This is a genomic window from Streptomyces sp. NPDC028331 (assembly GCF_055565775.1).
Genome location: NZ_JBVHTR010000009.1, coordinates 113,972 through 170,442, shown reverse-complemented (window position 1 = coordinate 170,442; position 56,471 = coordinate 113,972). Strand labels below are relative to the sequence as shown.

52 protein-coding genes and 1 riboswitch (2 of these 53 running past the window's edge) are annotated in these 56,471 nt (G+C 71.4%); of the genes, 38 read left to right on the top strand and 14 right to left on the bottom strand.

Features of this window, described 5'->3' with window-relative positions:
* Window positions 1-838, bottom strand: partial view of a citrate synthase gene (locus ACZ4SW_RS16060; protein WP_468242994.1) — the 5' portion only. It extends 419 nt beyond the left edge of the window; 838 of the gene's 1,257 nt are visible here — the first part of the coding sequence; it begins with the start codon at window positions 836-838; the stop codon falls past the left edge of the window.
* A gap of 96 nt (window positions 839-934) precedes the next feature.
* Between ACZ4SW_RS16060 and ACZ4SW_RS16055 the strand changes: the two genes are divergently transcribed.
* On the top strand, window positions 935-2,101 hold the full coding sequence (locus tag ACZ4SW_RS16055; RefSeq protein ID WP_468242992.1) for a citrate synthase/methylcitrate synthase: 1,167 nt from the start codon (window positions 935-937) through the stop codon (window positions 2,099-2,101).
* A 165-nt stretch (window positions 2,102-2,266) separates the two neighbouring features.
* On the opposite strand, the gene ACZ4SW_RS16050 is transcribed toward ACZ4SW_RS16055, so the two are convergent.
* A complete protein-coding gene (locus ACZ4SW_RS16050; protein ID WP_468243207.1) occupies window positions 2,267-2,503 on the bottom strand; it encodes a hypothetical protein in 237 nt (78 codons plus the stop codon).
* A 117-nt stretch (window positions 2,504-2,620) separates the two neighbouring features.
* Window positions 2,621-3,181, bottom strand: coding sequence for a DUF6082 family protein (locus ACZ4SW_RS16045; protein ID WP_468242989.1), 561 nt, complete (start codon window positions 3,179-3,181; stop codon window positions 2,621-2,623).
* A 371-nt stretch (window positions 3,182-3,552) separates the two neighbouring features.
* Here ACZ4SW_RS16045 and ACZ4SW_RS16040 point away from each other — a divergent pair, with 371 nt between their 5' ends.
* Window positions 3,553-4,635, top strand: coding sequence for a CobW family GTP-binding protein (locus tag ACZ4SW_RS16040; protein ID WP_468242986.1), 1,083 nt, complete (start codon window positions 3,553-3,555; stop codon window positions 4,633-4,635).
* A gap of 1 nt (window position 4,636) precedes the next feature.
* Here the strand turns inward: ACZ4SW_RS16040 and ACZ4SW_RS16035 are convergent, their stop codons facing one another.
* Window positions 4,637-7,090: a DNA gyrase/topoisomerase IV subunit A gene (locus tag ACZ4SW_RS16035; protein ID WP_468242984.1), complete on the bottom strand. Its 2,454-nt coding sequence runs from the start codon at window positions 7,088-7,090 to the stop codon at window positions 4,637-4,639.
* Between the two features lie 311 nt (window positions 7,091-7,401).
* Between ACZ4SW_RS16035 and ACZ4SW_RS16030 the strand changes: the two genes are divergently transcribed.
* From ACZ4SW_RS16030 to ACZ4SW_RS16015, 4 genes are all read left to right on the top strand, one after another.
* A complete protein-coding gene (locus ACZ4SW_RS16030; protein WP_468242981.1) occupies window positions 7,402-8,766 on the top strand; it encodes a M16 family metallopeptidase in 1,365 nt (454 codons plus the stop codon).
* Entirely contained in the window at window positions 8,763-10,151 is a 1,389-nt protein-coding gene (locus ACZ4SW_RS16025; protein WP_468242978.1) for a M16 family metallopeptidase, read from the top strand. Before ACZ4SW_RS16030 ends, ACZ4SW_RS16025 begins: the two co-directional genes overlap by 4 nt.
* A 224-nt stretch (window positions 10,152-10,375) precedes the next feature.
* A riboswitch (cyclic di-AMP (ydaO/yuaA leader) is annotated at window positions 10,376-10,526 on the top strand.
* 12 nt (window positions 10,527-10,538) lie between these two features.
* Window positions 10,539-11,291, top strand: a complete 753-nt coding sequence (locus ACZ4SW_RS16020) for a M23 family metallopeptidase (RefSeq protein WP_468242976.1) — start codon at window positions 10,539-10,541, stop codon at window positions 11,289-11,291.
* A gap of 203 nt (window positions 11,292-11,494) precedes the next feature.
* A complete protein-coding gene (locus ACZ4SW_RS16015; protein ID WP_468242974.1) occupies window positions 11,495-12,190 on the top strand; it encodes a GntR family transcriptional regulator in 696 nt (231 codons plus the stop codon).
* 326 nt (window positions 12,191-12,516) lie between these two features.
* On the opposite strand, the gene ACZ4SW_RS16010 is transcribed toward ACZ4SW_RS16015, so the two are convergent.
* Entirely contained in the window at window positions 12,517-12,798 is a 282-nt protein-coding gene (locus ACZ4SW_RS16010; RefSeq protein WP_103844608.1) for an HPr family phosphocarrier protein, read from the bottom strand.
* 158 nt (window positions 12,799-12,956) lie between these two features.
* Between ACZ4SW_RS16010 and ACZ4SW_RS16005 the strand changes: the two genes are divergently transcribed.
* The 4 genes from ACZ4SW_RS16005 to ACZ4SW_RS15990 all read left to right on the top strand — a co-directional run bounded on the left by ACZ4SW_RS16005 (window position 12,957) and on the right by ACZ4SW_RS15990 (window position 18,418).
* Entirely contained in the window at window positions 12,957-15,851 is a 2,895-nt protein-coding gene (locus tag ACZ4SW_RS16005; protein ID WP_468242972.1) for a bifunctional acetate--CoA ligase family protein/GNAT family N-acetyltransferase, read from the top strand.
* A 51-nt stretch (window positions 15,852-15,902) separates the two neighbouring features.
* Window positions 15,903-16,490, top strand: coding sequence for a DUF5998 family protein (locus tag ACZ4SW_RS16000; protein WP_468242969.1), 588 nt, complete (start codon window positions 15,903-15,905; stop codon window positions 16,488-16,490).
* Window positions 16,490-17,680: an alkaline phosphatase family protein gene (locus ACZ4SW_RS15995; RefSeq protein ID WP_468242967.1), complete on the top strand. Its 1,191-nt coding sequence runs from the start codon at window positions 16,490-16,492 to the stop codon at window positions 17,678-17,680. Before ACZ4SW_RS16000 ends, ACZ4SW_RS15995 begins: the two co-directional genes overlap by 1 nt.
* An 87-nt stretch (window positions 17,681-17,767) precedes the next feature.
* Window positions 17,768-18,418 carry a thymidine kinase gene (locus ACZ4SW_RS15990; RefSeq protein WP_468242964.1) on the top strand — a complete coding sequence of 217 codons (651 nt, stop codon included), beginning with the start codon at window positions 17,768-17,770 and terminating at the stop codon, window positions 18,416-18,418.
* A gap of 31 nt (window positions 18,419-18,449) precedes the next feature.
* Here ACZ4SW_RS15990 and ACZ4SW_RS15985 read toward each other — a convergent pair whose 3' ends face one another.
* Window positions 18,450-19,253 (bottom strand): VOC family protein, encoded by an 804-nt coding sequence (locus tag ACZ4SW_RS15985; RefSeq protein WP_468242962.1) that lies wholly within the window; start codon window positions 19,251-19,253, stop codon window positions 18,450-18,452.
* Window positions 19,254-19,574: 321 nt separating this feature from the next.
* Here ACZ4SW_RS15985 and ACZ4SW_RS15980 point away from each other — a divergent pair, with 321 nt between their 5' ends.
* Entirely contained in the window at window positions 19,575-20,429 is an 855-nt protein-coding gene (locus ACZ4SW_RS15980) for a sulfurtransferase (protein WP_468242959.1), read from the top strand.
* A 65-nt stretch (window positions 20,430-20,494) separates the two neighbouring features.
* On the opposite strand, the gene sepH is transcribed toward ACZ4SW_RS15980, so the two are convergent.
* On the bottom strand, window positions 20,495-21,532 hold the full coding sequence (sepH, locus tag ACZ4SW_RS15975; protein WP_468242957.1) for a septation protein SepH: 1,038 nt from the start codon (window positions 21,530-21,532) through the stop codon (window positions 20,495-20,497).
* A gap of 455 nt (window positions 21,533-21,987) precedes the next feature.
* On the bottom strand, window positions 21,988-23,307 hold the full coding sequence (locus ACZ4SW_RS15970) for a D-arabinono-1,4-lactone oxidase (protein WP_468242954.1): 1,320 nt from the start codon (window positions 23,305-23,307) through the stop codon (window positions 21,988-21,990).
* A gap of 248 nt (window positions 23,308-23,555) precedes the next feature.
* Between ACZ4SW_RS15970 and ACZ4SW_RS15965 the strand changes: the two genes are divergently transcribed.
* A complete protein-coding gene (locus ACZ4SW_RS15965) occupies window positions 23,556-24,683 on the top strand; it encodes a ferrochelatase (protein ID WP_468242952.1) in 1,128 nt (375 codons plus the stop codon).
* Complete coding sequence (locus ACZ4SW_RS15960; RefSeq protein WP_468242949.1) at window positions 24,680-25,510, top strand: inositol monophosphatase family protein; 831 nt, start codon at window positions 24,680-24,682, stop codon at window positions 25,508-25,510. Before ACZ4SW_RS15965 ends, ACZ4SW_RS15960 begins: the two co-directional genes overlap by 4 nt.
* Window positions 25,511-25,939: 429 nt before the next feature.
* Here ACZ4SW_RS15960 and ACZ4SW_RS15955 read toward each other — a convergent pair whose 3' ends face one another.
* Window positions 25,940-26,113, bottom strand: coding sequence for a hypothetical protein (locus tag ACZ4SW_RS15955; RefSeq protein ID WP_181139299.1), 174 nt, complete (start codon window positions 26,111-26,113; stop codon window positions 25,940-25,942).
* A 422-nt stretch (window positions 26,114-26,535) separates the two neighbouring features.
* Here ACZ4SW_RS15955 and ACZ4SW_RS15950 point away from each other — a divergent pair, with 422 nt between their 5' ends.
* The 4 genes from ACZ4SW_RS15950 to ACZ4SW_RS15935 all read left to right on the top strand — a co-directional run bounded on the left by ACZ4SW_RS15950 (window position 26,536) and on the right by ACZ4SW_RS15935 (window position 30,040).
* Window positions 26,536-27,189, top strand: coding sequence for a response regulator transcription factor (locus tag ACZ4SW_RS15950; protein WP_010353034.1), 654 nt, complete (start codon window positions 26,536-26,538; stop codon window positions 27,187-27,189).
* A 5-nt stretch (window positions 27,190-27,194) separates the two neighbouring features.
* A complete protein-coding gene (locus tag ACZ4SW_RS15945; protein ID WP_468243204.1) occupies window positions 27,195-28,430 on the top strand; it encodes a sensor histidine kinase in 1,236 nt (411 codons plus the stop codon).
* A gap of 391 nt (window positions 28,431-28,821) precedes the next feature.
* On the top strand, window positions 28,822-29,118 hold the full coding sequence (locus ACZ4SW_RS15940; RefSeq protein WP_003993510.1) for a DUF4193 domain-containing protein: 297 nt from the start codon (window positions 28,822-28,824) through the stop codon (window positions 29,116-29,118).
* A gap of 13 nt (window positions 29,119-29,131) precedes the next feature.
* On the top strand, window positions 29,132-30,040 hold the full coding sequence (locus tag ACZ4SW_RS15935; protein WP_468242946.1) for a hypothetical protein: 909 nt from the start codon (window positions 29,132-29,134) through the stop codon (window positions 30,038-30,040).
* Window positions 30,041-30,067: 27 nt separating this feature from the next.
* Here the strand turns inward: ACZ4SW_RS15935 and ACZ4SW_RS15930 are convergent, their stop codons facing one another.
* Complete coding sequence (locus ACZ4SW_RS15930; protein WP_468242943.1) at window positions 30,068-30,541, bottom strand: DUF3093 domain-containing protein; 474 nt, start codon at window positions 30,539-30,541, stop codon at window positions 30,068-30,070.
* Between the two features lie 58 nt (window positions 30,542-30,599).
* On the opposite strand from ACZ4SW_RS15930, the gene ACZ4SW_RS15925 reads away from it, so the two are divergent.
* The 7 genes from ACZ4SW_RS15925 to ACZ4SW_RS15895 all read left to right on the top strand — a co-directional run bounded on the left by ACZ4SW_RS15925 (window position 30,600) and on the right by ACZ4SW_RS15895 (window position 37,610).
* Window positions 30,600-31,184 carry a PaaI family thioesterase gene (locus ACZ4SW_RS15925; protein ID WP_468242940.1) on the top strand — a complete coding sequence of 195 codons (585 nt, stop codon included), beginning with the start codon at window positions 30,600-30,602 and terminating at the stop codon, window positions 31,182-31,184.
* Window positions 31,181-31,696: a dUTP diphosphatase gene (gene dut / locus ACZ4SW_RS15920; RefSeq protein WP_468242938.1), complete on the top strand. Its 516-nt coding sequence runs from the start codon at window positions 31,181-31,183 to the stop codon at window positions 31,694-31,696. Before ACZ4SW_RS15925 ends, dut begins: the two co-directional genes overlap by 4 nt.
* 1 nt (window position 31,697) lies before the next feature.
* Window positions 31,698-32,459, top strand: a complete 762-nt coding sequence (locus ACZ4SW_RS15915) for a DUF3710 domain-containing protein (RefSeq protein ID WP_468242935.1) — start codon at window positions 31,698-31,700, stop codon at window positions 32,457-32,459.
* Between the two features lie 706 nt (window positions 32,460-33,165).
* The gene (locus ACZ4SW_RS15910; RefSeq protein ID WP_468242933.1) at window positions 33,166-35,709 is read left to right on the top strand and encodes an ATP-binding protein; all 2,544 of its coding nucleotides are present in this window, start codon (window positions 33,166-33,168) and stop codon (window positions 35,707-35,709) included.
* A complete protein-coding gene (locus ACZ4SW_RS15905) occupies window positions 35,706-36,389 on the top strand; it encodes a response regulator (protein ID WP_468242931.1) in 684 nt (227 codons plus the stop codon). Before ACZ4SW_RS15910 ends, ACZ4SW_RS15905 begins: the two co-directional genes overlap by 4 nt.
* Before the next feature lie 96 nt (window positions 36,390-36,485).
* Window positions 36,486-36,884: an OB-fold nucleic acid binding domain-containing protein gene (locus tag ACZ4SW_RS15900; protein WP_105968602.1), complete on the top strand. Its 399-nt coding sequence runs from the start codon at window positions 36,486-36,488 to the stop codon at window positions 36,882-36,884.
* 3 nt (window positions 36,885-36,887) lie between these two features.
* Window positions 36,888-37,610, top strand: coding sequence for a DUF3159 domain-containing protein (locus ACZ4SW_RS15895; protein ID WP_468242927.1), 723 nt, complete (start codon window positions 36,888-36,890; stop codon window positions 37,608-37,610).
* Between the two features lie 389 nt (window positions 37,611-37,999).
* On the opposite strand, the gene ACZ4SW_RS15890 is transcribed toward ACZ4SW_RS15895, so the two are convergent.
* The gene (locus tag ACZ4SW_RS15890) at window positions 38,000-38,677 is read right to left on the bottom strand and encodes a potassium channel family protein (RefSeq protein WP_388991716.1); all 678 of its coding nucleotides are present in this window, start codon (window positions 38,675-38,677) and stop codon (window positions 38,000-38,002) included.
* Window positions 38,677-39,348, bottom strand: coding sequence for a potassium channel family protein (locus ACZ4SW_RS15885; protein WP_468242924.1), 672 nt, complete (start codon window positions 39,346-39,348; stop codon window positions 38,677-38,679). The genes ACZ4SW_RS15890 and ACZ4SW_RS15885 overlap by 1 nt, the downstream gene beginning before the upstream one ends.
* A gap of 284 nt (window positions 39,349-39,632) precedes the next feature.
* Here ACZ4SW_RS15885 and ACZ4SW_RS15880 point away from each other — a divergent pair, with 284 nt between their 5' ends.
* Both ACZ4SW_RS15880 and ACZ4SW_RS15875 read left to right on the top strand, forming a co-directional pair.
* The gene (locus ACZ4SW_RS15880) at window positions 39,633-41,696 is read left to right on the top strand and encodes an APC family permease (RefSeq protein WP_468242922.1); all 2,064 of its coding nucleotides are present in this window, start codon (window positions 39,633-39,635) and stop codon (window positions 41,694-41,696) included.
* Between the two features lie 139 nt (window positions 41,697-41,835).
* Window positions 41,836-43,164 (top strand): class I SAM-dependent RNA methyltransferase, encoded by a 1,329-nt coding sequence (locus ACZ4SW_RS15875; protein ID WP_468242921.1) that lies wholly within the window; start codon window positions 41,836-41,838, stop codon window positions 43,162-43,164.
* Window positions 43,165-43,400: 236 nt separating this feature from the next.
* On the opposite strand, the gene ACZ4SW_RS15870 is transcribed toward ACZ4SW_RS15875, so the two are convergent.
* Window positions 43,401-43,904, bottom strand: a complete 504-nt coding sequence (locus ACZ4SW_RS15870) for a MarR family winged helix-turn-helix transcriptional regulator (RefSeq protein WP_468242919.1) — start codon at window positions 43,902-43,904, stop codon at window positions 43,401-43,403.
* A gap of 130 nt (window positions 43,905-44,034) precedes the next feature.
* On the opposite strand from ACZ4SW_RS15870, the gene ACZ4SW_RS15865 reads away from it, so the two are divergent.
* Window positions 44,035-44,484 carry a DUF6069 family protein gene (locus tag ACZ4SW_RS15865; protein WP_468242917.1) on the top strand — a complete coding sequence of 150 codons (450 nt, stop codon included), beginning with the start codon at window positions 44,035-44,037 and terminating at the stop codon, window positions 44,482-44,484.
* 336 nt (window positions 44,485-44,820) lie between these two features.
* The gene (locus tag ACZ4SW_RS15860; protein ID WP_468242915.1) at window positions 44,821-46,089 is read left to right on the top strand and encodes an MFS transporter; all 1,269 of its coding nucleotides are present in this window, start codon (window positions 44,821-44,823) and stop codon (window positions 46,087-46,089) included.
* A 56-nt stretch (window positions 46,090-46,145) separates the two neighbouring features.
* Here ACZ4SW_RS15860 and ACZ4SW_RS15855 read toward each other — a convergent pair whose 3' ends face one another.
* Window positions 46,146-47,129 carry a LysR family transcriptional regulator gene (locus ACZ4SW_RS15855; protein ID WP_468242913.1) on the bottom strand — a complete coding sequence of 328 codons (984 nt, stop codon included), beginning with the start codon at window positions 47,127-47,129 and terminating at the stop codon, window positions 46,146-46,148.
* Between the two features lie 120 nt (window positions 47,130-47,249).
* Between ACZ4SW_RS15855 and ACZ4SW_RS15850 the strand changes: the two genes are divergently transcribed.
* The 10 genes from ACZ4SW_RS15850 to ACZ4SW_RS15805 form a co-directional block, all read left to right on the top strand.
* Window positions 47,250-48,233, top strand: coding sequence for a fumarylacetoacetate hydrolase family protein (locus tag ACZ4SW_RS15850; RefSeq protein WP_468242910.1), 984 nt, complete (start codon window positions 47,250-47,252; stop codon window positions 48,231-48,233).
* Window positions 48,230-49,228: a cyclase family protein gene (locus ACZ4SW_RS15845; protein ID WP_468242908.1), complete on the top strand. Its 999-nt coding sequence runs from the start codon at window positions 48,230-48,232 to the stop codon at window positions 49,226-49,228. Before ACZ4SW_RS15850 ends, ACZ4SW_RS15845 begins: the two co-directional genes overlap by 4 nt.
* Before the next feature lie 175 nt (window positions 49,229-49,403).
* Entirely contained in the window at window positions 49,404-50,579 is a 1,176-nt protein-coding gene (locus ACZ4SW_RS15840) for an FAD-dependent oxidoreductase (RefSeq protein WP_468242905.1), read from the top strand.
* On the top strand, window positions 50,576-51,586 hold the full coding sequence (locus ACZ4SW_RS15835; RefSeq protein ID WP_468242903.1) for an amidohydrolase family protein: 1,011 nt from the start codon (window positions 50,576-50,578) through the stop codon (window positions 51,584-51,586). The genes ACZ4SW_RS15840 and ACZ4SW_RS15835 overlap by 4 nt, the downstream gene beginning before the upstream one ends.
* An 11-nt stretch (window positions 51,587-51,597) precedes the next feature.
* Complete coding sequence (locus ACZ4SW_RS15830) at window positions 51,598-52,536, top strand: VOC family protein (protein ID WP_468242901.1); 939 nt, start codon at window positions 51,598-51,600, stop codon at window positions 52,534-52,536.
* 115 nt (window positions 52,537-52,651) lie between these two features.
* A complete protein-coding gene (locus ACZ4SW_RS15825; RefSeq protein WP_468242898.1) occupies window positions 52,652-53,623 on the top strand; it encodes a fumarylacetoacetate hydrolase family protein in 972 nt (323 codons plus the stop codon).
* Window positions 53,620-54,369, top strand: a complete 750-nt coding sequence (locus ACZ4SW_RS15820; protein WP_468242896.1) for an SDR family NAD(P)-dependent oxidoreductase — start codon at window positions 53,620-53,622, stop codon at window positions 54,367-54,369. Before ACZ4SW_RS15825 ends, ACZ4SW_RS15820 begins: the two co-directional genes overlap by 4 nt.
* A gap of 44 nt (window positions 54,370-54,413) precedes the next feature.
* The gene (locus ACZ4SW_RS15815; RefSeq protein WP_468242893.1) at window positions 54,414-55,196 is read left to right on the top strand and encodes a CoA transferase subunit A; all 783 of its coding nucleotides are present in this window, start codon (window positions 54,414-54,416) and stop codon (window positions 55,194-55,196) included.
* Window positions 55,197-55,216: 20 nt separating this feature from the next.
* Window positions 55,217-55,852: a CoA transferase subunit B gene (locus tag ACZ4SW_RS15810; RefSeq protein ID WP_468243202.1), complete on the top strand. Its 636-nt coding sequence runs from the start codon at window positions 55,217-55,219 to the stop codon at window positions 55,850-55,852.
* A 278-nt stretch (window positions 55,853-56,130) separates the two neighbouring features.
* Window positions 56,131-56,471: the 5' portion of a TetR/AcrR family transcriptional regulator gene (locus ACZ4SW_RS15805; RefSeq protein ID WP_468242891.1), read on the top strand. The gene runs 229 nt beyond the window's last position; 341 of the gene's 570 nt are visible here — the first part of the coding sequence; it begins with the start codon at window positions 56,131-56,133; the stop codon falls past the right edge of the window.

The window sequence follows — 56,471 nt, the reverse complement described above, 5'->3', positions numbered from 1 at the left end:
TCCGGTGCGCGAGGCTGCTGGCCGCGCCGTGCAGAGGTCCCTCCAGCGCGCCGAGCCCGGCCGAGACGGCGGCGTACGCGTGCGCGCGGGCGGAGGCGGCCACGCGCACCGCGAGGGTCGAGGCGGCCAGGTCATGGTCGACGAGCAGCCCGAGCGCCGTGTCCAGCACGCGCAGTGACGCCTCGTCGGGAGCACGGCCGGTGAGCCGCCCCCACAGGCGCCGGGCCAGCGGCTCGTCGTCGCGGTGGTCGTGACGCAGGGGCGGCAGGGCGGCGACGAGGGTGGGGATGAGGGTGCGCGCGGTGCCGAGGACCGCGTCCGGCGACAGGTCGAAGCGGAGCGGGTCGGCGGTGGCGGCCGCGATCGCCGCCACCCGCAGCCGGTCGAGGGGGCCGCTGTGCTCGGGCAGGGCGTTCACCGCGCGCCGGGCGACGGCGACGGTGGCGTCGGGGGCGGTGAAGGTGATCCCCGGCCGCAGTCGTCCGGTCCACAGCCACTCGGCGATCTCCTCGTAGGAGTGGCGCGCGGCCAGCTCGGTGGCGTCGACGCCGCGGTAGTAATAGCGGTCCTCGTCGATCAGGGTGATGCCCGTGCGGACCGAGAGGTCGGCCACGGTGGGTGACGTCCCGGCCGGTTCGCGTCTGTTGCGCCGGGCGAGCGCCGCCACCTCCTTGGCGTCGAAGGTGCTGCCGCGGCCGCCGGGCCGGCGCCGGCTGCTGAGCTGGCCGCGGCTGACGTACGCGTAGACGGTCTCGGGCTTCACGCCGAGCAGCTCGGCGGCCTCCTTGGTGGTGAGCCGACCCGCGTCGCCACCGGAAGCCGCTTGTTGATCCCTCATGGCCGACACCGTACCCATGGATTGCATATTGATTCAATCAATATTGACAGCAAGATAGTCAACCATAGACAGTCGAGTCAATTGCAAGGAGGGAACATGCCGATCAACAGGTCCGCACCCGCATCTGTCGACGTTCCGCGGGGACTCGCGGGTGTCGTCGTCACCGACACCGCATTGGGTGACGTCAGGGGAGTGGAGGGCTTCTACCACTACCGTCAGTACTCGGCCGTCGAACTCGCGCAGACCCGTGGGTTCGAGGACGTCTGGCACCTGATGGTCCACGGGGAACTGCCCGACGCGGTGCAGCGCTCGGCCTTCGCCGCACGCACCGCGGAACTGCGCCGGCTTCCCGACGACGTGCGTGCCGCACTTCCCGCGATCGCTGCGGCGAGCCGGCGGTCCGGTCCGCTGTCGGGGCTGCGTACGGCGCTCTCACTGCTGGGGGCGTCAAAGGGGTTCCGGCCGGTGTACGACATCGACGCGGACCAGCGGCGTCAGGACACGCTCGCCGCGAGCGCGGCCGTCCCCACGCTGCTCACGGCGTTGTACCGGCTGGGCAGGGGGCTCGACCCGATCGAGCCGCGGGAGGATCTGCCGCACGCCGCAAACTACCTGTACATGTTGACCGGTTCGGAGCCGGACGCGGCACGGGCGCGGGCCGTCGAGCAGTACTTGATATCAACCATTGACCACGGGTTCAATGCATCAACCTTCACGGCTCGGGTGATCGCCTCCACGGGGGCGGACGTGGCGGCTGCCCTGGTGGGCGCCGTGGGTGCGCTGTCCGGCCCGCTGCACGGCGGGGCACCGAGTCGCGCCCTGGACACGCTGGATGCGATCGGCACACCCGACCGCATCGACGCGTGGATTCGCGAACGCGTCCTCGCGGGAGACCGCATCATGGGCTTCGGCCACCCTGTCTACCGCACGGAGGACCCGCGCTCCCGGATGCTGCGCGGCATCGCGGAACGGTTCGGCGGCCCGCTGGTCGAGTTCGCGATCGAGGTGGAGCGTCATGTAGAGGCCATCCTCGCCGAACTGAAGCCCGGCCGGGAGCTCCACACGAACGTGGAGTTCTACGCGGGTGTGGTCATGGAACTCTGCGGCCTTCCGCGTGAGATGTTCACCCCCACCTTCGCGACGGCCCGGGTGGTCGGCTGGAGCGCCAACATCCTGGAACAGGCGGAAGACGCGAAGATCATCCGTCCGGCGGCCCGCTATGTGGGCCCGGAGCCACCGGTGGCGGTGCCGGCCGTGGCCTGAGGCGTGCAGAAGGTCCGGCACCGGTCTGGTGCCGGACCTCGTGAGTTCGGTGCGAGCGATGACCGGGGGTGGTGGGGCTCCGCTCGCCGTCCGGGACGGTCCTCAACGGGATGGCCATGAGGGTGGACTTCAACGGGCAGTCGAAGGTGGCGGATGCTGCCCCCGCTAGTGGTCCGGAATGTCGGCCTTTGCTCTGACGAGGGTCTCTCGACTGACGATGACGATGCGTTCGTAGTCCGCGCGTGCGGCGTCAGTAGGGAGTTCGCCTTCGAGCGTCGCCGTGGCCTCAGTTCCGATGACGGCAAAATTGCCGTCGCTGAGTTCGAAGATGTCTGGGCAGGTTTCACCGGTCATGCTCCCACGCTCGCGTGGGGAGGCGCCGATGCGACGCACGATCTTCAAGGGGTCCCCGATCTTGCTGTTGCAGGTGTTGAAGGCGGGGACAGGGTAGCTCACTGTGAAGTGGCACACGTTTCAGGCTTGAGCCAACTGGCGGTCACCCACGGCGGGTTGGGCGCGTCAGTACGGGGTTTCCTCGGTCGGAGGTTCACCCACGACCCACCACTGCTCTGTGTCCGCGTCATCCAGATCGCGGATGAGCGCATCCACCATCGTGCCCACCCGGGCCTCCACGGATTCGGCCTTGAGACTGGCGCGATGGTGCCGGGTCGCGTCCCAGTAGTCGCGGAAGACGGTGTTCCTGACGAGTACGCGAAGGTGCCCGTGCAGCTCTTCCAGGCTTGCGACGCCCATCCGGTACCCGAACAAGGCATGGGAATACAGCTCATTGGCGTACAGATACTGACGCCGCCGTGCGGGTGAATCCGTCTCGACGGTGCTCAGCACGGCGGCGAGCTCGGGATCCTCCAGTGCCTTGTCCACGAGGCGAAGCTGGATGCGGTGATACTCGGTCAGTCTCGCCCGGAGGTCGTCGGCATTCCTCGCCTCGACCGCCTGTCGACAGACTTCCGTACGCCGTCGCTGCTGCACGGCCTGCGCTGCCAGGGCCCCCGCCGCTAACACGAGCCCCACCGTCGCAGCGGAGCCCAGCCCCCTTGTCCCATGCCTCTGTGTGACCATGTCAACCCCCGAATCAGGCGACCGTCCGCCGGTCGTCGGGTGCGGGTCGACTGGTGGGGACCGGCGAGCGATGGGCGGCGCGCTTGCCGTCTCCCAGAGTGCCGAGCGGCTCTGATCGGCCGGGAGGCGGAGAGGAGGCGCACGGAGGGAAGCGAGGGTCGCACGCTCCAGCGCCATGCCCAACGTCTGCCCCGCAAGTGCCGCTAACAATCGTTCACTTCGCGGGGTTTCCCCCTACTCGTATCCTGGGTCGGCATTCGATCCTCGTACGAGAGCCGACCCCGCCTCGGCGTGAGCCGGTCCGCGAGCCGCCCTCGTACGTCCGCCGGTCCGCGAGCCGGTGCACGCAACGGTGTGAGAAGGGGCGCACAGTGACCCAGTCGTCGGGTCGGGAGCAGATTCCGGTCGTCGTACTCGCCGGTTTTTTGGGCTCGGGCAAGACCACGCTGCTCAACCACCTCCTGCACCACAGCGGAGGGAGCCGTATCGGGGCCGTCGTCAACGACTTCGGGGCCATCGAGATCGACGCGATGGCCGTCGCCGGGGCGCTCGGAGACTCCACCGTCTCCCTCGGCAACGGATGCCTGTGCTGCGCCGTCGACACGAGCGAACTCGACCTGTACCTCGACCGTCTCGCCGATCCCCGCGCCGGCATCGACGTCATCGTCATCGAGGCCAGCGGTCTGGCCGAACCGCAGGAACTCGTCCGCATGGTGCTCGCCAGCGAGCAGCCGCGCGTCGTCTACGGGGGACTGGTCGAGGTCGTCGACGCCGTCGAGTTCGACGCCACCCGCGAGAGGCATCCCGAACTCGACCGCCATCTCGCCCTCGCCGACCTCGTCGTCGTCAACAAGACCGACCGCGCCGAGGACGGCGAGCGGGTGCTGCGGCTCGTCCGGTCGCTCACCGAGCGCGCGGCCGTCGTCCCCGCCGCCTACGGGCGCATCGACCCGGAGTTCCTCTTCGACTGCCGGCCGGCCGAGGAGCGCGTCGGGCAACTGTCCTTCGACGACCTCCCCCGGCAGGACGAGCACGGGCACGACGATGCGCACCACGCCCATCTGCACACCGCCTACGACAGCCTGTCCTTCCGCTGTGAGGTGCCGCTGAACCCCCGCCGGCTGCTGGACTTCCTGGACAGCCGGCCCGAGGGCCTGTACCGGATCAAGGGGTACGTCGACTTCGGCGCGGCGGATCCGCGCAACCGGTACAGCGTGCACGCCGTGGGACGGTTCCTGCGGTTCTACCCGGAGCCGTGGCGGCCCGGCGACGAGCGGATCACCCAGCTCGTCCTCATCGGATCCGGCATCGACACCGCCGCCCTCGACAAGGAACTCCAGGCGTGCGCGGACGACGCCCCGCACGCCGACGAGCACGGCATGTGGGGCGTCCTGCGCTACGTCCGGGACGAGGAGGCCGAGACCCCGGAGAGCCTCGGCGACCTCGAGGGCTGACCTACACCGGTCCCGCCACCGCCGCGACCGTCTTCGGCAGCGACACGCCAGAGCCGTCGCGTCGCGGGTCGATCTCCGGCAGCTCGGCCGGCGTGCCGTTCTTCTGCGCCGCCCGGGCCGGCGCGGCGCCCGCCCACGCGAACGACAGGCAGTCCTCGCCCTTCAGGAACCGCTGGCAGCGCACGCCGCCCGTGGCCCGGCCCTTGCGGGGGTACTGGTCGAACGGCGTCATCTTGGCCGTCGTCTGCACCGAGTCGTCCAGCGTGCCGCGCGATCCGGCGACCGTGAAGACCACCGCGTCCGCCGCCGGGTCCACCGCCGTGAACGAGATGACCTTGGCGCCCTCGGCGAGCTTGATGCCCGCCATGCCGCCCGCGGGACGGCCCTGCGGGCGCACCTGGGCGGCGGGGTAGCGCAGCAGCTGGGCGTCGTCCGTGATGAAGACCAGGTCCTCCTCGCCGGTGCGCAGCTCCACGGCACCGACGATCCGGTCGCCCTCCTTGAGGGTGATGACCTCCAACTCCTCCTTGTTCGCCGGGTAGTCGGGGACCACGCGCTTGACCACGCCCTGTTCCGTGCCGAGCGCGAGGCCCGGAGACGACTCGTCCAACGTCATCAGGCAGACCACCGTCTCGTCCGCCTCCAGGGACACGAACTCCGAGACCGGCGCGCCCCCGGACAGGCTCGCCCGCGTCGCAGTCTCCGGCAGCTGCGGAAGGTCGATCACGTTCACCCGCAGCAGCCGCCCGGCGGACGTCACCACGCCCACCTCACCACGCGCCGTCGCCGGTACGGCGGAGACGATCACGTCGTGCCTGGCGCGCTTGCCGTCGGTGTCCTCCTCGAAGGGGTCGCTGTTCGCCGTGCGCGCCAGCAGGCCCGTCGACGACATCAGCACCCGGCAGGGGGCGTCCTCGACCTGCAGCGGAACGGTCGGGGCGGCACCGGAGGACTCCAGCAGCACCGTGCGCCGGTCGGTGCCGAACTTCTTGGCCACCGCGGCCAGTTCGTTGGAGACCAGCTTGCGCAGCTCGGCGTCCGAGTCCAGGATCCGGGTCAGTTCCTCGATCTCGGCGTTGAGCCGGTCCTTCTCCGCCTCCAGCTCGATGCGGTCGTACCTGGTCAGACGGCGCAGCGGCGTGTCGAGGATGTACTGCGTCTGGATCTCGCTCAGCGAGAAGCGCTCCATCAGGCGCTCCTTGGCCTGCGCGGAGTTCTCGCTGGACCGGATCAGGCGGATGACCTCGTCGATGTCGACCAGCGCCGTCAGCAGGCCCTCGACCAGGTGCAGACGGTCGCGCTTCTTGCCGCGGCGGAACTCCGAGCGGCGGCGCACCACGTCGAAGCGGTGGTCCAGGTAGACCTCGAGGAGCTCCTTGAGGCCCAGCGTCAGCGGCTGGCCGTCCACCAGAGCCACGTTGTTGATGCCGAAGGACTCCTCCATCGGCGTCAGCTTGTAGAGCTGCTCGAGGACCGCTTCCGGCACGAAGCCGTTCTTGATCTCGATGACCAGGCGCAGGCCGTGCTCCCGGTCGGTGAGGTCCTTGACGTCGGCGATGCCCTGGAGCTTCTTCGAACCGACCAGGTCCTTGATCTTGGCGATGACCTTCTCCGGGCCGATCGTGAAGGGCAGCTCGGTGACGACCAGGCCCTTGCGGCGCGCCGTCACGTCCTCCACCGACACCGTGGCCCGCATCTTGAAGGTGCCGCGGCCGCTCTCGTAGGCGTCGCGGATCCCGGACAGGCCCACGATCCGGCCGCCGGTGGGCAGGTCCGGCCCCGGGACGTGCTTCATCAGGGCGTCGAGATCCGCGTTCGGGTACCTGATCAGGTGGCGGGCGGCCGCGATCACCTCGCGCAGGTTGTGCGGCGGCATGTTGGTCGCCATGCCGACGGCGATGCCCGACGAGCCGTTCACCAGCAGGTTCGGGAAGGCGGCGGGCAGCGCCACCGGCTCCTGCTCCTGGCCGTCGTAGTTGGGCGCGAAGTCGACGGTGTCCTCGTCGATCGACTCGGTCATCAGACTCGTCGCCTCGGCCATGCGGCACTCGGTGTACCGCATGGCGGCCGGCGGGTCGTCGTTGCCCAGCGAGCCGAAGTTGCCGTGGCCGTCGACCAGTGGCACGCGCATCGAGAACGGCTGGGCCATGCGCACCAGGGCGTCGTAGATCGACGCGTCGCCGTGCGGATGCAACTTACCCATGACCTCGCCGACGACGCGGGCACACTTCACATAGCCGCGGTCGGGGCGCAGGCCCATCTCGTTCATCTGGTAGACGATCCGCCGATGCACCGGCTTGAGGCCGTCGCGGGCGTCCGGCAGGGCCCTTGAGTAGATGACCGAGTAGGCGTACTCGAGGAAGGAGCCCTGCATCTCGTCCACGACGTCGATGTCGAGGATCTTCTCCTCGTACGAGTCGTCGGGTGGCGGGGTCTTCGTGCTGCGGCGGGCCATCGCTGCCGGCTCCTTCACCGTCTGTGCTGGGCATGGAAACGAATCTGACGCCGACCATTGTGGACCGACCCACCGACAACGCGGACCAGGGCCCGTCCCAGGGGGCCGTGCACCGGCCCGGCGACGATCACGACCGGCCCGACCCCGGGTACGCGTCAACCGCGGGGATCCCCCACCCCACGTAATCATGGTCTCGCTCTCGGCGTACGCCGCCCGGGAACTTCGCCACCGGTCGGCACGCTTGCATACAGTGACAGCACCGGCAGGAAAACGCGGTTTCCGCGACAGCTTCCTCGATCGAAGGGACGTACATGCCCATGGGTCACACGGCCACAGCCGAGGCAGGCTCCGGGGGCCTGACAGCGACCGAGCACCGCCTGGCCAACGGCCTGCGCGTGGTGCTCTCCGAGGACCACCTGACCCCGGTCGCGGCGGTGTGCCTCTGGTACGACGTCGGCTCCCGGCACGAGGTTCAGGGGCGCACGGGTCTCGCCCACCTCTTCGAGCACCTGATGTTCCAGGGCTCCGCCCAGGTCAAGGGCAACGGCCACTTCGAGCTGGTGCAGGGCGCGGGCGGCTCGCTCAACGGCACCACCAGCTTCGAGCGCACCAACTACTTCGAGACCATGCCCGCCCACCAGCTCGAGCTCGCCCTCTGGCTGGAGGCCGACCGCATGGGCTCCCTGCTCGCCGCGCTGGACGACGAGTCGATGGAGAACCAGCGGGACGTCGTGAAGAACGAGCGCCGCCAGCGCTACGACAACGTCCCCTACGGCACCGCATTCGAGAGGCTGACCGCCCTCGCGTACCCCGAGGGCCACCCCTACCACCACACGCCGATCGGGTCGATGGCCGACCTGGACGCGGCCACCCTGGAGGACGCGCGCGCGTTCTTCCGCACCTACTACGCGCCCAACAACGCGGTGCTGTCCGTCGTCGGCGACATCGACCCGCAGCAGACCCTCGCCTGGATCGAGAAGTACTTCGGGTCCATCCCGTCCCACGACGGCAAGCCCGCCCCGCGCGACGGCTCGCTGCCCGACGTCATCGGCCGGGAGCTGCGCGAGGTCGTCGAGGAGGAGGTCCCGGCGCGCGCGCTGATGGCCGCCTACCGGCTGCCGCACGACGGCACGCGCGCGTGCGACGCGGCCGACCTGGCGCTGACCATCCTCGGCGGCGGCGAGTCCTCCCGCCTGTACAACCGGCTCGTGAGGCGCGACCGCACCGCCGTCGCCGCCGGGTTCGGCCTGCTGCGTCTCGCCGGCGCGCCCTCCCTGGGGTGGCTGGACGTGAAGACCTCCGGCGACGTCGAGGTGCCCGTCATCGAGGCCGCGATCGACGAGGAGCTCGCCCGGTTCGCCGAGCGGGGCCCGACGGACGAGGAAATGGAACGCGCCCAGGCGCAGTTGGAGCGCGAGTGGCTGGACCGGCTCGGCACGGTCGCGGGCCGCGCCGACGAACTGTGCCGGTACGCGGTGCTGTTCGGCGACCCGCAGCTCGCCCTGACCGCGGTGAAGCGCGTGCTCGAGGTCACCGCCGAGGAGGTGCAGGAGATCGCCAAGGCCCGCCTGCGCCCCGACAACCGCGCGGTGCTCGTGTACGAGCCGGTCGCGGCCGAGGCCGAGGCCCCGGAAGCAGCCGAGACCACCGACGAGACCGAGGAGTCGGCGAAGTGACCGAGCTCGCGACCATGGAGTTCCACCCGCAGCCCCAGCCCGGCGAGGCCAAGCCCTGGGCGTTCCCGGCGCCCGAGCGCGGCACGCTCGACAACGGCCTGACCGTGCTGCGCTGCCACCGTCCCGGCCAGCAGGTCGTCGCGGTCGAGGTGCTCCTCGACGCGACTTTGGACGCCGAGCCGGCCGGCCTCGACGGCGTCGCGACGATCATGGCGCGCGCCTTCTCCGAGGGCACCGACAAGCACTCCGCCGAGGAGTTCGCCGCCGAGCTGGAGCGCTGCGGCGCCACCCTCGACTCGCACGCCGACCACCCCGGCGTCCGCCTCTCCCTGGAGGTGCCCGCCTCCCGCCTCCCCAAGGCGCTCGGGCTGCTCGCCGACGCCCTGCGGGCGCCGGCGTTCGCGGACAGCGAGGTGGAGCGCCTGGTGCGCAACCGCCTCGACGAGATCCCGCACGAGACGGCCAACCCGGCCCGCCGCGCCGCCAAGGAGCTGTCCAAGTCGCTCTTCCCGGCGTCCTCGCGGATGTCGCGTCCGCGTCAGGGCACCGAGGAGACGGTCGCGACCATCGACGCCGCGGCCGTCCGCGCCTTCTACGAGCGGTACGTGCGCCCCGCGACGTCCACCGCGGTCGTGGTCGGCGACCTCACCGGGATCGATCTCGACGCCCTCCTCGGCGACACCCTCGGCGCCTGGACGGGCTCGCCCGCGGGGCCGCGCCCGGTGCCCCCGGTGACCGCCGACGACACCGGTCGCGTGATCATCGTGGACCGTCCCGGCGCCGTCCAGACGCAGCTCCTGATCGGCCGGATCGGGCCCGACCGTCACGACCGCGTGTGGCCCGCCCAGGTGCTCGGCACCTACTGCCTCGGCGGCACCCTCACCTCCCGCCTGGACCGCGTCCTGCGCGAGGAGAAGGGCTACACCTACGGGGTGCGGGCGTTCGGCCAGGTACTGCGCTCCGCGCCGGACGGCACGGGCGCCGCGATGCTCGCCATCAGCGGCTCCGTCGACACGCCCAACACCGGCCCGGCGCTCGACGACCTGTGGAAGGTGTTGCGCACCCTCGCCGCCGAGGGACTGACGGACGCCGAGCGTGACGTCGCGGTGCAGAACCTGGTGGGCGTGGCGCCGCTGAAGTTCGAGACGGCGGCGGCCGTCGCGAGCACGCTCGCCGACCAGGTCGAGCAGCACCTGCCCGACGACTACCAGTCGACGCTGTATCAGGAACTGGCCGCGACGGGCACCGTGGAGGCCACCGCGGCCGTGGTGAACGCGTTCCCGGTGGACCGTCTCGTCACCGTGCTGGTGGGCGACGCCGCGCAGATCAAGGAGCCCGTCGAGGCGCTCGGCATCGGAGAAGTGACCGTGGTGGCGGCCGAATAGAACGCACCGCACGCGCGCGTGCGCCGTGCCGGCCCCGGGGCCCTGGTGACTTCCCGTGTCACCGGGGCCCTGCCCGTTGAGGGGTTTGTCCGTATTGCCACAGAGGTTGCCTCTCTGCCCTGTGGGATGCGCTACAAACCCCGTTCTGCGTTTGCTGATTGAAAGACGGTCCCCTTAGCGTCATTCGGGCTGTCCGTCAGGCAGTGCGCCGCACCCGCGGCACCGGACAGTCATCGCCGAGTCCCCGTACGGCGCGAGCCAGGGGAGCCGGGGACCCAAACCCGAAGTCCCTGGGGTGAATCGGGCGCGAGCCCGTAGGAGACCTTCCTGCTCCGAACCCGTCAGCTAACCCGGTAGGCGAGAGGGAAGGAAAGGACCAGCCACTTCATGGCGTTCATCTGCGCCACCGGGAAGCACCGTCGCCCGAGCCGTGTGAAGCGTACGACTGCGAACGCCGTGGGCGTCGCCGCGCTCACCACCACCGGTGTCATCGGCACCCTGGCCACCCCGGCGCTCGCCGCCGGCGCCCCCGTCGAGCAGACCGGACTGATCCAGGCCGTCACCCTCGGTGACTCGGTCGCCGAGCAGATCGACGCACAGGCCGCGGCCCAGAAGCAGGCCGCCGAGCAGAAGAAGGCCGAGGAGGCCGCACGCAGGAAGGCCGCCGAGAAGGCCCGGCAGGAGCGCGAGGCCAAGGAGCGGGCCGCACGCGAGGCCGAGCGCAGGCGTCTCAACGCCTTCGTGCCGCCGGTCTTCAACTCCTACGTGTCCACCGGCTACAAGACCGGCGGCTCCCTGTGGTCCTCCGGCACCCACACCGGCATCGACTTCCACGCCGCCACGGGCACGGCCGTGCACGCCGTCGGCGCCGGCACGGTCGTCCAGACCGGCTGGGGCGGCGCGTACGGCAACCAGATCGTCATCAAGATGAACGACGGCACCTACACCCAGTACGGCCATCTGTCGTCCATCGGCGTCTCCGTCGGCCAGCGGGTCACCCCGGGCCAGCAGATAGCCCTCTCCGGGTCCACCGGCAACACCACGGGGCCGCACCTGCACTTCGAGGCCCGCACCACTCCCGAGTACGGCTCCGACATCGACCCCGTCGCCTACCTCCGCTCGCACGGCGTGAACCTCTGACCGCTTCCGCCCGCGAAAGGCGCCCCCGCACTCCGACGGCCCCCGCTGATCAGCGGGGGCCGTCGTCCGCTTTCGAACGGTGTGTGACCAAAAAATATCCATGGATTCCGGCCCGCCGTCGGAAATTCCGGCCCGCTGCAATAGAGTCGGTTGAACACGCGTCAATCGGGAGCGTTTCGCGGGGATTAAGGCGGAGGTCGGTCATGCGTATTCCGGCGCACTCGGTCTGCACGGCGATCCGTGATGACATCGTCGCGGGTGTCTACGAGCGCGGCAGCCGGCTCACCGAGGAACTCCTCGCGCGGCGCTACGGCGTCTCCCGGGTTCCCGTGCGCGAGGCGCTGCGCACGCTGGAGGCCGAGGGCTTCGTCGTCACCCGCAGGCACGCGGGCGCGTGCGTGGCCGAACCCACCGAGCAGGAGGCCGCCGACCTGCTGGAGATGCGGCTGCTGCTGGAGCCGCTGGGGGCCGCCCGGGCCGCGCAGCGGCGCACCGAGGCCCACCTGAAGGTCCTGCGCGGACTGGTCAGGCTGGGCCAGGAGCGGGCCAGGACGGGTAGCAGCGAGGATCTGCGCTCCCTGGGAGGCTGGTTCCACGAGACGCTGGCGCAGGCCTGCGGGAGTCCCGCGCTGACCTCGGCGCTGGCCCAGTTGCGGCACAAGATCGCATGGATGTACGCGGTCGACGCGCCGGTCGACCCCGTGGAGTCCTGGGCGGAGCACGGCGGCATCGTGGACGCCGTCGCGCGCGGGGACAGCGAGCGGGCACGGACGATCACGGCGCTGCACAGGGAGCGCTCGACGGCCGCGCACCGGCTTCGCTTTCCCGGCGCGGGGGACCGGGCGGACCGTGTGAGGACTTCGCAACACACCGTAAACATGTCGGCGCTCCGGCATTAACACGGGCGCCGTATACAAAGAGAGATATTCGACCGGCCCTGTTTTCGGCTGCCTGTTTTCCGTGTGCTCCCCAAAATTCGGGGCGCGCTGTTTCAGTGTGCCGTGTGCGGTTTTATCCGGGCGCTTCCGAATCCGTCGTGTGCCGTTCTCGCCGGTGCTGTTCCCGCGTGTGTCGCGTTCTCGCGTGTGCCGTTCTCGCGCTTTTCCCGCGCCGGGCGCGCGGTGGCCGCCTGTCTCGTCGCCCTGGACGGGAGACCGCCCGGCACGACGGAGCCGCGCCGCCCTGACCGGCGACGCGGCTCCGCGTGATGCTGCTGCCCGAAGGGTCAGACGGTCTCGGGGAGTTCCTCGAGGCCCTCGGCGACCAGCTTGGCCAGGCGGTCGAGCGCGGCGTCCGCGCCCTCCGCGTCGGAGGCCAGGACGATCTCCTCGCCGCCCTGGGCCCCGAGGCCCAGAACCGCCAGCATCGACGCGGCGTTGACGGGGGTGCCGCCGGCCTTGGCGATCGTCACGGGGATGCCGGAGGCCGTGGCTGCCCGGACGAAGATGGAGGCGGGGCGGGCGTGGAGGCCCTCGGCCCAGCCGACGTTGACGCGGCGCTCAGCCATGTGTTGCTGCCCTTCAGGTGTTCAGGGTTGTCTAGACCAGTGTTCCACAGGTGAAGCGTGCCCGGGAGGGGGGCGGCGTCTCGTCCCCGCGCGGGCCGGTCCTGGTCCCCCTAGCCTGCCTCGCGCCGTTGTCGGGCGCGAGCCTTACTCTGGGGCCCATGCAGACCACGTCGGACCGGCACGACTACCCCGCCCACTGGGAGGCCGACGTGGTGCTGCGCGACGGCGGTACCGCGCGCATCAGGCCCATCACCGTCGATGACGCCGAGCGCCTCGTCAGCTTCTACGAGCAGGTCTCGGACGAGTCGAAGTACTACCGCTTCTTCGCGCCGTACCCCCGACTGTCCGCCAAGGACGTCCACCGCTTCACGCACCACGACTTTGTGGACAGGGTGGGACTCGCGGCCACGGTCGGCGGCGAGTTCATCGCCACCGTACGCTATGACCGCATCGGCGACGACGGCCTGCCCGCCTCCGCGTCCGCCCACCCGTCTCCCGCCACCGCCCTCGCCGCCCTCCCCGGAGGGCACCCCGCGCCCGCCCCTTCTCCCGCTCCCGAAACGGCGGAAGTGGCCTTCCTCGTGCAGGACGCGCACCAGGGGCGCGGCGTCGCCTCCGCCCTGCTCGAACACATCGCGGCGGTGGCCAGGGAGCGCGGAATCCGCCGGTTCGCCGCCGAGGTGCTGCCCGCCAACACCAAGATGATCAAGGTCTTCACGGACGCCGGGTACCAGCAGAAGCGCAGCTTCGAGGACGGTGTCGTACGCCTCGAGTTCGACCTGGAGCCCACCGACCGGTCGCTGGCCGTGCAGCGCGCGCGGGAGCAGCGGGCCGAGGCGCGGTCCGTGCAGCGGCTGCTCGCGCCCGGCGCGGTCGCCGTGGTCGGCACGGGCCGCACCCCCGGAGGAGTGGGCCGCAGCGTCTTCGACCATCTCAGGGACGGCGGGTACAGCGGCCGTCTGTACGCGGTGAACCGCGCGTTCGCCGAGGACCTGAAGGAACTCGAGGGCGTCCCCGCCCACCGCTCCGTCCGCGACATCCCCGAGCCGGTGGACCTCGCCGTCGTCGCCGTGCCCGCCGAGCACGTCCCCGAGGTCGTCACCGAGTGCGGCGAGCACGGGGTGCAGGGGCTCGTGGTCGTCTCCGCCGGGTACGCCGAGAGCGGGCCGGAAGGCAGGGAGCGGCAGCGGGAGCTGGTGCGGCAGGCACGCTCGTACGGCATGCGGATCATCGGGCCGAACGCCTTCGGGATCATCAACACCTCGCCGCAGGTCCGGCTCAACGCCTCCCTCGCCCCCGAGATGCCCCGCCCCGGACGCATAGGGCTGTTCGCCCAGTCGGGCGCCATCGGGATCGCCCTGCTGTCACGGCTGCACCGGCGCGGCGGAGGTGTGACCGGCGTCACGGGTGTCTCCACCTTCGTGTCCTCCGGGAACCGGGCCGACGTGTCCGGCAACGACGTCCTCCAGTACTGGTACGACGACCCGGACACCGACGTCGCCCTGATGTACCTGGAGACCATCGGCAACCCGCGCAAGTTCAACCGGCTCGCGCGGCGCACGGCCGCGTCCAAACCGCTCGTGGTGGTGCAGGGGGCGCGGCACGGGGGCGCGCCGCAGGGGCACGCGGTACGGGCCACACGGCTGCCGCACGCCACGGTGTCGGCCCTGCTGCGGCAGGCCGGGGTGATCCGGGTGGACACGATCACCGAACTGGTGGACGCGGGCCTGCTGCTGGCCCGCCAGCCGCTGCCCGCCGGGCCCCGGGTGGCGATCGTCGGGAACTCCGAGTCGCTGGGGCTGCTGACGTACGACGCGTGCCTCACGGAGGGCCTGCGGCCCTCGCCGCCGCTCGATCTCACGACGGAGGCGTCCGCCGAGGACTTCCACCGGGCGCTGGTCGCCGCGCTGGCGGACGACTCGTGCGATGCCGTGATCGTGACGGCGATCCCGGCGGTGGGGGAGACGTCTCCGGGGGACGCGGAGCTGGCGGAGGCGCTGAGGTCTGCCGCCGCGGCGGCCCCTGCGAAGCCCGTACTGGTGGTGCACGTGGAGTTGGGCGGGCTCGCGGAGGCCCTGTCGGCCGCCGCGAGCACCGGGCCGCAGGGGGGCGGCGCGGCACCCGGCCCCCCGGGCGGTGCCCCCCAGCCGCCGCCTGCGGAGCCACTGCCCGCCCCGGCACCCCGCGAGGCGCGCCTCATCCCCGCCTACCCCGCCGCCGAGCGTGCCGTCCGGGCCCTCGCCGAAGCCGTGAAGTACGCGCAGTGGAGGCGAGAGGCCGCCGAGCCCGGCAAGGTGCCCGAGTTCGACGACGTCGACGAGAAGGGCGCCGCCGAACTGATCCACGGACTGCTCGCGCGCGGCCAGGGGCTGACACTCGGCACCGGCGAGACCTGTGACCTGCTCGCGCGCTACGGCATCCACGTCCGCAGGGCGCTGCCCGCCCCCACCCCCGAGGCCGCCGCCCGGGCCGCCCGCACGATCGGCTACCCGGTGGCCCTCAAGGCCACCGCCCCGCATCTGCGCCACCGCGCCGACCTGGGCGGCGTACGCCTCGACCTCGCCGACGAGGAGCAACTGCTGCGGGCCTACGCGGAGTTGACGTCCCTGTTCGGGAAACCGGAGGAGCTGCGCCCGGTCGTGCAGGGCATGGCGCCACGCGGCGTCGACACCTTCGTACGCACGGTCATCGATCCCGCGGCCGGGGCCGTCCTGTCGTTCGGTCTCGCCGGGGCCGCCTCGCAACTGCTCGGCGACATGGCGCACCGGCTGATTCCGGTCACCGACCGCGACGCCGCCTCCCTGGTCCGGTCGATCCGGACGGCCCCGCTCCTGTTCGGCTGGCGCGGCTCCGACCCCGTGGACACCCCCGCCCTCGAAGAGCTGATGCTGCGGGTGTCGCGGCTGGTGGACGACCATCCGGAGGTCGTCGCGGTCACCCTGGAGCCCGTGGTGGTCGCCCCGCGCGGCCTGAGCGTGCTGGGCGCCACCGTCCGGCTCGCACCCCCACCCGCCCGTGACGACCTCGGCCCGCGGCGCCTCCCCGCGTACTGACCCGCGGCAAGCGGTGCCTCGCAGTCAGTGCGCCCCCGTAGGATGGACGTCATGGCCAAGACCAGTACGACGACCCAGGGGCTGCGCGCGGCGATCGAGCGCAGCGGCTACTACCCGGCTCTCGTGGCCGAAGCCGTGGAAGCCGCGGTGGGCGGCGATCCCATCCGGTCGTACCTGGTCCACCAGGAGACCACCTTCGACGCGAACGAGGTGCGCCGGCATGTGACGGTGCTGGTCCTCACCGGCACCCGCTTCATCGTCAGCCACACCGACGAACAGGCCGCGGACGACACCTCCCCGACGCCGTACGCGACGACGTCGACGGAGTCCGTGAAGCTCGACCGGATCGCCTCGGTCGTCGTCAGCCGCGTCGTCGCCAACCCGGAGTCGTACACGCCGGGCACGCTGCCCCGCGAGGTCGTCCTGACCATCGGCTGGGGCGCCGTCTCCCGCATCGACCTGGAGCCCGCCGCCTGCGGCGACCCCAACTGCGAGGCCGACCACGGCTACACGGGCAGCTCGACGGCCGACGACCTGAGCCTGCGCGTCAGCGAGGCCGGGGACGGCCCGGAGACCGTGCGCCAGGCGCTCGTCTTCGCGCAGGCCCTCTCCGAGGCGACCGCGGACGACTCCCGCTGATGGCACTCCCCGCCTGGGCCGACCACCCGGAGCCGCTGGCCCTCGGCTCCGCGCCCGTCCCCGAGTACGGCTCCGGCTCGCTGGCCGACCTCCTGCCCACCCTGGCCGCGGGCATGGGAGTGCCCGGCCAGAGCGCCGCCATACCGGAACTGACCGCCGCCGACCGCAACTGCGTCTTCCTGATCGACGGGCTCGGCTGGGAGCAGTTGAAGGCACACCCCGGCGAGGCGCCCTTCATGACCTCGCTCCTGGCGTCCTCCCGCGGCGGCACCGGGCGGCCGATCACCGCCGGCTACCCGGCGACCACGGCGACCTCACTGGCGTCCGTCGGCACCGGCCTGCCCCCGGGCGCCCACGGCCTGCCCGGCTACACCGTGCGCAACCCGGAGACCGGCGAGCTGATGAACCAGCTCCGCTGGCAGCCGTGGACCGAGCCGCAGGTCTGGCAGCCGTACCCGACCGTGTTCCAGCTCGCCCATGACGCCGGTGTGCACACCGCCCAGGTGACCTCCCCGGCGTTCCAGAACACCCCGCTGACGAAGGTCGCGCTCAGTGGCGGAACGTTCCACGGGCGGCTGACCGGCGAGGACCGCATGGACCTGGCGGCCGAGCAACTGGCCGCCGGCGAACGCTCCCTGGTGTACACGTACTACTCCGAGCTGGACGGCGCCGGCCACCGCTTCGGCGTCGACTCCGACACCTGGCGCGGACAGCTCATGTACGTCGACCGGCTGGTCCAGCGCCTGGCCGAGCAGCTCCCGCCGCGCACCGCCCTGTACGTGACCGCCGACCACGGCATGATCGACATCCCGTTCGACGAGCAGCACCGCATCGACTTCGACGAGGACTGGGAGCTGCGCGCCGGCGTCGCCCTGCTGGGCGGCGAGGGCCGCGCACGGCACGTCTACGCGCTGCCGGGCGCCCAGAACGACGTCCTGACCTGCTGGCGCGAGGTCCTCGGCGAGCAGTTCTGGGTGGCCTCGCGGGACGAGGCGATCGCGGCGGGCTGGTTCGGCCCGCACATCGACGACCGCGTGTACGCCCGCATCGGCGACGTGGTCGCGGCGGCCCGTGAGGACGTGCTGATCATCGCCTCCGAACGCGAGCCGAAGGAATCGGCCATGGTCGGCAACCACGGCTCGATGACGGCCGTGGAACAGCGGGTGCCCCTGCTGGAAGTCCGCACCTGACCGCGACCTGAGCGCGGCGCCACCTCGCGCGCCCAGTACGCTCCTGAAGATCCCCCCTGTGTCCCGCCCGAAAGGCCCCAACCACCCATGCCCGAGCTGGTGTTCTTCTCCGGAACGATGGACTGCGGGAAGTCGACACTGGCTCTGCAGATCGAGCACAACCGTTCCGCGCGCGGCCTCGCGGGCATGATCTTCACCCGCGACGACCGGGCCGGCGAGGGCAAGCTCTCCTCCCGTCTCGGTCTGGTCACCGACGCCGTGGAGGTGGCCGACGGGCAGGACCTGTACGCCCACCTCGTCGAGCACCTCTCCCAGGGCGGGCGCGCGGACTACGTGATCGCGGACGAGGCGCAGTTCCTGGCGCCGGAGCAGATCGACCAACTGGCCCGCGTGGTGGACGACCTGGGCCTCGACGTCTACGCCTTCGGCATCACCACCGATTTCCGCACCAAGCTCTTCCCCGGCTCCCAGCGCCTGGTGGAACTGGCCGACCGGGTCGAGGTCCTGCAGGTGGAGGCGCTGTGCTGGTGCGGTGCCCGCGCCACGCACAACGCCCGCACGGTCGGCGGCGAGATGGTGGTCGAGGGTGCCCAGGTCGTCGTGGGCGATGTGAACCAGTCGGCGGACGAGATCGGCTACGAGGTGCTGTGCCGCCGTCACCACCGGCGCCGCATGACGGCGGCCTCCGCCCGCGCGGCGGCCCTGTCCCCGGACGTCCTGCCGGTGTCGTCCACCTGACGCCCCGCCGATTCACCCAAGAGGAGCCGGCTCAGTCGAGCGGGCTCACCACCGAGAACGTCGCGCCCTCCGGGTCCGCGACCGCGACCGTACGGCCCAGGGCGGTGTCACAGCCGGGACGTACGACGTGCCCGCCCAGCTCGGTGACCCGCTCCGCGGCCGCGTCGGCGTCCTCGACCTGGAAGTACGTCATCCAGTGCGGACCCCGGTCGCGGGGCAGGGCGTGTCCGACGCCGTGGAGGGCGGCGACCGGACGGCCCTCGACGTACAGGGTGCGGTGGTCGGCGCCGGCGGTGGCCGCCCGCTCCTCCTGGTAGCCGAAGACGCTCCGGTAGAACGTGGCGACGCTCGCCGTGTCGTAGGTGAGCAGCTCGTTCCAGGCTGGAGTGCCCGGGACGCCCGTCAGGCCCGTGCCGAGGTGTTCGGCCGCCTGCCAGATGCCGAACACCGCGCCCACCGGGTCGCAGGCGATCGCCAGCCGCCCGGCCTCGGCGGCGTCCAGGGGACCGACCCCCACCGTGCCGCCGCAACTGCGGACCGACTCGGCGGTGGCGTCCACGTCGTGGGAGGCGAGGTACGGCGTCCAGGCGATCGGAAGGTGGCGGTCCGGCGGCAGTTGGCCGATGCCCGCCACCTCCTGGCCGTGCAGCACTGCCCGCACATAGGGCCCGAGCTGCTGCGGTCCCGGGCGGAACTCCCAGCCGAACAGGGCCCGGTAGAACTCCTGGGTCGCGGCCATCCCGTGCACCATCAGACTCACCCAGCACGGTGTGCCGGGTGCGTGCCTCTCGTGCGCCGTGCCGGTCGTGTCCGCCGACCCCGGTGCCTCGATCATCGTCACTCTCTCCTCGGCCCCTCGTGGTGGCCGCTCAGCGTCCGCCGGTGTGCACCGGTACCGGGTGGGCGCGGTGCACGGTCCGTGCCGATGGTCGCACCACCGGTCGCACCACGGGCTGCGGCCGCGCCGTGCGCTACGGCGTCATCCGGCCGGGGGCTCGATGTGACGTGGCTCGTGCGTCGCGGTGTGATCGCCGTGTGCGGTCCATCGGCTGTACAGCGTGTGCCCGATCCCATACAGCCGGTGATCGGACCTGTCCGGCGGGCAGACTAGCCGGAGCCGGGCGACACGGCCACCCCGTGCGCGAGGATGGGGGCCATGAAGGCCATCATCTCCGCATCCGAACTCGCGAGCGAACTGGCGGGAGCGCGGCCGCCGACGCTCCTGGACATCCGCTGGCAGCTCACCACCGCGACGGCCGGCGGCGCCGCACCCTTCGACGGCCGTGCCGAGTACGCGGCCGGGCACATTCCGGGGGCCGTCTTCGTCGACCTGGACACCGATCTCGCCGACCCGCCGGGGCCGGCCGGTCGGCATCCCCTGCCCGACATGGAGCGTTTCGGTGCGGCGATGCGGGCCGCGGGCGTCTCCTCGGACCGGCCCGTCGTCGTGTACGACGGCGGCCAGGGCTGGGCCGCCGCGCGCGCGTGGTGGCTGCTGCGCTTCACGGGTCACCCGGATGTGCGGGTGCTCGACGGCGGTCTGCCCGCCTGGAAGGGGCCTTCGGCCTCCGGAGTCGAAACGGTGTCCGAGCCGGGCGACTTCCGGCCCCTGCCGGGCGCGTTGCCCCTGCTCGACGCGGACGGTGCGGCGGCGCTCGCCCGGACGGGGCTGCTCCTGGACGCGCGGGCCGGTGAGCGCTACCGGGGCGAGGTCGAGCCGATCGACCCGGTGGGCGGGCACATCCCCGGCGCGGTGTCGGCGCCCACGGCGCAGAACACCACCGAGACCGGCCACTTCCTGCCCGCCGATGAACTCGCCGAGCGCTTCAAGGCACTCGGCGTCACCGAGGGCACCGAGGTCGGCGTGTACTGCGGCTCGGGCGTCTCCGCCGCCCAGGAGGTACTGGCGCTGACCCTCGCCGGCATCCCGGCCGCGCTGTACGTCGGTTCGTGGTCGGAGTGGTCGTCGGACGGCAACCGCCCCGTCGCGGTGGGCCCCGACCCACAGTGAACGCGGCGGCGGGGTGTACGCCGTCCTGACGTGCACCCCACGCCGCAAGTCCGGTTCCGGTCCGGCTACTCCGGCTTCTTGCGGCGCGTACCGAACACGATTTCGTCCCAGCTCGGGACCGCCGCCCTGCGGCCCGGGCGGACACCGTCCGCCTCGGCCTGGCGGTCCGTCGCGCCGATCAGCCGGTCGCGGTGAGCGCCGACCGTGCGCGGCATGAGAACGTCCGCGTAGGCGGAACCGGCCGAGGCCGCGGGCGCGGGAGGCTCCTCCGCCGCGGGCTCCTGGACGGGCTCCTCCGGCTCCTCGGCGGGCCGCTCGGGCACCACCAGGTCGCCGCGGAAGCTCGGCACCGCCTCCAGAAGGCTGGTGAGCGAGTCGCGCTCGCCGGTGCTCTCCTCCGCGGGCTCGGTCGCCTGCGACGGCAGCGCGGGACGGTCCGTCTGCCGCTCCGCGGTGCGGTCCAGCCGTCCCTCGCGGGGCAGACGTGCGATCCGCGGCACGAACGGGTAGCTCGGCTCGGGCGCCGCGAGGTCGTCGGACTCGCCGATCAGCGAGCGCGCCTCGTCGTCGACGGCCTGGACGAGCCGTCGGGGCGGGTCGTAGGTCCAGGTCGCCGAGTGCGGTTCGCCCGCCACCCGGTAGACCAGGATCACCTCCCAGGTGCCGTCGTCGCGGCGCCAGGAGTCCCACTGGACGGTGTCCTTCTCCGCACCGCGCAGCAGCAGCCGCTCCTGGACGGCCTCGCCGAGCTGGGGACCGGTGTTCTCGCCCGGCCGGCGCACGGGTGTCTTGCGGGCCCGCTCGGCCATGAAGGCACGCTCGGCCAGGACGGGCCCCTCGAACCGCCGCACGCGGTCGACGGGGATGCCGGCGAGCTGAGCGACCTCCTCGGCGGAGGCGCCGGCACGTATCCGGGCCTGGATGTCGCGGGGGCGGAGATGGCTCTCCACCTCGATCTCGATCTGGCCGAGGCGTGGACGATCGCCGCGCACGGCGGCGCGGAGCCGTTCGTCGATCGGAAGCGTGTACTCCGTGCTGTCCGCAGCCTTCAGCACCAGCCGTGTGCCGTCATTGGAGACGGCCACGACACGCAGTTCGGGCATGGGGACCTCCCGGGTGGTGCCTGCCGACGTCACGTGCGTCGCTGCTTCCGCTAGTCGAGTGTGGCCTGCCCGGGTGCAGCCTGCCACAACCTTGCCGAGTTGCCCGGCGTGTCGGGCACGGGCCCTGGATCGCCGTTATGGCACGGTTACCTATTCGCAACGCTAAGTGACCAACTCCGTCACCCTGTGCAACTAGCCCCCTCCCGGCGGTCCAGCAAGGCCCCGGACACCCTGGCGGGAGACCGGACCCAGGGCTCGCAACAGTACTCCATTCGGGCCACGTGCGTGGATCGGCACGCCGCCCAAGTTCTGGCAAGGGGTACGAGTCGGCCGTCCGGTGTGCCGTTTTCGCGGCCGTCAAACGTGGCGTACGTCATCCGACCGGCAGAAACGGAACGAAACCCTCGCGGGCGCCGCCTCCCTGAGCGTCCCTCAGCTCACGGCCGCCGGCCGGCCTAGGCCCCCAGCACCCGGCGCAGATAGTCGTTCCCGAAGCGCCGGTCGGGGTCGAGGCGGTCCCTCAGTGCGGTGAACTCGCCGAAGCGCGGGTAGTTCTTGGCCAGGTACTCCGCGTCGCGCGTGTGCACCTTGCCCCAGTGCGGGCGCCCCTCGTGCGCCGTGAAGATGCGTTCGGCGGCGGTGAAGTATGCCTGATAGGGCGTTCCGCGGAACATGTGTACGGCGACGTAGGCGCTGTCCCGGCCGGATGCCGTGGACAGGGTGATGTCATCGGCCGGGGCGGTACGGACCTCGACGGGGAAGCTGATCCGCAGGTCCGACCGGTCCACCATGGCCTTCAGTTCACGCAGCGTTTCCACCAGGGCCTCGCGGGGCACGGCGTACTCCATCTCCACGAACCGCACCCTGCGCGGGGACGTGAAGACCTTGTAGGGGATGTCCGTGTAGGTACGGGCCGATAGGGCGCGGCTCGATATCCCGGCGATCGCCGGGATCGTGGCGGGCACGGCCCGGCCGACCCAGTTGGCCACCTGGAAGACGCCGTTGGAGAGGAACTCGTCCTCGAACCAGCCGTTCACCTGCCCGACCGGCCGGCGCGGCCCGAGGCTGCGGTTGTTGCGCTTGGTGTTGGTGTTCCCGGTGTGCGGGAACCAGTAGAACTCGAAGTGCTCGTTCTCCGCCCACAGTTCGTCGAACTCGGCGAGGACCTTCTCGAACGGCATCGGCTCTTCACGGGCCGTCAGCAGGAAGAGCGGCTCCACCGCGAAGGTGATCGCGGTGATGATCCCGAGTGCTCCCAGGCCGATGCGGGCGGCCGCGAAGACGTCCGGGTTCTCCCGCTCCGAACAGGTGAGCACCGAACCGTCGGCCGTCACCAGTTCCAGTCCCTTGATCTGGGCGGCGATCGAACCGGAGTCCCGCCCGGTGCCGTGGGTGCCGGTGCTGGTGGCGCCGGAGACCGTCTGCTCCATGATGTCGCCCATGTTCGTGAGGGACAGTCCCTCGCGCGCGAGCGCCGAGTTGAGTCTCTTGAGCGGGGTGCCCGCCTCCACGGTGACCGTGCCGGCCTCTCGGTCGATGGCGCGGATCCCCGTCAACAGGTGCGGGCGGATCAGCACACCGTCGGTGGCCGCGGCGGCCGTGAAGGAGTGTCCGGTGCCGACGGCCTTCACCCTGAGGCCGTCCTCCGCCGCCTTCCGCACCGCGGCGGAGAGCTCCTCCACCGAGGCGGGGGCGACCGCCCGCACGGGCCGGGCGGTGACGTTCCCCGCCCAGTTACGCCACGTGCCGTTCTTCCCGCTCACTGTGGTGCTCATGGGACCCTCCCCGCCGCGGACCGGCCGGCCGGCCGGTGACACCCGTACGGCCGCTCGACGAGGGCCGTTGTGATCACCGAGGGGGTGACGGACCGGCCTGCACCGAACAGCGCCGTGGTCGGAAACAGCACGTAAGTTTCCGACCAGTAGGAGGGGGATCATACTCACGGGCCCGGCCCGTGCGCCCGGCAAACGTCGGCGGTGGGTGGCCGGTCCCCTTGCCGATGGCGGGTGGCAGGATCGGAGACATGCCCGACGCACTCGACGCCAGCCCGTACGACGCCCTGCTGCTCCTCTCGTTCGGAGGCCCGGAGGGCCCTGACGACGTGGTCCCGTTCCTGGAGAACGTGACCCGTGGGCGGGGCATCCCCAAGGAGCGCCTGAAGGAGGTGGGGCAGCACTACTTCCTCTTCGGCGGGGTCAGCCCCATCAACAGCCAGAACCGCGCCCTCCTCGACGCCCTCCGCAAGGACTTCGCAGGCCACGGCCTGGACCTGCCCGTCTACTGGGGCAACCGCAACTGGGCGCCCTATGTGACCGACACCCTGCGCGAGATGGTCACCGACGGTCACCGTCGCATCCTGGTCCTCGCCACCAGCGCGTACGCCTCGTACTCCGGCTGCCGCCAGTACCGCGAGGACCTCGCCGGGGCCCTGGCCACCCTGGAGGCCGAGGGGCTCGAGCTGCCGCGGGTCGACAAGCTGCGGCACTACTTCAACCACCCGGGCTTCGTGGAGCCGATGATCGAGGGCGTCCTGGAATCCCTCGCCGACCTCCCCGAGGACGTGCGGGCCGGTGCGCACATCGCCTTCACCACGCACTCCATTCCGACCTCCGCGGCGGACACCTCCGGCCCCGCCGAGGAGCACGGGGACGGCGGCGCGTACGTCGAGCAGCACCTGGACGTGGCGCGGCTGATCGCCGACGCGGTGCGCGAGCGGACCGGCGTCGACCATCCCTGGCGGCTCGTGTACCAGTCGCGCTCGGGCGCACCGCACATTCCATGGCTGGAGCCGGACATCTGCGACCACCTCGAGGAGCTGCACGGCGCCGGGGTCCCGGCGGTCGTGATGGCGCCCATCGGGTTCGTCTCGGACCACATGGAGGTGCTGTACGACCTCGACACGGAGGCCAAGGCGAAGGCGGAGGAGCTGGGACTGCCGGTGCGCCGCTCGGCCACCGTCGGCGCCGACCCCCGGTTCGCCGCCGCGATCCGTGACCTGATCGTCGAGCGCGCCGCGACCGAGCGCGGGCAGCAGGTGACCCCGTGCGCTCTCGGCGCCCTGGGCCCCAGCCACAACGTCTGTCCGGTCGGGTGCTGCCCGGCCCGTGCCCCCAAGCCCGCCGCGGCGGGCGCCGACAGCCCGTACGCATGAGGAGCACCGTGACCGAGCAGTCAGAACAGTCCGAGCGGCTGAAAGCCGAACTCCTGGAGATCGCGCTGGAGGCCGCCACACGCGCCGGGGCCTTCCTGCGCGACGGGCGCCCCGACGACCTCGGGGTGGCCGCCACCAAGTCCAGCGCCATCGACGTGGTCACCGAGATGGACATCGCCGCCGAGAAGCTGATCACCGGGCTGCTCGCCGACCGCCGGCCGGACGACGGCCTGCTCGGCGAGGAGGGGGCCAGCGTCGAGGGCAGCAGTGGCGTCGAGTGGGTGATCGACCCGATCGACGGCACCGTCAACTACCTGTACGGGCTTCCCAGTTGGGCGATCTCCATCGCGGCCCGCAAGGACGGGGAGACGCTCGTCGGGGTGGTCCACGTGCCCATGCGCGAGGAGACCTTCCGGGCGGTCCTGGGCGGTGGCGCGTTCGTGAACGACCGCCCCGCGCGCGTGCGCACCGCTCCGGAGCCGGGCCTCGCCCTGGTGGGCACCGGGTTCGGCTACCTCACCGAGCGCAAGGTGCACCAGGCCGAGGTGGCCCGGCGGCTGATCCCCGAGGTGCGGGACATCCGCCGGGGCGGCTCCGCCGCGATCGACCTGTGCGACGTGGCGGCGGGCCGCCTGGACGCGTACTACGAGCGGGGCCTGAACCCCTGGGACTACGCGGCGGGCGAGCTGATCGCCCGCGAGGCGGGCGCCCGCACCGGCGGCCGCCCCGGAGAGCCGGTCTCCCCGGAGCTGACGATCGCGGCCCCACCGCCCCTCTTCGAACACCTCCAGACCAGGCTGGAGGAACTGGGGGCCTGGCACGACTGAGGTCCCCGGCGACCCGGCCCCGCGCGTGCGGAGCACGGCACCGGGGGATGCGACACCGGTCCGTCCCGACGCCGGCCGGGACGGCACCGGGGACCAGTGACGTTCGGGTGCGCCTGGCCTTTCGGCGGTGGCCGTGGATGCCGACGCGGCGCGGTCCGGGGAGCGTGAATGCCGGCGCCCCCGGGCCGGGCAGCGGGCCCGGAGGCCCGCAGGCGGCCGGGCCGCCTCGCCGCACGCCCTCGGTCGTCCCGCCGCGGTAGGGGTCCGGGGGGCCCGTACGACGGCCTCGCGCCGCCGTGGGGGCCTGTATGACGGCCTCGCGGCGCCGGTGGGCCCGTACGACGCGGCCTCGCGCCGCCGCAGAGGCGCATGCAGACGCGAAGCGGGGCCCCGGCCTGGATCTGCCGGGGCCCCGCTTCTGCGAGCTGATCAGACGCGCGTCGCGGTGACTTCCACACCGTGCTCGGCGGCAAGGCGGTGCAGGTCGTCGAGCTCCGACTGTTCGACGTCCGCGAGGAAGTCGTCGCCGGTTTCGCGGGCCCGCGTCAGGTCGGACTCGGTCGCCCGTATGCGCTGCAGAAGTCCTGCGGTGAATGCGTCCATGCTGCGCCCCCTCGTCCTGGGTCGTGGGTCGGTGGCACGGGGGTGTGCCGTATGGGAAGGGGCGATCACGTCTCCATGGGGTGCCCAGCGCAGCCCTGGCTGGGCGGCGACGGTGCCGGACACCCACGCCCGCTCTGCGGGAAGCGGTGAGCAGCGGACCACGTGGTGGTGTGCCACATGCAGAGCGTGATCGCGGGGTGTAAAGCCGTCCTCCCCCCGCTCCCTTCCGCGGAAACCTCAACCACGCGAAAAAATTTCGCATTCCCGGACCCCCGGATCCGCCCCATGAGCCCGCTTCCCGCCGCCTTACAGCCGGTTTACGGTCGAAAAGGGCAGGATGGAGCTCCCACACCCATGACAGAACCTGCCCGTGGGCTGCCCTCGATCGGGTGACCCGGGCGGACAGAGGAAGGACAAGCGACGTGCGCGTACTCGTCGTCGAGGACGAGCAGCTGCTCGCCGATGCGGTGGCCACCGGACTGCGCCGGGAGGCCATGGCCGTCGACGTCGTGTACGACGGTGCGGCCGCCCTGGAACGCATCGGCGTGAACGACTACGACGTGGTGGTCCTCGACCGTGACCTCCCGCTCGTGCACGGCGATGACGTCTGCCGAAAGATCGTCGAGCTCGGCATGCCCACCCGCGTGCTGATGCTCACCGCGTCCGGCGACGTCAGCGACCGCGTGGAGGGCCTGGAGATCGGCGCCGACGACTATCTGCCGAAGCCGTTCGCGTTCAGCGAGCTCATCGCGCGCGTGCGGGCCCTCGGCCGGCGTACGAGCGTGCCGCTGCCGCCCGTCCTGGAACGCGCCGGGATCAAGCTCGACCCCAACCGCCGCGAGGTCTTCCGCGACGGCCGTGAGGTCCAGCTCGCCCCCAAGGAGTTCGCCGTCCTGGAGGTCCTCATGCGCAGCGAGGGCGCCGTCGTCTCGGCCGAGCAGTTGCTGGAGAAGGCCTGGGACGAGAACACCGACCCCTTCACCAACGTCGTGCGCGTGACCGTGATGACCCTGCGCCGCAAGCTCGGCGAGCCCCCCGTCATCGTCACCGTGCCCGGCTCCGGATACCGGATCTGATGACCGTGGCCACGACACCCGCACCGCCCACCGCACCCCCCAAGCCCACCTGGGACCCCAGAAGGCCGGCGGAGCTGCCGTTCCCCTGGCTGCGCCCGACCATCCGCATAAGGCTCACGCTGCTGTACGGCGGCATGTTCCTGATCGCCGGCATCCTGCTGCTGTCGATCATCTACCTGTTCGCGGCGCACGCCCTCAACGTGGGCAGCGAGCTCCCGTTCAAGATCCTCTCGGGCCAGGTGGCCAGCGACACCTGCGACCTCCCGCAGCAGCCCTCGGCGAGCGTGCTCAACAACGCCCTGGACGCCTGCGTGAACGAGCAGCGCCAGCACGCCCTGGACAACCTGCTCAGCCAGTCGCTGCTGGCCCTGCTCGGCCTCGCCGTGATCGCCTTCGCCTTCGGGTACGCGATGGCCGGTCGCGTGCTCTCGCCGCTCGGCCGGATCACCCGCACCGCGCGCGCGGTGGCCGGCTCGGACCTGTCCCGCCGCATCGAGCTGGACGGCCCGGACGACGAGCTGAAGGAGCTCGCGGACACCTTCGACGACATGCTGGAGCGGCTGCAGCGGGCCTTCATGGCCCAGCAGCGGTTCGTCGGCAACGCCTCGCACGAGCTGCGCACCCCGCTCGCCATCAACCGCACGCTCCTCGAGGTGCACCTGTCCGACCCCGGGGCGCCCGCCGAACTGCAGCAGCTCGGCAAGACGCTGCTCGCCACCAACGAGCGCAGCGAGCAGCTCGTGGAGGGGTTGCTGCTGCTCGCCCGCAGCGACAACCAGATCGTCGAGCGCAAGCCGGTCGACCTCGCCGAGGTGGCCTCCCAGGCCATCGACCAGGTGCACGGCGAGGCGGAGGCCAAGGGCGTCGAGATCCGCGGAGAGCGCGCCCCCGTGGTCGTCCAGGGCAACGGCGTCCTGCTGGAGCGGATCGCCCTGAACCTCGTGCAGAACGCGGTGCGGTACAACATTCCGGAGGGCGGCTGGGTGGAGGTGACCACGCAGGCCCAGCACGGCCAGGCGCTGCTGGTCGTCTCGAACACCGGCCCGGTGGTTCCCGCCTACGAGATCGACAACCTCTTCGAGCCCTTCACGCGGCTGCGCACCGAGCGCACGGGGAGCGACAAGGGCGTGGGCCTCGGCCTGTCGATCGCGAGGTCCGTCGCGCGCGCCCACGGCGGCCACATCAGCGCGCAGCCGCGCGAAGGGGGTGGGCTTGTGATGCGCGTCACCCTGCCGCTCTGAGATCGCCCCGGGACCTCGACCGACGTTCGCTTTGCGCGGAATTTTCGGGCGTTGGCCCTGGTTGGCTCATGTGTGATCGATCACAAGGAGATTTTTCCAGCCACCTACTCTCCGTGACGCCGAGAGCGCCCACAAAGCCGGAATATCCGGGTTTTCCAGTGCCTTGATCACGGGTAGTACGCGGTGAGATGCCTTTGAACTGTGCCACCGGGACCGTGTACGGTCCGCTTCGCCATCCAAGCCGATCACTCTTGAGGAGTCCGGTTGGGTGTCGATTGAGTAACAGACCTTGATGTGAGGCAAAATCTCCGCCTCGAGGCGGGCACAAGTCCGGCCTCTCACGCGTTACGTGCGCTGGAGACACCGCAGACACCCAGAGGGGGAGAGCGATATGGCAACGGATTACGACACCCCACGCAAGACCGACGACGACGTCGACTCGGACAGCCTTGAAGAACTGAAGGCCCGGCGGAACGACAAGTCCGCCTCCGCCGTCGACGTCGACGAGTTCGAGGCCGCCGAGGGCCTTGAGCTGCCGGGCGCCGACCTGTCCAACGAGGAGCTGGCCGTCCGGGTGCTCCCGAAGCAGCAGGACGAGTTCACCTGCATGAGCTGCTTCCTGGTGCACCACCGCAGCCAGCTGGCCAGGGAGAAGAACGGTCAGCCGATCTGCCGCGACTGCGACTGAGGCAGGGTCGGCCGTGACCGGCTCGACCCCTCCTTGGAAGCGCCGCTTCCCCCACAGGGGAGCGGAGCAGGAGCCCGACGAGGGCTCCCACGGCGTACGTGACGACGAGCGGGGCTCTACCGGTGAGGGAACAGCCTCGCTCGAACGGCACGCCCTGGCGGCCCCGGCGGGGCCCCTGGTGCCGGCCGACCCCCCGGCACCGGCCGCACGACGCCGTGCGGTCGCCGTCCGCGAGGGCATCCGCACAGGAGTCCGGGAAGGCGTCCGCAAGGGCGGCAGCGCGGCCAGGGCGGCTCTGGCGTATCTCGCCGACCGGATCATCGACACGGCCCCACGCGTCCCGGTACGGGACCTCGCGACCCTGCGCAGTCAGTTCCCGGGCCTCGGGCCCGAGGAGATCGCCGACAAACTGGTCGCGGGCGCCGCAGCGGCGACGGCCACGGTCGGGGCCGGAGTCGGCGCCGCCGCGATGCTGCCGGTACCTCCGGCCATGCCGACCGAGCTGGCCGCGGAGATCACCGGCGTCGCGGCCATAGAGCTGAAGCTGATCGCCGAACTGCACGAGGTGTACGGGCTGCGGCCCCCCGGCACCCTCGCCCAGCGCAGCACCCTGTACCTGCGGTCCTGGGCCGGCGAACGAGGCATCGACATGACCAACCCCGCGACGATCGACGCCGCCCTCGGCGGGCGGATGAAGCGGGAACTGCGGCAGCGGATCATGAAGCGGATGGTGCGGGACCTGCCGCACCTGATGCCGTTCATGGTGGGGGCCGCGGTGGGCGCGGTCATGAACCGCCGCGACACCCGGAGGGTCGCCGAGCGGATCCGCAAGGACCTGCGCCGGATGCAGGTGCCGTGGGGAGCCCTGCCGGAACTGCCGCCGCTCGAGCAGCCACCGGGTCCCTCGCCGCTCGGCGGGTGAGCGGCCCCGAGCACGCCCCGGACCGCCCTACAGCGCGTCCCGGCTCTCCGCCCGGGCGGCCTTGATCGCCGCCGCCAGCTTCTCCGGCTCCCTGGTCGACAGGTACAGGTACGGCGTCGGGTCCGCCGGATCCGTGACCTCCACCTTCAGCGCCGTCGGGATGTAGGCCCGCAGCAGCATGAAGGCCCTCGTGTCCGCCTTGTGCATGCGCCAGGCGCGCGCCTCCTCCTGGTCCAGCACCTCCGCCTCGCCGAGCGCGGACACCGGGATCTTCGCCTCGCCGGCGATGAGCGCGTCGCCGACCACCCGGATACGGATGGAGCCGTAGGAACTGGCCACCACCGCCGAGGCCGCGGTGCCGCCGACCAGTCCGCCGAGCAACGGCAGCGTGCCGAACGGCAACAGCACCAAGGCCATGGCGACGCCGACCAGGAGACACATCAGCCACCAGGACCGGGGCGCGGTCAGGCGTTCTTCGTACGGCGACGCGGAGAGCTGCATGAGGCCAAGCTTGGCACGGGGTCCGCGGCAGGTTCACGCGCGGGTAAGGTCTGCGCCTGTGAGTGGTACTTCCTCTGGCCTGACGCCCCCCGCCGACGCGGTGGCGCCCGTGCGCCACCCCGACGCCCCCGCGCCGGGCGAGCCGCTCGGCGCGCACTACGGGCAGTGCTTCGGCTGCGGGGGAGAGCAACCGCACGGGCTGCGTCTGGAGGCGCGGGCCGGTGAGGGTGTGTCCGTCACCGCGGAGTTCACCGTCCGGCCCGCCCACCAGGGCGCGCCCGGCCTCGCCCACGGCGGGGTCCTCGCCACCGCCCTCGACGAGACCCTGGGCTCCCTGAACTGGCTCCTGCGCACCATCGCGGTCACAGGACGGCTGGAGACCGACTTCGTACGGCCCGTGCCCGTGGGTACCGTGCTGTATCTGGAGGCCGAAGTGACGGCGGTGGCCGGGCGGAAGATCTACTCCAGGGCGACCGGGCGGATCGGCGGCCCCGGGGGACCCGTCGCCGTCCGTGCCGAGGCCCTGTTCATCGAGGTGAAGGTGGACCACTTCACCGAGCACGGCCGCCCGCAGGAGATCCAGGCGGCCATGGACGACCCGGACCAGCTCCGGCGCGTACGAGCCTTCGAGGTGAACCCGTGAGCAGCGAGCCCGTGAACGTGCTGATCCGGCGCGTCGACCCGGACGTACCGCTTCCGGCGTACGCGCATCCCGGTGACGCGGGAGCCGATCTGCGCACCACCGTCGACTGCGAACTGGCACCCGGCGAACGGGCCGTTCTCCCCACGGGCGTGTCTGTGGCGCTCCCCGAGGGGTACGCGGCCTTCGTGCATCCGCGGTCCGGTCTCGCCGCACGCTGCGGTGTCGCCCTCGTCAATGCCCCGGGGACGGTGGATGCCGGGTACCGTGGGGAGATCAAGGTGATCGTGGTGAATCTCGACCCGCACGAGTGCGTGCGGTTCGAGCGCTTCGACCGGATTGCCCAACTGGTCGTCCAGCAGGTCGAGAGGGTCCGCTTCCAGGAGGTCGCGGAGCTTCCCGACTCCGCGCGGGCCGAGGGGGGCTTCGGGTCCACCGGCGGTCATGCCGCCGTGGGCGGCACAACGGGTGGGAATCGATACGCTTCGGTCGTATCCGACCGGGAAGGACAGTGACGTGTTCGGACGTCGCAAGAAGAAGGGTGCCGCCGAGGACGCGGCCGGCGAGGCCGAGCAGGTCGTCGACGGTGTCGACGCTGAGGCGGACGACGAGGTCGAGCGCGAGCGCGTGAGGCTGGAGCCGGAGCCCCGGCCCGACGGGCCCTGGGACGTGTCCGAGGTCCGCGAGCCCGGCGAGGGCCGGGTGGACCTCGGCGGGCTGTTCGTGCCCGGGGTCGAGGGCATGGAGCTGCGGGTCGAGGTCGCGGGCGACGCGATCGTCGCGGCGACCGTCGTGCTGCGTGACAGCGCCATTCAGCTCCAGGCGTTCGCCGCGCCCAAGCGTGAGGGCATCTGGGGCGAGGTGCGCGAGGAGATCGCCGGCGGCATCACCCAGCAGGGTGGCATCGTCGACGAGGTCGAGGGCCCGCTGGGCTGGGAGCTGCGTGCGCAGGTGCCGGTGCAGTTGCCGGACGGCACGAGCGGATTCCAGGTCGTGCGGTTCGTCGGCGTGGACGGGCCCCGTTGGTTCCTGCGCGGCGTGATCTCCGGCCAGGGCGCCGTGCAGCCGCAGGCCGCCGGCCTGCTCGAGCAGATCTTCCGCGACACGGTCGTGGTGCGCGGCGAGGGCCCGATGGCTCCGCGCGACCCGATCGTCCTGAAGCTGCCGAACGACGCGCAGATGGTGCCCGAGGGCGTCCAGCAGGAGGAGGGCGGCTCCCGCTTCTCCGGCGGCATGGGCCAGCTGCAGCGCGGCCCGGAGATCACCGAGGTCCGCTAGGGCGCTGCCGCCGGGCAGGACCACCACAGGGCCGCACCCCTGGCCGGGGCGCGGCCCGCTGCGTTGACGGCACTGCGCCCGCCCCGGCACGAGCCTCTCCGCCGACGGGGCGGAAACGGCGGCCCGGCGGCCAGGTGGCCGCCGCTCGGGAGGAGACGGCGGCCCTGCGGCCGGGTGGCCGCCTCAGGGATGGAGACGGCGGCCCTCGGCCGGGTTCGTCGCTCGGGCGGAGACGGCCGTCCTGCGCTTCGGGTGGCCCTCAGGTCCTGCGGCCAGGGTGGCCGGGCGGCCCTTCGACTCCACCGGATCCCTCGGTTCCACCGGACCCTTCAGCCGGAACCCCTGGCGGCACTTCGCCCGGCCCCGGGTGGGGCTTCGCGGAGCCACGGTGGTGTGCCCCGGCGCCGGGTGGGGGACACGGGGCTTCCCACACGTGGCCCGCGGGCTAACCCCGGCCCCCTCTTCCATGGCCCGCGAACGGGGTTTCCACGGCCCGCGAACGGGGTGAGAGCCCCTCTTCAGCTCGGATTCCCCGGTGGCGGACGTCGGCCCGCAGGGGCGTATCAGGGTTGCGTCAAAGATGCCCGGCCCCGCCTCTCGTGCCCCGGTATGCCGTGATGTTTGGCCGTAAGGTCGACGCAGCGTGCGCGGCCGCGGCGGCAGCGTGAGCGGCTGCGGTGGGAAGACAGCGGAAGACAATGGGGCCATGGGACGCGGCAAGCTTCGGATCTACCTCGGTGCGGCACCGGGCGTCGGCAAGACCTACGCCATGCTGTCCGAGGCGCACCGGCGCGTCGAACGGGGCACGGACTGCGTGGTCGGCTTCGTGGAGCACCACGGCCGGCCGCGCACCGAGGTGATGCTGCACGGACTGGAGCAGGTCCCGCGCCGGGAGCTGGAGTACCGCGGGAGCGTCTTCACCGAAATGGACGTGGACGCCGTCCTGCGCCGCGCCCCCGCCGTCGCCCTGGTGGACGAACTCGCCCACACCAATGTCCCCGGCTCCCGCAACGCCAAGCGCTGGCAGGACGTGGAGGAGCTGCTGGCCGCCGGCATCGACGTCGTCTCCACCGTCAACATCCAGCACCTGGAGTCCCTCGGTGACGTCGTGGAGTCGATAACGGGCATACGGCAGCGCGAGACCGTCCCCGACGAGGTGGTGCGCCGCGCCGACCAGATAGAGCTCGTCGACATGTCTCCGCAGGCCCTGCGCCGGCGCATGGCGCACGGCAACATCTACCAGCCCGACAAGATCGACGCCGCCCTGTCGAACTACTTCCGGCCCGGAAACCTGACCGCACTGCGCGAGCTGGCCCTGCTGTGGGTGGCGGACCGGGTCGACGAATACCTGAACGAGTACCGCAGCCAGCACCAGGTGTCGACGATCTGGGGCTCCCGTGAGCGGATCGTCGTCGGTCTCACCGGCGGCCCCGAGGGACGGACCCTGATCCGCCGCGCCGCCCGCCTCGCGGAGAAGGGCGCCGGCGGCGAGGTGCTGGCCGTCTACATCGCCCGCAGCGACGGGCTCACCTCCGCCTCGCCCAAGGAACTCGCCGTCCAGCGCACCCTCGTCGAGGACCTGGGCGGCACCTTCCACCACGTGGTGGGCGACGACATCCCGGCGGCGCTGCTCGACTTCGCCCGCGGGGTCAACGCCACCCAGATCGTCCTCGGCTCCTCGCGCCGCAAGACCTGGCAGTACGTCTTCGGGCCCGGCGTCGGCGCCACCGTCGCCCGCGAGTCCGGGCCCGACCTCGACGTGCACATCGTCACCCACGAGGAGGTCGCCAAGGGCCGCGGCCTGCCGGTCGCGCGGGGTGCGCGCCTCGGCCGTACGCGCATCCTCGCCGGCTGGCTGGCCGGCGTCCTCGGCCCGGTCGTCCTGGCGCTGGTGCTGAACACCGTCGACCTGGGCCTCGCCAACGACATGCTGCTGTTCCTGGCGCTGACCGTGGCGGCGGCCCTGCTCGGCGGGCTCCTCCCGGCGCTCGCCTCGGCCGCCTTCGGCTCGTTCCTGCTGAACTACTACTACACGCCTCCGCTGCACCGGCTGACGATCGCCGACCCCCGGAACATCGTGGCCATCGCGATCTTCGTCGCGGTCGCGGTGTCGGTGGCCTCGGTGGTGGACCTCGCCGCCCGGCGCACCCACCAGGCGGCCAGGCTGCGCGCCGAGTCGGAGATCCTCTCCTTCCTCGCGGGCAGCGTGCTGCGGGGCGAGACCAGCCTGGAGGCGCTGCTGGAGCGGGTGCGGGAGACCTTCGGCATGGAGTCCGCGGCGCTGCTGGAACGCGAGAGCGACGTCGCGCCCTGGATCTGCGCGGGCAGCGTCGGCCCCGGCGCCCCGGTCGAGCGGCCCGAGGACGCGGACGTGGACGTGCCCGCCGGGGACCACATGGCGCTCGCGCTGTCCGGTCGCGTCCTGCCCGCCTCCGACCGCCGGGTGCTGGCCGCGTTCGCCGCGCAGGCCGCGGTGGTCCTGGACCGCCGGCGCCTGCAGCAGGAGGCCGAACAGGCCCGGGCGCTCGCCGAGGGCAACCGCATCCGCACCGCCCTGCTGGCCGCCGTCAGCCACGACCTGCGCACCCCGCTCGCGGGCATCAAGGCGTCGGTGACCTCCCTCAGGTCGGACGACGTGGAGTGGTCCGAGGAGGACCGCGCCGAACTGCTGGCCGCGATCGAGGAGGGCGCGGACCGGCTCGACCACCTGGTCGGCAACCTGCTCGACATGTCACGCCTCCAGACCGGCACCGTCACCCCGCTGATCCGGGAGATCGACCTCGACGAGGTGGTCCCCATGGCCCTCGGCGGGGTCCCGGAGGACAGCGTGGAACTCGACATCCCGGAGACGCTGCCGATGGTCGCCGTGGACGCCGGGCTGCTGGAGCGGACGGTGGCGAACCTCGTCGAGAACGCGGTCAAGTACAGCCCTCTCGGCACATCCGTCCTGGTCCTGGCGAGTGCCCTCGCCGACCGGGTGGAGGTGCGCGTCGTCGACCGCGGCCCGGGTGTGCCCGACGAGGCGAAGGAACGCATCTTCGAACCCTTCCAGCGCTACGGCGACGCCCCCCGCGGCGCCGGCGTAGGCCTGGGTCTCGCGGTGGCCCGCGGCTTCGCCGAGGCCATGGGCGGCACCCTGAACGCGGAGGACACCCCCGGCGGTGGGCTCACGATGGTTCTCACCCTGCGGGCCGTGAACGGCGTCCATCACCCCGTACGACTCGCCGAACCAGAAAGGCAGACCACATGACCAGGGTGCTCGTGGTCGAAGACGAGCCGCAGATCGTGCGCGCCCTCGTGATCAACCTCAAGGCACGCAAGTACGACGTCGACGCGGCCACCGACGGCACGACCGCGCTCCAGCTCGCCGCCGCCCGCCACCCCGACGTCGTGGTGCTGGACCTCGGGCTGCCGGACATGGACGGAGTCGAGGTGATCAAGGGGCTGCGCGGCTGGACCCGGGTGCCGGTCATCGTGCTGTCCGCCCGCCACTCCTCGGACGAGAAGGTCCAGGCGCTGGACGCGGGCGCCGACGACTACGTCACCAAGCCGTTCGGCATGGACGAACTGCTGGCCCGCCTCCGCGCCGCCGTCCGACGCGCGGAGCCGACCGGAGGCGGCGAGGACGACGTGATCGTGGAGACCGAGGACTTCACCGTCGACCTGGCCGCCAAGAAGGTCAACCGCGCCGGGAAGGACGTACGCCTCACGCCCACGGAGTGGCACCTGCTGGAGGTCCTGGTCCGCAACACGGGCCGCCTGGTCAGCCAGAAGCAGCTCCTGCAGGAGGTCTGGGGGCCGTCGTACGGGACGGAGACGAACTACCTGCGGGTGTACATGGCCCAGCTACGGCGGAAGCTGGAGGCGGACCCCTCGCATCCCCAGCACTTCATCACGGAGCCCGGGATGGGGTACCGCTTCGAGAAGTGAGCCGCGCGCCGGGCGGGGCCGGTGTGCGGGAGCCGGAGAGGCCGGGCCGTGCCGCCGGTACGCCGGGTGTCGGCGCCCCCCGGTACGCTTTTCTGTATGAGCGCTGTTCCTCGTTCCGAAAAGCCGGTGGGCCGTTTCCGGCGCATGCTCGACCGGCTCTCCTCGTCGCAGGAGGACCTGGAGTCCGAGGAACTGCGGGAGGACGCCGAGACCGCGGGCTGTACGCGGATCGGCGACTGCCACGACCGGCAGATCGTCACGGTTACTGGTACCTTGCGCACGGTCACGCTGCGCCCCCGGGCCGGTGTCCCGGCGCTGGAGGCCGAGCTGTTCGACGGTTCGGCCGCGCTGGACGTGGTGTGGCTCGGCAGGCGCTCGATCGTCGGGATAGAGCCGGGACGCAAGCTGATCGCGTCCGGCCGGATCTCGATGAGCCGGGGCCGCAGAGTGCTCTTCAACCCCAAGTACGAACTCAGACCGCTCGGACGGGAGTAGCCGGTGACGTCACTCGAGAAGCCGACCGAAGACGCCCAGCAGGATTCGCGGGCGGTGACCGAGGCCGCGCTCTTCGAGGCGTTCGGCGGGGTCCGCGGCATGGTCGAGACCGTGGTGCCCGGCCTGTTCTTCGTCACCATCTTCACCATCAACAAGAACCTGCACTGGTCGGCGATCGTCGCCCTCGCGGTGTCCCTGGTGCTGGTGGTGGTCCGCCTGGCCATGCGGGACACCGTGAAGCACGCGTTCAGCGGTGTCTTCGGCGTGGCGTTCGGCGTGCTCTTCGCGATGATGACCGGCAACGCGAAGGACTTCTACCTGCCGGGCATGCTCTACACACTGGGCCTGGGACTCGCGTACATCGTCACCACGCTCGCCGGTGTCCCGCTGATCGGCCTGATCCTCGGCCCGGTCTTCAAGGAGAACCTCTCCTGGCGCACGCGCAACCCGGGCCGCAAGAAGGCCTACGCGAAGGCGAGCTGGGCCTGGGGACTGATCCTGCTCGGCAAGTGCGCGATCCTGTTCCCCCTGTACTGGTGGGCGAACACCGCCCAACTGGGCTGGGTCCTCATCGCGTTGAAGATCCCGCCGTTCCTGCTCGCCGTGTGGCTGACGTGGGTGTTCCTGGCGAAGGCGCCCGCGCCGATCGACGTGTTCGCGGAGATGGAGGCGGAGGAGGCCGCCGCCAAGGGCGAGGGCGCCGGGCGGCACCGCCGCGAGGCCTAGTGCCGCGACAGGCAACGTTCGCCCCGTCGCGACGCCCGGCACGCTCCCCAAGCTCTTCGAGCAGGGGGACCCCCAGAGCACGCACCTGGCGCCGCGAGGCCCGGCCTCCGGCCGGACGACGGAACTTTCGCAACACGCCCGAGTCCGCGGTGGCGGGGCGGCCGTCCCGGGGCCGGCCGTCCGAGGGCTGCCGCCCCCAGCCTTCCGCCGAGGCCTGAACGGCCTGGGCCTCCGCCTCTCCCGAGCCCTTGGAGCGGGGCACCCCAGACGGCTGGTTGCCGCCCCCTCGGCTTCCGGGTGGGCCCGACCCCAAGGGGTGCCACCCGGCGGCGCGGCGCCCCGGGTGCGCCCGGACCTGCCGGGCGCACCCGAATCCGCGCCGTCGCGGCCTAACCCGCCGCGTCCTCCTTGCGCACCGACAGCAGCTCCTCGAGCTGCCCCTCGCGCGCCTGGGCGGCCACGAACAGCAGTTCGTCACCCGCCTCCAGGGAGTCCTCCTGGGACGGGGTCAGAACCCGGGTGCCGCGAATGATCGTCACCAGGGACGTGTCCTCCGGCCACTGCACATCGCCCACCTGCGTACCCGCCAGGGCCGACTCGGGCGGCAGGGTCAGCTCGACCAGGTTCGCGTCGCCGTGGCTGAAGCGCAGCAGACGGACCAGGTCGCCGACGCTCACCGCCTCCTCCACCAGCGCCGACATCAGACGCGGGGTGGACACGGCCACGTCCACGCCCCAGGCCTCGTTGAACAGCCACTCGTTCTTGGGGTTGTTGACCCGGGCGACGACGCGCGGAACGCCGTACTCCGTCTTCGCCAGCAGCGACACGACCAGGTTCACCTTGTCGTCGCCCGTCGCGGCGATCACCACGTTGCAGCGCTGGAGCGCCGCCTCGTCCAGGGACGTGATCTCGCAGGCGTCGGCCAGCAGCCACTCCGCCTGCGGTACGCGCTCGACCGAGATTGCGGTCGGCGCCTTGTCGATGAGAAGGACCTCGTGCCCGTTCTCCAGCAGTTCGCCCGCGATCGAGCGACCGACCGCGCCGGCACCGGCAATGGCGACCCTCATCAGTGACCGCTCTCCTCTTCGGGGCCCTCGGCGAACGCCGCCTCGACCTTCTCGACGTCGTTCGTCCGCATCATCACGTGCACGAGGTCGCCCTCCTGCAGCACCGTCTGCGAGGTGGGCAGCATCGCCTCGCCCAGCCGGGTGAGGAACGCCACCCGGACGCCGGTCTCCTCCTGCAGTTTGCTGATCTTGTGGCCGACCCACTTCGGCGACGCGTGCACCTCGGCGAGCTGCACCCCTCCGGTGGGGTCGCGCCACAGCGGCTCCGCACCGGACGGCAGCAGGCGCCGCAGCATCTGGTCCGCCGTCCAGCGGACCGTGGCGACGGTCGGGATGCCGAGCCGCTGGTAGACCTCGGCGCGGCGGGGGTCGTAGATCCGGGCCGCGACGTTCTCGATGCCGAACATCTCCCGGGCCACCCGTGCCGCGATGATGTTCGAGTTGTCTCCGCTGGAGACGGCGGCGAAGGCGCCGGCCTCCTCGATGCCCGCCTCGCGCAGGGTGTCCTGGTCGAAGCCGACGCCGGTGACACGACGGCCGCCGAACCCGGAGCCCAGTCGTCGGAAGGCGGTGGGGTCCTGGTCGATCACGGCGACCGTGTGCCCCTGTTGCTCCAGGGTCTGGGCCAGAGCGGATCCCACTCTTCCGCAGCCCATGATGACGATGTGCACGACCGTCCTTCCGATGTCAATGGTTCACGACTCAGTCCGAACAGGTTCTCAGACTGCCGCCCAAGCTACACACGCGCGGTCCGTACAGGGACCCCCGTGCACCGTGCCGGGCCGGTCGTGCGGGGACACCGCCGGGGCGGCGGCCGACGGGGTTTTGTCATGCAGCCATGCCGAACCTCTCACCTGCGGAATCCGCAGCGCGCCCCCTCACGGATTTCACCCGTGAGGCAGATCTCCTCCGGCGGGTGGAGGGCCGCCCGAACGACCCCTTACGATCCTCTGTTGTGTCCAAACTGACCGACGTGCCCAAACGGATCCTGATCGGGCGCGCACTGCGCAGCGACCGGCTGGGCGAAACGCTCCTGCCGAAGCGCATCGCACTCCCCGTCTTCGCCTCCGACCCGCTCTCCTCCGTCGCGTACGCGCCCGGAGAGGTTCTGCTGGTCCTGTCCATCGCGGGCGTGTCGGCCTACCACTTCAGCCCCTGGATCGCCGTCGCGGTCGTCGTGCTCATGTTCACGGTGGTCGCCTCCTACCGGCAGAACGTGCACGCGTACCCGAGCGGCGGCGGCGACTACGAGGTGGCGACCACCAACCTAGGTCCCAAGGCGGGCCTCACCGTCGCCAGCGCCCTGCTCGTCGACTACGTCCTCACGGTCGCCGTGTCGATCTCGTCGGGCATCGAGAACCTGGGCTCCGCGATCCCGTTCGTCGTCGAGCACAAGGTGTTCTGCGCGGTCGCCGTGGTCGTGCTGCTCACGCTGATGAACCTGCGCGGCGTGAAGGAGTCCGGCACGCTGTTCGCGATCCCGACGTACGTCTTCGTCGCGGGCGTCTTCATCATGATCGCCTGGGGCGCGTTCCGCGGGCTCGTCCTCGGCGACACCATGCGGGCGCCCACGGCCGCGTACCAGATCAAGGCCGAACACCAGGGCCTGGCCGGCTTCGCGCTCGTCTTCCTCCTCCTGCGCGCCTTCTCCTCCGGTTGCGCGGCGCTCACCGGCGTCGAGGCGATCTCCAACGGCGTCCCGGCCTTCCGCAAGCCCAAGTCGAAGAACGCGGCGACGACACTCGCGATGATGGGCCTGCTCGCCGTGACCATGTTCTGCGGCATCATCGCCCTGGCCATGTCGACCAAGGTCCACATGGCCGAGAACCCGGCCACCGACCTGCTCCGCAACGGCGTCGGGCTGGGCTCCGGCTATGTCCAGAACCCGGTGATCTCACAGGTCGCCGAGGCCGTCTTCGGCAAGGGCAGCTTCCTGTTCATCGTGCTGGCCGCCGCCACCGCGCTGGTGCTGTTCCTCGCCGCGAACACCGCCTACAACGGCTTCCCGCTGCTCGGCTCGATCCTCGCCCAGGACCGCTACCTGCCCCGCCAGCTCCACACCCGCGGCGACCGCCTCGCCTTCTCCAACGGCATCGTCCTGCTCGCCGGCGCCGCGACGCTGCTGATCTTCATCTACGGCGCCGACTCCACCCGGCTGATCCAGCTCTACATCGTGGGCGTGTTCGTGTCCTTCACGCTCAGCCAGACCGGCATGGTCAAGCACTGGAACCGCCACCTGGCTGTGGAGACGGACCAGGCCAAGCGCCGTCACATGATGCGCTCGCGCGCCATCAACGCCTTCGGCGCCTTCTTCACCGGCCTGGTCCTCGTCGTCGTCCTGGTCACGAAGTTCACGCACGGCGCCTGGGTCGCCCTGCTCGGCATGTGCATCTTCTACGCGACGATGACCGCGATCCGCCGCCACTACGACGGCGTGGCCGAGGAACTCGCCGCCCCCGAGGGCCCCAGCGACGACAGCGTGCGCCCCTCCCGGGTCCACTCGGTGGTCCTCATCTCCAAGATCCACCGCCCCACGCTGCGCGCCCTGGCCTACGCCAAACTGCTGCGCACGGACACCCTGGAGGCGCTCAGCGTCAACGTCGACCCGGCGGAGACGAAGGCCCTCAAGGACGAGTGGGAGCGGCGCGGCATCGACGTGCCGCTGAAGATCCTCGACTCGCCGTACCGGGAGATCACCCGTCCGGTGATCGAGTACGTCAAGGGCCTGCGCCGCGAGTCCCCGCGCGACGCCGTTTCCGTGATCATCCCCGAGTACGTGGTGGGCCACTGGTACGAGCACCTGCTGCACAACCAGAGCGCACTGCGGCTCAAGGGCCGCCTGCTGTTCACGCCCGGTGTCATGGTGACCTCGGTGCCGTACCAGCTCGCCTCCTCCGAGGCCGCCAGGCAGCGGGCCCGCAGGCGGCAGGAGTGGAACGCGCCGGGCGCGGTGCGCCGGGGTCCGGCTCACGAGCGGACGGGAGAGGCGTCGGCCTCGCAGACCTCGCGCACCTCCTAGAGCCGCGGCCCGCCCACGGGCCATGGGCAACGGCCGGACGGCACCCACGTAGACTGGTGGGCTGTTGTCCGGCCGAGCCGTCGACGCGCCGCCGTCGTGTTCGCCCCCCTTCCCGCATCTGGATCTGGAGTCGCCCCCCATGCAGGCAGAACCGAAGAAGTCGCTGGTGGGGGAGGAGTACGAGGTCGAGATCGGCCCCGTCGCCCATGGCGGCCACTGCATCGCCCGTACGGAGACCGGTCAGGTGCTGTTCGTCCGGCACGCACTGCCCGGCGAGCGGGTCGTGGCCCGGGTGACCGAGGGCGAGGAGGGAGCCCGGTTCCTGCGCGCGGACGCGGTGCGCGTGCTGGAGGCGTCGAAGGACCGCGTGGAGGCACCCTGCCCCTACGCCGGCCCCGGCCGGTGCGGCGGCTGCGACTGGCAGCACGCCAAGCCGGGCGCGCAGCGCAGGCTGAAGGCGGAGGTGATCGCCGAGCAGTTGCGCCGGCTCGCGGGTCTCACGCCCGAGGAGGCGGGCTGGGACGGCACGGTGGTTCCGGCGGAGGGCGACAAGCTGCCGGCCGGCCAGGTGCCGCAGTGGCGTACCCGGGTGCAGTACGCGGTGGACGCCTCCGGCCGGGCGGGCCTGCGCCGGCACCGCTCGCACGAGGTGGAGCCGATCGACCACTGCCTGATCGCCGCCGAGGGCGTCAGCGAGCTGGGCGTCGAGAAGCGGGACTGGACGGGGATGGAGTCCGTCGAGGCCATCGCGGCGACCGGCTCGCAGGACCGCCAGGTCGTCCTGACCCCGAGGCCGGGCGCCCGCCTGCCGCTGGTGGAACTCGACAAGCCGGTCTCCGTCCTGCGGGTCGACGAGAAGACGGGCGGCGTCCACCGCGTCCACGGCCGCCCCTTCGTCCGCGAACGCGCCGACGGCCGCACGCACCGCGTCGGGGCCGGCGGCTTCTGGCAGGTCCACCCCAAGGCGGCGGACACCCTGGTCACGGCGGTGATGCAGGGCCTGCTGCCACGCAAGGGCGACACGGCACTCGACCTGTACTGCGGCGTCGGCCTCTTCGCGGGCGCGCTGGCCGACCGGGTCGGCGAGAAGGGCGCGGTGCTCGGCATCGAGTCGGGCCGGCGCGCGGTGGAGGACGCCCGGCACAACCTCGCCGACTTCCCGCGCGTCCGGATCGAACAGGGCAAGGTCGAGTCCGTCCTGCCGCGCACGGGCATCACGGAGACCGACCTGATCGTCCTCGACCCGCCCCGGGCGGGCGCGGGCCGCGGGACGGTGGCCCACCTCTCCTCGCTGGGCGCACGCAGGATCGCCTACGTGGCCTGCGACCCGGCCGCCCTGGCACGGGACCTGGCGTACTTCCGGGAGGGCGGGTACCGGGTGCGCTCGCTGCGGGCGTTCGACCTGTTTCCGATGACGCATCACGTGGAGTGCGTGGCGATTCTGGAGCCTACTAAGAAGGGCATCTGACCTGCTGTTTTGTATGCCAGATGGTCAGTTCGACTTGTTGTCGTTCGTAGAGGGCGACTGAGGTGCTGTTGTGCGGAACAGTCCGAACTGCAGCTTCAAGGGCTGGCGCGCATCTCGCGGGCGGAGTGGTGATGCGGAATCCACAATCTTGACGCTCGGACGACGCTCGAATATGCGGTGATCAGCTTGCCGAACTGACGCAGGCTCAGCCCGGTGAACGGGGCAGGTCCCCGGAGTCAGCGGCGATGCCACGGCAGGGCCGCCGGGTAGGCGTCCTCCTCGCCGGCCTGCTTGAGGGAGGCGACCACGGTGGCGGTGATGGTGGCGAGTTGCTCCACCTGTTCGGGGCTGAGGGCGTCGAACACCACGCGGCGTACGGCAGCGACATGGCCGGGGGCGGCCTTGGTCATCAACTCCATGCCGGCATCGGTGAGTTCGGCCAGCTGTCCGCGTCCGTCGGCCGGATCGTCCCGGCGCCGCACGTAGCCCGACTCCTCCAGGCGGATCACCGCGCGCGTGAGGCGGCTGCGGGTGAACTTCAACTGCTCGGCGAGCAAGGACATCCCCAGGGCGCGGTCGGGTGCCACGGACAGGCGGGCCAGGAGGCTGTAGTCCGCGTGCGTCATGGCCGCGTCGCGCCGCAACTGCTGATCGAGGTAGTCGTTCAGCAGTGTCGAGCAGTCCAGGTAGTTGATCCAGGCTCGCAGTTCTTCGGGAGTGAGCCACCGGGGGGAAGTCATGGTGGCCACTCTAACCGAGGTGTTTGCCTGATCAAACACTTCGGGGTAGCGTCCCACATGTTTGAGAAATCAAACGTCTGCCTTTCCGGCGCTGCACCTGTCGTTCTTGAGCTCTCCGCAGGAGGTCCCCATGTCCGGTTCCGTCCCCGAAGCCGTATCGCCCGCCCCGTCCGCCCCGCGCTCCCGCCGCCTGACCGTGGTCGTGGGGCTTCTCGCGGCGGCTGTCGTGGCCGTCCTCGGAAACGTGGTGGTCGCGTTGCTCGCCCGCGCGGCGGGGGCGTCGGGCGATTTCGCTCCGCTGCACCCCTCCGCGTACGGGCCGCTGACGGTGTTCGGCGTCGTCCTCGGCGCCATGGGCTGGGCGGTCGTCCGTCGTGTCGCCAAGAACCCGGCGGGGCTGCTGCGGTGGCTGGTGCCCGTGCTCGTGGTCGTGTCGTTCGGGCCCGACCTGTCCCTCCTTGGTGGCGGTACGCCCGGCAGTGGGCCGCTGGCCGTCGCCGGGCTGATGGTGATGCATGTGGTGGTCGCGGTCGTCGCCGTCGCCGCCTATCGGCGCGTCCTGCCGCTGCCTGTCCGCTGACGCCGCCCGGCGTGCGCGACGTGTCGGCTGCCGACAGCCGGCGGTGTCCCGGAGGCCGGGACGTCCGAGCTCCGGGACACCGCTGTTCGCGCGCAGGAACGGTCGTGCACGTCTTCCGTCTGCGTGACGGTTGCCCATCCCATCCACAGCGTGGATAACCCGGATACGGGATTCGGATCGCGCAGGGGATGGCACCGGCGCTTCGGCGCCCCCATAGTCGTCGCTACCGCACGCCGCTGTCCGGATGCCGCCGGCGTGCGAGCTTCCCCGGCATGCCGTGCGCCGTCGGCGCCCGTGAGGCATGCCCACTCCCTTACACCGCCCCCTGGAGTCGCCATGCCCGGTTCCGTGCCCCCGCCGCCTCACGCGGCGGTCGATGCCACCACTCCGTCAGCCGTCGCCGTCTCGGGCCCGGCCCATCTGCTGCGGGTGACCCTTCTGATGGCGGGCAGCTGTCTGCCGATCCTGGGGGCGGTGCTGATCGCCCCGGTACTGCCGAAGATGCAGGACCACTTCGCGTCGGTCCCGGGGGCCAAGGCGCTGGTGCCCCTCGCGCTGACCGTCCCGGCGCTGGCGCTGGCGCTGCTGGCCCCGTTCGCCGGGGTGATCGTGGACCGGGTGGGCCGCAAGCGCCTGCTGGTCGTGGCGACCGTCCTGTACGCGCTGTTCGGCACCGCACCGCTGTGGCTGGACTCGCTGGGCGGCATCATCGCCAGCCGTGCCCTGGTCGGAGTCGCCGAGGCCGCGATCATGACCTGCTGCACGACTCTGATCGGGGACTACTACAGCGGTCACCGGCGGGTGAAGTACCTCGCCCTGCAGACCATGTGCGCCTCCGTGTCGGCCACCGTCTTCTTCGTGCTCGGCGGCGCCGCCGGATCGGCGGGCTGGCGCGTGCCCTTCTGGGTCTACGCCGTGAGCCTGGCGCTCGCCCCGCTGATGGCAACCGCCCTGCCCAACCCGGCGGCCCGTGCGGACGGCGAGGAGACTCCGGCCGAGACAGAGGCCCGCCGCTCGTTCCCCTGGCGGCAGTTGGGCGGCATCTGTGCCCTCACCTTCTTCGGGGCGATGGTCTTCTACACCGTGCCGGTGGAGATGTCGTACCTGCTCGACGACCTCGGGGTGGAGAACACCGGCGTGATCGGGCTGGCCACCGCGATCGCCAGTGCCGCGACCGTGGGCGGAGCGGTCGCCTTCGCCCGGCTCAAGCGTTCTCCCGACCCGATGCTGCCCGCCGTCTTCGCGGTCTGCGCGGTCGGCTTCGGGGTGATGTTCCTCGCGGGCAATGCCCCACTGCTGGTCATCGGGGCGGTCGTCAACTGTGTGGGCACCGGCATGCTGCTGCCCGCCCTCCTCACCAGTGCCATGTCCCGGCTGGCGTTCGAGGACCGCGGCCGTGGGACGGGGTTGTGGATGACGGCCTTCTTCGGCGGTGAGTTCATCTGCCCGCTGGTGCTGCTCGCCGGGGAGTCCGCGGTCGGCAGTCTCGCCGGTGCGGTGGGTGTGCTGGGGCTGGCCGCCGCCCTAGTCGCGGCGGGGCTGTGGGCGGCCCGCCGCCGGGTGGGCGCCGTCGATCCCCGGCCGTTGCCGGAGCAGTTGGCCTGAGGGTGTGCGGGAAGGCCACCGAGAGCGCGTCGATCACGGGCTGCCGCCGGACCCGGTCAGAGCCGGCCCGGCGGCAACCCCGCGCTCTGGTCGACGGGCACGCCCTTCCCTGGGCCCTTGCCATAGCTGTAGCCGTTGCCCGCCAGCGTCGCGCCCACTTCCGCGGCCTTCTGCCGCAGCCAGATGTGGCCCGCGTCCTGAGCGTGCACCGGGTGCCACCACATCGCCTCCCGCACCGGTACCGCCTCGAAGGGGCAGGGCAGGACGCGCACCGCGGCCGATCGGACCGCCTTGCGCGCCAGGCGCTCCTGGATCATCGCGATCCGGCGGGTGCCCTCGACCATGAGGGGCAGCAGCTGAAAGGTCTGCACGGACACCTCCACCTGGGGACTGATCCCTATCATGCTGAGCTGGCGGGCGGCCGGGGCGTCGTAGGGACGCTGGTAGACGGCCCAGGGCAGACGCCCCAGCTGGTCAAGGGAGAGTTCGTCACCGATCTCGGGGTGATCGTCGGCGACCAGGAACAGCCAGCGGTCCTCGTGGAGGTCGACGGCGGGCAAGCCGTCGATGACGCCGTGCGGCATCAGCAGTCCGTCGACGGTGCTCAGCACCGCGGCGGTGTTCTCCACGACGTTCGGTGCCGGGTGCTGGAAGGTGAGCCGGATGCCGGGCGCCTCCTCGTGCAGGGTGCGGGCGAGTGCGGCACCGAACACGGCCGCCCCGTAGTCGGAGGCGAGCAGGGTGAACTCACGTGACTCCGCCGCCGGATCGAAGTCGGCCTGGCTGGAGAAGACCCGCTCCAGCAGGTCGCACGCGGTGGCGCTGCGGTCGCGCAGGGCGGCGCCGAGCGGAGTCAGCTCGTAGGCGTTGCCGGTGCGGGCGAGCAATTCGTCGTCGAAATGGCGGCGCAGCCGGGCCAGTGCCGCACTCATCGCGGGCTGGCTCAGTCCGATGCGCTCACCGGCCCGCGTCACGTTGCGCTCCTCCAGCAGAGCACGCAGGGCGACGACCAGGTTGAGGTCGAGTCGGGACAGGTTCACCGGGCACCACCAGGCAGGTCAAGGCCATCCATCGCATGGATTCAGCGCATCCACAGGATCTATTTCCGTGATTCGCCGATCGGGGTCACAGTAGTCCGCAACCCCGCTGGAGGAAATCTGATGGCAATGCTCGCGCAACCAGCCGGCCCGTTCGCGCTCGGCACGTTCTCCGCTCAGGACGGGGAGTCGTTTCCCGGCCTCCTGGCCGATGACCGGGTACTCGATCTGCGCAGCGCCCTGGACTGGGCGCCGTCGGATCTGCGCGCAGTCCTGGAGCGGTGGGAGGAGACCCTCCCCGTCCTGCGCACCCTGGCGGACGACGACTCCCACGGCCGGCTGCCACTGGAGGGCCTGCGCGTGCACGCCCCCATCGAGCCGCGGCAGATCTTCCAGTCCGGCGCCAACTACCGGCAGCACGTGATCGATCTGGAGGTCGCCCACCGTTCCCCCGACGACCCCCGCACCGTCGAGGAGGCACGAGCGGAGATCGCCGCGGTCATGGACCGCCGGGCCGCCGAGGACCTGCCGTACGTGTTCATCGGCCTGCCCAGCGCGATCACGGGCCCCTACGACGACGTGGTCCTGCCCGCCTGGGCCGAAAAGCCGGACTGGGAGCTGGAGTTGGCGGCCGTCGTCGCCAAACCCGCCTATCGGGTGACGGTCGAGGAGGCCCTGGAGTACGTCGCCGGGTACACCATCGCCAACGACCTCACCGACCGCGCCACGGTGTTCCGCCGGGACATGAAGGCCATCGGTACCGACTGGCTGCGCTGCAAGAACGCTCCCGGTTTCACGCCGCTCGGCCCGTGGCTCGTACCTGCGGAGTCGATCGCGGACACCGGTGACCTGCGGGTCACGCTCAAGCTGAACGGCGAGACCATGCAGGACGAGTCCACCAAGGACATGCTCTTCGGAGTCGCCCGGTTGGTGTCGTACGCCTCGCAGACGGCTCAACTCCTGCCCGGTGACCTGGTGTTGACCGGCAGCCCGGCCGGCAACGGCATCCACTGGGGACGCCTGCTGCGCGACGGCGACGTCATGGAGGGTTCCATCACCGGTCTGGGCGTGCAGCGCACCCGCTGTGTCGCGGAGGGAACGGCATGAGCCTGGACCGCCGCGACCCGGAGGGCGCGATAGCCGAGGCCGCCAAGGCGTACTCCAACTGGGGGCGTTGGGGTGAGGACGACGTGCTCGGCACGCTGAACTTCCTCGACGAGGCCAAGCGGCGCGAGGGCGCGGCGCTCGTGCGCCGCGGCGTGAGCTTCTCGCTGTCGCAGCGGTTCGACATGAACGGCCCGCAGAAGGGCTGGCGGCGTCGCACCAACCCGGTGCACACCATGCTCGACACGGGGACCGACGCGGCCCTCGGCAACCAGGGCTTCCCGCACGGCATCGGCGGCGCGGACGACGTGATCGCGATGCCGCTGCAGTGCTCCACCCAGTGGGACGGCCTCGGGCACATCTTCGACCACGGCAAGGCGTGGAACGGACGGGCCGCCGAGCAGGTGGTCACCTCCGACGGAGACCTTGTCACCGGCATCGAGCACATGGCGCCGTACGTCGCGGGACGCGGCGTGCTGCTCGACGTGGGCCTGGTCGTCGGCACGAGTGGGGGCACCTCCCGCTCGAGCGGAGCCGAGAGCGGGGGAGAGCTGCCCGACGGGTTCGCCATCACCGAGGAGCACCTCGAGCAGACCGCCGAGGCCCACGGGGTGACCGTCGGCCGCGGCGACATCGTCCTCGTCCGTACCGGACGTCTCGCCCGCGCCCGCCGCGACGGCTGGGGCGACTACGCGGGCGGCCCCGCGCCCGGCCTGTCGTTCACCACCGCCGGCTGGCTGCACGGCACCGAGATCGCCGCCATCGCCACCGACACCTGGGGTTTCGAGGTCCGCCCCAACGAGTTCGAGGGCGCCTTCCAGCCGCTGCACCAGGTCGTCATCCCCAACATGGGCCTGCTGATCGGCGAGATGTGGGACCTCGACGCACTCGCCGCCGACTGCGCCGACGACGGCGTGTACGAGTTCTGGCTCACCGCCGCTCCCCTCCCCATCACCGGAGCCGTCGGCTCCCCGGTCAACCCGATCGCCGTCAAGTAACCCGCACTACTGCCGGATGCGCCGTTCCCCGGACAGCAGCGGCGCATCCGGCCTCCACCGCTCCACCCGCTTCGCCGGGTGACCCGTCCCCACCTCTGGCCCGCACGCGCAGCGGGCGAGCCGCAGCCCCCGCCGCCCGAAGCCGCGCGGCCCAACCCCGGGAGGAATCCCCGACATGGCTGACAGCCGCACTCTCTCCCAGCCTCCGGCCGGGGGCACACCCACCGTCCTGGTCATCGGCGGGGGCGCCTCAGGCAACGCCGTCACCATCCTGCTGCGCCGCGCCGGCATCGCCGTCGACCTGATCGAGGCCAAGCCGGACTGGAACGCCACCACCGGATCCGGCATCACCCTCCAGGGCAACGCCCTGCGGGTCCTGCGCGAACTGGGCGTGTGGGAACAGGTGAAAGCCTCCGGATACGCCTTCGGCTCGCTGGGCGTGACCACCCCCGACGGCACCGTCCTGTTCGTCGCAGAGGACATCCAGACCGGCGGCGAGGACCTGCCCGCCACCCTCGGCATGCAGCGCCCCCAGCTGCAGCAGATCCTCATCGACACGGTCCGCGCCTGTGGCGCCGGCGTTCGCCTCGGCACCACCGCCGAAGCGCTGGAGCAGGACGCCGACGGCGTGTCGGTGCGCTTCAGCGACGGCAGCGAGGGCCGCTACGACCTGGTGATCGGCGCCGACGGCCTCAACTCCGCCACCCGCGCCGCGATCGGCATCACGGACAAACCCGAGCCGACCGGCATGGCCATCTGGCGCATCGCCGCCCCGCGGCCCGAGAGCGTGACGCGCACCGACCTCGCCTACGGTGGCCCCGCCTACATCGCCGGCTACTGCCCCACCAGCGAGAACACCATCTACGCGTACGTCGTCGAAGGGTGCCGCGACCGCGCCTCCATCGACCCGGCCACCTACGCCGACGAGATGCGCAGCCTGGCGCAGAGCTACGGCGGGGTCTGGCCGGAGATCACCGAGCACATCACCGACCCGAAGAAGGTCAACTACACCTGGTTCGACCGCCTGCTGGTCGAGGACTCCTGGCACCGGGGCCGGGTCGTGCTCATCGGCGACGCCGCCCACTGCTGCCCGCCCACCATGGCCCAGGGCGCGGCCATGTCGCTGGAGGACGCCCTCGTCCTCGCCGAGCTGCTCGGCGGGGCCGTGGCCGACGGCCGGGACTGGGACGACGAGCTGCTCCAGGCCTACCACGACCGCCGCATTCCCCGGGTGCGCACCGTCGTCGAGGCGTCCATGCAGATCGGCCAGTGGCAGCTGGACGGTGTGCGCGACGCCGACATGGCCGGGCTGGTCGGCCGCACCATGAACCTCCTCAAGGAGCGCCCGTGACCACCACCGCATCCTCCGCGCCGACCATCGACGTCCACGCCCACCTCCTGCTTCCGGAGGTCGAGGAGGCCGTCGCCGGTCATCCCGGTCTCGCCGAGGCCCGCGCCCTCGACGCGCGCCGCAACGGCCCGGCGGCCCTGGCAGTGAACGGTCCGATGGTCGGCGCGCGCGTGCCGAAGCTGACGGACGCCGCGGTGCGCCTGACGGCCATGGACGCGCAGGGCGTGGACATCCAGATGGTCAGCCCCTCGCCGTCCCACTACCACTACTGGGTCGAGCCCCGACTGGCCGAGAAGGTCTGCCGACTGGCCAACGAGGGCACCGCCGCACACTGTGCGAAGGCTCCCGACCGCCTGCACGGCCTGGGCCTGGTCCCGCTCCAGCATCCCGACCTCGTGGCCGGCCTGCTCGACCACGCCCTGGACCAAGGGCTGAGTGGGGTGGAGATCTCCTCGCACGCGCCCGGCCACGAACTGTCGGACCCGGCGTACGAAGCCTTCTGGTCCCGTGCGGAGGAGACAGGCGCCCTGGTCTTCTTGCACCCGTTCGGCTGCACCCTCGACGAGCGCCTGGACCAGTGGTACCTGTCCAACACCGTCGGCCAGCCCACCGAGAACGCGGTCGCCCTCTCCCACCTGATCTTCTCCGGCGTCCTGGACCGTCATCCGGGCCTGAAGCTGATCGCGGCGCACGGCGGCGGCTACCTGCCCACCCACATCGGCCGCTCCGACCACGCCTGGCGGGCCCGTCCCGACGCCCGGGGCTGTGAGCGGGAACCGAGCAGCTATCTGCGGCAGCTGTACTTCGACTCCCTCGTCCACGACCCCCAGGTGCTGCGGGAGCTGCTGCGAGCGGTCGGCCCGGAACGGGTCCTGCTCGGCTCCGACTTCCCCTTCGACATGGGCACCGACGACCCGCTCGGCGCGCTGCGCGCCGCAGACCTGCCCGACACCGACTTCCACTCCGTCCGCGGCGGAAACGCCGCCGCTCTGCTCAACCTCGTCTGAGGAGCCCCCCCATGAACAACCGCCTGCTCACCCACCTCCGCCACGTCGACCTCGCCGTGCCGGACTACGACAAGCAGCTCGACTTCTACGCCGGAGTCTGGGGCCTGACCAAGGTCGCCGAGGACTCCGGCATCTCCTTCCTGGCCGCCGAGGGCAGCCCCGAGCAGTATGTCGTCCGGTTGCGCAAGGCCGACGAGAAGCGCCTCGACCTGGTCTCCTACGGCGCCGCGAGCGCCGCCGACGTGGACACTCTCGCCGAGCGACTCCTCGCGAGCGGAGTGCGGTTGATCTCCCAGCCGGGCAAGGTGGAGACGCCCGGCGGCGGTTACGGCTTCCGCTTCTTCGACGTCGACGGGCGCACCATCGAGGTCTCCGCCGACGTCGAGGTGCGACAGCACCGCAAGATCGAGGAGAAGGAGTCGATCCCCGTCAAGCTGTCGCACGTCGTGCTGAACTCCCCGGACCTGGACAGGACCAAGGCGTGGTACGAGGAGCACCTCGGCTTCCGGCTGTCCGACACGCTCGGCCATCCGCACATCGGCGACGTCATGCACTTCATGCGGATCAGCAACCAGCACCACTCCATGGCCATCGCCAAGGGTCCGCACACCTCGCTGCACCACATCTCCTTCGAGATGCGCGGCATCGACGAGTACATGCGCGGCTCCGGCCGTGTGATGCGCGCCGGCTTCCGGAAGATCTGGGGGCCGGGCCGGCACATGGCGGGCGACAACACCTTCACCTACTTCCTCGACCCGCACGGCAACACGGTGGAGTACACGACGGAGTTGGAGCTGCTGGACGAGGACACCTGGCACCCGCACGTCTACGACTTCTCGAAGCCCGAGGTCACCGACCAGTGGGGCACCGCCAACCCCATGAACGAACTGGTTACCAAGGAGTCCTTCAACGACGTCGACCGCGGCGTCTTCGTCGCTCCGCCGGTCTGATCGGCGGAGCCTTCAGTCCCCGGGGGTGCGGTTGCCCTGTCAACTGCCCTGACTCCCATGCCGCACCCCCGGCCTTCGTGCCACCCCTCACGCCGACAGCCGACAGGAAACCGCCATGCGTTTCGCCGCGTACGAGTACCGCAACCGACGCCACGAGGCCGTCGTCTCAGAGGACGGCACACTCCACCCCCTGCCCGGCGTCAGCTCACTGACCGGCCTGCTCGCCGAGGGCGGCGGCCTGCCCGAACTGCTCGACGCGGGCTCCGCGATCCTCGACGTCCCGGCCGGCCCCCACATCTCCGACGTACGACTGCTGGCGCCGCTCCAGCCGCCCACCGTGCGGGACTTCGTCACCTTCGAGGAACACGTCGAGGGCGTACGGCGGTCCGTGGACGGGGCTGCCGGGGTACCGGAGCGGTGGTACGCGGCCCCGACGTTCTACTTCGGCAACCCCTACGCGATGTACGGGCCGCACGACGACATCCCCATGCCGCCGGGGTCGAGCGTGCTCGACTTCGAGCTGGAGGTCGCCGCCGTGATCGGAAAGGAGGGCCGCGACCTCACGCCCGAGCAGGCCCGCGACCACATCGTCGGCTACACCGTCTTCAACGACTGGTCGGCACGGGACCTGCAGTCCGCCGAGATGAAGGTCGGCCTCGGCCCCTGCAAGGGCAAGGACACCGCCACCACGCTGGGTCCTTACCTGGTCACCGCCGACGAGCTGGAGAAGTACCGCGACGCGGACGGCTTCCTGCGCCTGGCGCTCACCGCCGAGATCAACGGCGAGGTCGTGGGCAAGGATCTGCTGTCCAACATGAGCTGGACCTTCGAGGAGATGGCCGCCTACGCCTCACGCGGCTCCGTCGTCCGCCCCGGCGACGTCCTCGGTTCCGGGACCTGCGGAAACGGCGGCTGCCTCGCCGAGCTGTGGGGTGTACGGGGTGAGCAGTCCCCGCCTCCCCTGAAGCCCGGCGACACGGTCACCCTCACCGTCGAGGGCATCGGCTCCGTCTCCAACACCGTGGTGGCCGGCCCTGATCCCATACCGGTTCCGGTCGCCCGCCGCCGCCCCCGGGAGCGGCCGTGACCGACCTGCACCCCAAGAGGCTCCTCGGCAAGGTCGTCGTGGTCACGGGCGCGGCCGGTGGCCAGGGTGCCGCCGAGGCCGAGGCACTGACCCGCGAGGGCGCCCGGGTGATCGCCACCGACGTCTCGGAGTCACCCGGCTGCCGCCGTCTCGACGTCACGAACGAGAAGGACTGGGCGGAACTCGCCGCCGATCTGCGTGAGGCGTACGGGCAGGTGCACGGCCTGGTCAACAACGCGGGCGTCACCTGGCGGGCCCGGATCGACGACGTACGCCCCGAGGACATGGCCCGGGTCCACGCGGTCAACGTCACCGGCCCGCTGCTGGGCATCCAGCACCTTGCCCCGCTGATGCCACCCGGCTCCTCGATCGTGAACGTCGGCTCGTCCGCGGCGCTCACCGGCCACTACCCGGTCGCCTACACGGCCAGCAAGTGGGCGCTGCGCGGCCTGTCGCGGACCGCCGCCATGGAACTGGGGCCCGTCGGCATCCGCGTGAACATCGTCCACCCCGGCTTCATCGAAACGGACATGACCGCCTCCGCGGCGCCCGGCTTCCGAGAGGCGAACGTCCGCGAGACACCGCTCGGCCGCACCGGAACCGTCGACGAGATCACCCCGCTCGTCGTCTTCCTTCTCTCCGACGAGGCGTCCTTCATCACGGGGGCCGAGATACCGGTCGACGGCGGACTCACCGTCCACGGCGGTGCCAAGTCGATCTCCGACGCCCTGCGCGCGGACGCCTGAACCGGCGACCACGCGGGACAGCCACGACAGAAAGGCCCTCTCTCATGGACAAGGTCCGCGCGAGCGCCGCCGAGGCGGTCGTCGACATCCCCGACGGCGCGTCGCTGGCCGTCGGCGGCTTCGGCCTCAGCGGCATCCCCGCCGTGCTCATCCAGGCCCTCCACGCCCAGGGCACCACCGGCCTGGAGGTCGTGTCGAACAACTGCGGTGTGGACGGGCGCGGACTGGGAGTCCTGCTGGCCGACGGCCGGATCGCCCGTGTCACGGGCAGTTACGTGGGCGAGAACAAGGAGTTCGCCCGTCAGTACCTGTCGGGCGAGCTGGAGGTGGAGCTGGTGCCGCAGGGCACGCTGGCCGAACGGCTGCGCGCCGGGGGAGCGGGCATCCCCGCCTTCTACACCCCGGCAGGGGTGGGCACCCAGGTGGCCAGGGGAGGGCTGCCCTGGCGTTACCGGCCCGACGGCACGGTCGCGGTGGCCTCCCCGCCCAAGGAGACCCGCGACTTCGCGGGCCGCTCGTACGTCTTGGAGCACGGCATCACCACCGACTTCGCCCTGGTACGGGCCTGGCGCGGCGACCGCCACGGGAACCTGGTCTTCCGTAAGTCCGCCGCCAACTTCAACCCCCTCGCGGCGATGGCGGGCGGCATCACCGTCGCCGAGGTGGAGGAACTCGTCGAGCCGGGCGCGCTGAGCCCGGACGAAATCCACCTGCCGGGCATCTTCGTCCAGCGGATCGTGGTCCTCACCCCGACCGAGGCCGCCGACAAGCAGATCGAGCACCTTTCCCTTTCCGAGTCTTCGACACGAGGGGCCGTACGCGCATGAGCACCACCCTGGGAACGCGGCTGGGCTGGACACGGGACCAGATGGCCGCCCGCGCCGCCGCCGAACTCACCGACGGCTCCTACGTCAACCTCGGCATCGGCCTGCCCACCCTCATCCCCGGGCACCTGCCCCCGGACGTCCATGTGGTCCTGCACTCCGAGAACGGCATCCTGGGCACAGGCCCGTACCCGACCGAGGCCGAGGTCGACCCCGACCTGATCAACGCGGGCAAGGAGACCGTCACGGTGCTGCCCGGGGCCTCCTTCGTCGACTCGGCCCTGTCCTTCGGCATGATCCGGGGCGGCCACATCGACACCGCCGTGCTCGGCGCGATGCAGGTCTCCGCCGCAGGCGACCTGGCCAACTGGATGATTCCGGGCAGGATGGTCAAGGGCATGGGCGGCGCGATGGACCTCGTCCACGGCGTCCGCCGCGTCATCGTCCTGATGGAACACATCGCCAAGGACGGCAGCCCGAAGATCCTCACCGAATGCACCCTGCCGCTCACCGGCGAACAGTGCGTCCACCGCATCATCACCGACCTCGGCGTCCTCGACGTCACACCCGAGGGCCTCGCTCTCGTGGAATGCGCGCCGGATGTCACCGCCGAGGACATCGCCGCCCGCACCGATGCACCTCTGATCCGGGAGTCGTGAACCATGGACGCGTCGGGCGGGCAGGGGCCACGGTTACTGCCCGCCCGACGTTCTGGAGACCGCCGCCCTGACGTAGCGGACCCGCGATCCACTCCGGACGGGGGCCACGGTGCGGAGTGGTCCCAGTGTGCGCCGCCCGCGGGCACGGCACGCACACCCTCAGGCCTCGGCGACGGTACCTTTCCCCGTGGCCGTCGCCGAGCCTCGGGCCGGACGCCCCGGTCGACCTTGTAAACCGATCGGTTTATATTTCTCCCGAATCGAGTTAACCTCACAGCATGAGCACCGAAGTGAAGGCGAGTCCCCGAGAGCGGCTGCTGGAGGCGGCGGCCACACTCACCTACCGCGACGGTGTCGGCATCGGCATCGAGGCGCTGTGCAAGGCGGCGGGGGTGTCGAAGCGCTCCATGTACCAGCTGTTCGAGAGCAAGGACGAACTGCTGGCGGCGAGCCTGGAGGAACGGGCTTCCGCCTTCGCGGCGACACTCCTGCCCGCGGCGGACGACGGCCGTTCACCCCGCGAGCGGATCCTGCACGTCTTCAAGCAGGTCGAACTGCATGCGGGCGCGCCCGAGTTCCGGGGATGCCGGTATCTGGCGGTGCAGATCGAGCTCAAGGA

Excerpts from the sequence above, each read along its gene's own strand:
- ACZ4SW_RS15985 (WP_468242962.1), bottom strand. The coding sequence starts at position 19,253 with ATGATCGAGGCACCGGGGTCGGCGGACACGACCGGCACGGCGCACGAG.
- ACZ4SW_RS15875 (WP_468242921.1), top strand. The coding sequence starts at position 41,836 with ATGCAGGCAGAACCGAAGAAGTCGCTGGTGGGGGAGGAGTACGAGGTC.
- ACZ4SW_RS16035 (WP_468242984.1), bottom strand. The coding sequence starts at position 7,090 with ATGGCCCGCCGCAGCACGAAGACCCCGCCACCCGACGACTCGTACGAG.
- ACZ4SW_RS15990 (WP_468242964.1), top strand. The coding sequence starts at position 17,768 with ATGCCCGAGCTGGTGTTCTTCTCCGGAACGATGGACTGCGGGAAGTCG.
- ACZ4SW_RS15870 (WP_468242919.1), bottom strand. The coding sequence starts at position 43,904 with ATGACTTCCCCCCGGTGGCTCACTCCCGAAGAACTGCGAGCCTGGATC.
- ACZ4SW_RS15930 (WP_468242943.1), bottom strand. The coding sequence starts at position 30,541 with ATGCAGCTCTCCGCGTCGCCGTACGAAGAACGCCTGACCGCGCCCCGG.
- ACZ4SW_RS16055 (WP_468242992.1), top strand. The coding sequence starts at position 935 with ATGCCGATCAACAGGTCCGCACCCGCATCTGTCGACGTTCCGCGGGGA.
- ACZ4SW_RS15890 (WP_388991716.1), bottom strand. The coding sequence starts at position 38,677 with ATGAGGGTCGCCATTGCCGGTGCCGGCGCGGTCGGTCGCTCGATCGCG.
- ACZ4SW_RS15825 (WP_468242898.1), top strand. The coding sequence starts at position 52,652 with ATGCGTTTCGCCGCGTACGAGTACCGCAACCGACGCCACGAGGCCGTC.
- ACZ4SW_RS15815 (WP_468242893.1), top strand. The coding sequence starts at position 54,414 with ATGGACAAGGTCCGCGCGAGCGCCGCCGAGGCGGTCGTCGACATCCCC.
- ACZ4SW_RS15860 (WP_468242915.1), top strand. The coding sequence starts at position 44,821 with ATGCCCGGTTCCGTGCCCCCGCCGCCTCACGCGGCGGTCGATGCCACC.
- ACZ4SW_RS16045 (WP_468242989.1), bottom strand. The coding sequence starts at position 3,181 with ATGGTCACACAGAGGCATGGGACAAGGGGGCTGGGCTCCGCTGCGACG.
- ACZ4SW_RS15960 (WP_468242949.1), top strand. The coding sequence starts at position 24,680 with ATGAGGAGCACCGTGACCGAGCAGTCAGAACAGTCCGAGCGGCTGAAA.
- ACZ4SW_RS15865 (WP_468242917.1), top strand. The coding sequence starts at position 44,035 with ATGTCCGGTTCCGTCCCCGAAGCCGTATCGCCCGCCCCGTCCGCCCCG.
- ACZ4SW_RS15910 (WP_468242933.1), top strand. The coding sequence starts at position 33,166 with ATGGGACGCGGCAAGCTTCGGATCTACCTCGGTGCGGCACCGGGCGTC.
- ACZ4SW_RS15940 (WP_003993510.1), top strand. The coding sequence starts at position 28,822 with ATGGCAACGGATTACGACACCCCACGCAAGACCGACGACGACGTCGAC.
- ACZ4SW_RS15955 (WP_181139299.1), bottom strand. The coding sequence starts at position 26,113 with ATGGACGCATTCACCGCAGGACTTCTGCAGCGCATACGGGCGACCGAG.
- ACZ4SW_RS15840 (WP_468242905.1), top strand. The coding sequence starts at position 49,404 with ATGGCTGACAGCCGCACTCTCTCCCAGCCTCCGGCCGGGGGCACACCC.
- ACZ4SW_RS16000 (WP_468242969.1), top strand. The coding sequence starts at position 15,903 with ATGGCCAAGACCAGTACGACGACCCAGGGGCTGCGCGCGGCGATCGAG.
- ACZ4SW_RS15980 (WP_468242959.1), top strand. The coding sequence starts at position 19,575 with ATGAAGGCCATCATCTCCGCATCCGAACTCGCGAGCGAACTGGCGGGA.
- ACZ4SW_RS16010 (WP_103844608.1), bottom strand. The coding sequence starts at position 12,798 with ATGGCTGAGCGCCGCGTCAACGTCGGCTGGGCCGAGGGCCTCCACGCC.
- ACZ4SW_RS15845 (WP_468242908.1), top strand. The coding sequence starts at position 48,230 with ATGAGCCTGGACCGCCGCGACCCGGAGGGCGCGATAGCCGAGGCCGCC.
- ACZ4SW_RS16005 (WP_468242972.1), top strand. The coding sequence starts at position 12,957 with ATGCAGACCACGTCGGACCGGCACGACTACCCCGCCCACTGGGAGGCC.
- ACZ4SW_RS15995 (WP_468242967.1), top strand. The coding sequence starts at position 16,490 with ATGGCACTCCCCGCCTGGGCCGACCACCCGGAGCCGCTGGCCCTCGGC.
- ACZ4SW_RS15970 (WP_468242954.1), bottom strand. The coding sequence starts at position 23,307 with ATGAGCACCACAGTGAGCGGGAAGAACGGCACGTGGCGTAACTGGGCG.
- ACZ4SW_RS15905 (WP_468242931.1), top strand. The coding sequence starts at position 35,706 with ATGACCAGGGTGCTCGTGGTCGAAGACGAGCCGCAGATCGTGCGCGCC.
- sepH (WP_468242957.1), bottom strand. The coding sequence starts at position 21,532 with ATGCCCGAACTGCGTGTCGTGGCCGTCTCCAATGACGGCACACGGCTG.
- ACZ4SW_RS16015 (WP_468242974.1), top strand. The coding sequence starts at position 11,495 with ATGCGTATTCCGGCGCACTCGGTCTGCACGGCGATCCGTGATGACATC.
- ACZ4SW_RS15830 (WP_468242901.1), top strand. The coding sequence starts at position 51,598 with ATGAACAACCGCCTGCTCACCCACCTCCGCCACGTCGACCTCGCCGTG.
- ACZ4SW_RS15965 (WP_468242952.1), top strand. The coding sequence starts at position 23,556 with ATGCCCGACGCACTCGACGCCAGCCCGTACGACGCCCTGCTGCTCCTC.
- ACZ4SW_RS15850 (WP_468242910.1), top strand. The coding sequence starts at position 47,250 with ATGGCAATGCTCGCGCAACCAGCCGGCCCGTTCGCGCTCGGCACGTTC.
- ACZ4SW_RS16030 (WP_468242981.1), top strand. The coding sequence starts at position 7,402 with ATGCCCATGGGTCACACGGCCACAGCCGAGGCAGGCTCCGGGGGCCTG.
- ACZ4SW_RS16020 (WP_468242976.1), top strand. The coding sequence starts at position 10,539 with ATGGCGTTCATCTGCGCCACCGGGAAGCACCGTCGCCCGAGCCGTGTG.
- ACZ4SW_RS15900 (WP_105968602.1), top strand. The coding sequence starts at position 36,486 with ATGAGCGCTGTTCCTCGTTCCGAAAAGCCGGTGGGCCGTTTCCGGCGC.